Annotated in this window: 57 protein-coding genes (1 of these 57 cut by a window edge); 26 read left to right on the top strand and 31 right to left on the bottom strand. The window is 65.4% G+C overall.

The genetic code is table 11. From position 1 onward, the window contains the following. Window positions 1-289: the final stretch of a hypothetical protein gene (locus A6A05_RS17795; RefSeq protein WP_068504175.1), read on the top strand. 815 nt of this gene lie to the left of the window's left edge; 289 of the gene's 1,104 nt are visible here — the last part of the coding sequence; the start codon falls outside the window, past its left edge; it ends in the stop codon at window positions 287-289. Here A6A05_RS17795 and A6A05_RS17790 read toward each other — a convergent pair. The 12 genes from A6A05_RS17790 to A6A05_RS17735 form a co-directional block, all read right to left on the bottom strand. After that, a complete protein-coding gene (locus tag A6A05_RS17790) occupies window positions 258-1,901 on the bottom strand; it encodes a B12-binding domain-containing radical SAM protein (RefSeq protein WP_068504173.1) in 1,644 nt (547 codons plus the stop codon). The two genes, A6A05_RS17795 and A6A05_RS17790, sit on opposite strands and share 32 nt — an antisense overlap. Before the next feature lie 6 nt (window positions 1,902-1,907). Then, on the bottom strand, window positions 1,908-2,627 hold the full coding sequence (locus A6A05_RS17785; RefSeq protein ID WP_068504171.1) for a class I SAM-dependent methyltransferase: 720 nt from the start codon (window positions 2,625-2,627) through the stop codon (window positions 1,908-1,910). Next, window positions 2,624-3,685: a glycosyltransferase family 2 protein gene (locus A6A05_RS17780; RefSeq protein WP_068504169.1), complete on the bottom strand. Its 1,062-nt coding sequence runs from the start codon at window positions 3,683-3,685 to the stop codon at window positions 2,624-2,626. Before A6A05_RS17780 ends, A6A05_RS17785 begins: the two co-directional genes overlap by 4 nt. Then, window positions 3,682-4,746 carry a CDP-glucose 4,6-dehydratase gene (gene rfbG, locus A6A05_RS17775; protein ID WP_068504168.1) on the bottom strand — a complete coding sequence of 355 codons (1,065 nt, stop codon included), beginning with the start codon at window positions 4,744-4,746 and terminating at the stop codon, window positions 3,682-3,684. The genes A6A05_RS17780 and rfbG overlap by 4 nt, the downstream gene beginning before the upstream one ends. Window positions 4,747-4,882: 136 nt before the next feature. After that, on the bottom strand, window positions 4,883-6,352 hold the full coding sequence (locus A6A05_RS17770) for a hypothetical protein (RefSeq protein ID WP_156521131.1): 1,470 nt from the start codon (window positions 6,350-6,352) through the stop codon (window positions 4,883-4,885). Between the two features lie 246 nt (window positions 6,353-6,598). Further along, window positions 6,599-7,069, bottom strand: a complete 471-nt coding sequence (locus A6A05_RS17765) for a hypothetical protein (protein WP_068504164.1) — start codon at window positions 7,067-7,069, stop codon at window positions 6,599-6,601. 27 nt (window positions 7,070-7,096) lie between these two features. After that, complete coding sequence (locus tag A6A05_RS17760; RefSeq protein WP_082911048.1) at window positions 7,097-7,843, bottom strand: sporadic carbohydrate cluster 2OG-Fe(II) oxygenase; 747 nt, start codon at window positions 7,841-7,843, stop codon at window positions 7,097-7,099. Between the two features lie 115 nt (window positions 7,844-7,958). Beyond that, on the bottom strand, window positions 7,959-9,644 hold the full coding sequence (locus A6A05_RS17755; RefSeq protein WP_068504161.1) for a TIGR04372 family glycosyltransferase: 1,686 nt from the start codon (window positions 9,642-9,644) through the stop codon (window positions 7,959-7,961). 82 nt (window positions 9,645-9,726) lie between these two features. After that, a complete protein-coding gene (locus A6A05_RS17750; protein ID WP_068504158.1) occupies window positions 9,727-10,812 on the bottom strand; it encodes a biotin/lipoyl-containing protein in 1,086 nt (361 codons plus the stop codon). Beyond that, window positions 10,802-12,754: a dehydrogenase E1 component subunit alpha/beta gene (locus tag A6A05_RS17745; RefSeq protein WP_068504157.1), complete on the bottom strand. Its 1,953-nt coding sequence runs from the start codon at window positions 12,752-12,754 to the stop codon at window positions 10,802-10,804. The genes A6A05_RS17750 and A6A05_RS17745 overlap by 11 nt, the downstream gene beginning before the upstream one ends. Then, window positions 12,751-13,857, bottom strand: coding sequence for a DegT/DnrJ/EryC1/StrS family aminotransferase (locus A6A05_RS17740; RefSeq protein WP_068504156.1), 1,107 nt, complete (start codon window positions 13,855-13,857; stop codon window positions 12,751-12,753). The genes A6A05_RS17745 and A6A05_RS17740 overlap by 4 nt, the downstream gene beginning before the upstream one ends. Beyond that, on the bottom strand, window positions 13,857-14,969 hold the full coding sequence (locus A6A05_RS17735) for a DegT/DnrJ/EryC1/StrS family aminotransferase (RefSeq protein WP_068504155.1): 1,113 nt from the start codon (window positions 14,967-14,969) through the stop codon (window positions 13,857-13,859). The genes A6A05_RS17740 and A6A05_RS17735 overlap by 1 nt, the downstream gene beginning before the upstream one ends. Window positions 14,970-15,106: 137 nt before the next feature. On the opposite strand from A6A05_RS17735, the gene A6A05_RS17730 reads away from it, so the two are divergent. Beyond that, window positions 15,107-15,835: a Crp/Fnr family transcriptional regulator gene (locus A6A05_RS17730; protein WP_068504153.1), complete on the top strand. Its 729-nt coding sequence runs from the start codon at window positions 15,107-15,109 to the stop codon at window positions 15,833-15,835. 252 nt (window positions 15,836-16,087) lie between these two features. Beyond that, on the top strand, window positions 16,088-16,786 hold the full coding sequence (locus A6A05_RS22165; RefSeq protein WP_068504151.1) for a CatB-related O-acetyltransferase: 699 nt from the start codon (window positions 16,088-16,090) through the stop codon (window positions 16,784-16,786). 4 nt (window positions 16,787-16,790) lie between these two features. Here the strand turns inward: A6A05_RS22165 and A6A05_RS17720 are convergent, their stop codons facing one another. Together A6A05_RS17720 and ubiG are read right to left on the bottom strand one after the other, a co-directional pair. Continuing rightward, window positions 16,791-17,504: a substrate-binding periplasmic protein gene (locus tag A6A05_RS17720; protein ID WP_156521129.1), complete on the bottom strand. Its 714-nt coding sequence runs from the start codon at window positions 17,502-17,504 to the stop codon at window positions 16,791-16,793. Beyond that, the gene (gene ubiG, locus A6A05_RS17715) at window positions 17,501-18,244 is read right to left on the bottom strand and encodes a bifunctional 2-polyprenyl-6-hydroxyphenol methylase/3-demethylubiquinol 3-O-methyltransferase UbiG (protein ID WP_172822316.1); all 744 of its coding nucleotides are present in this window, start codon (window positions 18,242-18,244) and stop codon (window positions 17,501-17,503) included. The genes A6A05_RS17720 and ubiG overlap by 4 nt, the downstream gene beginning before the upstream one ends. A 134-nt stretch (window positions 18,245-18,378) precedes the next feature. On the opposite strand from ubiG, the gene A6A05_RS17710 reads away from it, so the two are divergent. The 4 genes from A6A05_RS17710 (at window position 18,379) to A6A05_RS17695 (ending at window position 24,147) form a co-directional block, all read left to right on the top strand. Beyond that, window positions 18,379-19,599: an aspartate kinase gene (locus tag A6A05_RS17710; RefSeq protein ID WP_068504145.1), complete on the top strand. Its 1,221-nt coding sequence runs from the start codon at window positions 18,379-18,381 to the stop codon at window positions 19,597-19,599. A 25-nt stretch (window positions 19,600-19,624) separates the two neighbouring features. Next, on the top strand, window positions 19,625-20,671 hold the full coding sequence (locus A6A05_RS17705; RefSeq protein WP_068504143.1) for an NAD(P)H-dependent flavin oxidoreductase: 1,047 nt from the start codon (window positions 19,625-19,627) through the stop codon (window positions 20,669-20,671). Next, complete coding sequence (gene ptsP / locus A6A05_RS17700; RefSeq protein ID WP_068504141.1) at window positions 20,671-22,935, top strand: phosphoenolpyruvate--protein phosphotransferase; 2,265 nt, start codon at window positions 20,671-20,673, stop codon at window positions 22,933-22,935. Before A6A05_RS17705 ends, ptsP begins: the two co-directional genes overlap by 1 nt. Window positions 22,936-23,049: 114 nt before the next feature. After that, window positions 23,050-24,147, top strand: coding sequence for a helix-turn-helix domain-containing protein (locus A6A05_RS17695; protein ID WP_068504140.1), 1,098 nt, complete (start codon window positions 23,050-23,052; stop codon window positions 24,145-24,147). On the opposite strand, the gene A6A05_RS17690 is transcribed toward A6A05_RS17695, so the two are convergent. From A6A05_RS17690 to rplM, 4 genes are all read right to left on the bottom strand, one after another. Continuing rightward, on the bottom strand, window positions 24,148-25,116 hold the full coding sequence (locus A6A05_RS17690; protein ID WP_068504138.1) for an NADPH:quinone oxidoreductase family protein: 969 nt from the start codon (window positions 25,114-25,116) through the stop codon (window positions 24,148-24,150). A 16-nt stretch (window positions 25,117-25,132) separates the two neighbouring features. Then, a complete protein-coding gene (locus A6A05_RS17685) occupies window positions 25,133-25,909 on the bottom strand; it encodes a hypothetical protein (RefSeq protein ID WP_245644358.1) in 777 nt (258 codons plus the stop codon). 146 nt (window positions 25,910-26,055) lie between these two features. Next, a complete protein-coding gene (gene rpsI / locus A6A05_RS17680) occupies window positions 26,056-26,526 on the bottom strand; it encodes a 30S ribosomal protein S9 (protein WP_068504134.1) in 471 nt (156 codons plus the stop codon). A gap of 6 nt (window positions 26,527-26,532) precedes the next feature. Next, entirely contained in the window at window positions 26,533-26,991 is a 459-nt protein-coding gene (rplM, locus tag A6A05_RS17675; RefSeq protein ID WP_068504132.1) for a 50S ribosomal protein L13, read from the bottom strand. Window positions 26,992-27,223: 232 nt separating this feature from the next. Here rplM and A6A05_RS17670 point away from each other — a divergent pair, with 232 nt between their 5' ends. From A6A05_RS17670 to A6A05_RS17655, 4 genes are all read left to right on the top strand, one after another. After that, entirely contained in the window at window positions 27,224-27,469 is a 246-nt protein-coding gene (locus A6A05_RS17670; protein ID WP_245644357.1) for a hypothetical protein, read from the top strand. Window positions 27,470-27,543: 74 nt separating this feature from the next. Next, a complete protein-coding gene (gene thrC, locus A6A05_RS17665; RefSeq protein ID WP_068504130.1) occupies window positions 27,544-28,947 on the top strand; it encodes a threonine synthase in 1,404 nt (467 codons plus the stop codon). Then, window positions 28,944-30,203, top strand: coding sequence for a M16 family metallopeptidase (locus tag A6A05_RS17660; protein WP_068504129.1), 1,260 nt, complete (start codon window positions 28,944-28,946; stop codon window positions 30,201-30,203). The genes thrC and A6A05_RS17660 overlap by 4 nt, the downstream gene beginning before the upstream one ends. A gap of 88 nt (window positions 30,204-30,291) precedes the next feature. After that, window positions 30,292-31,236 (top strand): hypothetical protein, encoded by a 945-nt coding sequence (locus tag A6A05_RS17655; RefSeq protein WP_068504127.1) that lies wholly within the window; start codon window positions 30,292-30,294, stop codon window positions 31,234-31,236. On the opposite strand, the gene A6A05_RS17650 is transcribed toward A6A05_RS17655, so the two are convergent. Together A6A05_RS17650 and A6A05_RS17645 are read right to left on the bottom strand one after the other, a co-directional pair. Beyond that, the gene (locus A6A05_RS17650) at window positions 31,233-31,937 is read right to left on the bottom strand and encodes a class I SAM-dependent methyltransferase (RefSeq protein ID WP_245644356.1); all 705 of its coding nucleotides are present in this window, start codon (window positions 31,935-31,937) and stop codon (window positions 31,233-31,235) included. The genes A6A05_RS17655 and A6A05_RS17650 overlap by 4 nt on opposite strands. Beyond that, on the bottom strand, window positions 31,934-32,416 hold the full coding sequence (locus tag A6A05_RS17645; protein ID WP_068504124.1) for a tRNA (cytidine(34)-2'-O)-methyltransferase: 483 nt from the start codon (window positions 32,414-32,416) through the stop codon (window positions 31,934-31,936). The genes A6A05_RS17650 and A6A05_RS17645 overlap by 4 nt, the downstream gene beginning before the upstream one ends. 100 nt (window positions 32,417-32,516) lie before the next feature. On the opposite strand from A6A05_RS17645, the gene petA reads away from it, so the two are divergent. The 4 genes from petA to A6A05_RS17625 all read left to right on the top strand — a co-directional run bounded on the left by petA (window position 32,517) and on the right by A6A05_RS17625 (window position 36,064). Beyond that, the gene (gene petA, locus A6A05_RS17640; RefSeq protein ID WP_068504122.1) at window positions 32,517-33,074 is read left to right on the top strand and encodes a ubiquinol-cytochrome c reductase iron-sulfur subunit; all 558 of its coding nucleotides are present in this window, start codon (window positions 32,517-32,519) and stop codon (window positions 33,072-33,074) included. Between the two features lie 9 nt (window positions 33,075-33,083). Further along, window positions 33,084-34,322 carry a cytochrome b gene (locus A6A05_RS17635; RefSeq protein ID WP_068504119.1) on the top strand — a complete coding sequence of 413 codons (1,239 nt, stop codon included), beginning with the start codon at window positions 33,084-33,086 and terminating at the stop codon, window positions 34,320-34,322. After that, complete coding sequence (locus tag A6A05_RS17630; protein WP_068504117.1) at window positions 34,322-35,089, top strand: cytochrome c1; 768 nt, start codon at window positions 34,322-34,324, stop codon at window positions 35,087-35,089. Before A6A05_RS17635 ends, A6A05_RS17630 begins: the two co-directional genes overlap by 1 nt. 99 nt (window positions 35,090-35,188) lie before the next feature. Beyond that, a complete protein-coding gene (locus A6A05_RS17625) occupies window positions 35,189-36,064 on the top strand; it encodes an S-methyl-5'-thioadenosine phosphorylase (RefSeq protein WP_068504116.1) in 876 nt (291 codons plus the stop codon). Between the two features lie 58 nt (window positions 36,065-36,122). Here the strand turns inward: A6A05_RS17625 and phbB are convergent, their stop codons facing one another. The 3 genes from phbB to A6A05_RS17610 form a co-directional block, all read right to left on the bottom strand. Then, window positions 36,123-36,845, bottom strand: coding sequence for an acetoacetyl-CoA reductase (phbB, locus tag A6A05_RS17620; protein ID WP_068504114.1), 723 nt, complete (start codon window positions 36,843-36,845; stop codon window positions 36,123-36,125). Window positions 36,846-36,971: 126 nt separating this feature from the next. Then, window positions 36,972-38,144 carry an acetyl-CoA C-acetyltransferase gene (locus tag A6A05_RS17615; protein WP_068504112.1) on the bottom strand — a complete coding sequence of 391 codons (1,173 nt, stop codon included), beginning with the start codon at window positions 38,142-38,144 and terminating at the stop codon, window positions 36,972-36,974. 104 nt (window positions 38,145-38,248) lie between these two features. After that, a complete protein-coding gene (locus tag A6A05_RS17610; RefSeq protein WP_245644355.1) occupies window positions 38,249-39,445 on the bottom strand; it encodes an alpha/beta fold hydrolase in 1,197 nt (398 codons plus the stop codon). Between the two features lie 417 nt (window positions 39,446-39,862). On the opposite strand from A6A05_RS17610, the gene phaR reads away from it, so the two are divergent. Then, window positions 39,863-40,441 (top strand): polyhydroxyalkanoate synthesis repressor PhaR, encoded by a 579-nt coding sequence (phaR, locus tag A6A05_RS17605; protein ID WP_068504111.1) that lies wholly within the window; start codon window positions 39,863-39,865, stop codon window positions 40,439-40,441. Between the two features lie 63 nt (window positions 40,442-40,504). Here the strand turns inward: phaR and A6A05_RS17600 are convergent, their stop codons facing one another. Further along, entirely contained in the window at window positions 40,505-40,816 is a 312-nt protein-coding gene (locus A6A05_RS17600; protein WP_068504109.1) for a hypothetical protein, read from the bottom strand. Window positions 40,817-41,041: 225 nt separating this feature from the next. Between A6A05_RS17600 and A6A05_RS17595 the strand changes: the two genes are divergently transcribed. Continuing rightward, on the top strand, window positions 41,042-43,780 hold the full coding sequence (locus A6A05_RS17595; RefSeq protein ID WP_068504107.1) for an ATP-dependent DNA helicase: 2,739 nt from the start codon (window positions 41,042-41,044) through the stop codon (window positions 43,778-43,780). An 8-nt stretch (window positions 43,781-43,788) separates the two neighbouring features. On the opposite strand, the gene A6A05_RS17590 is transcribed toward A6A05_RS17595, so the two are convergent. From A6A05_RS17590 to A6A05_RS17570, 5 genes are all read right to left on the bottom strand, one after another. After that, on the bottom strand, window positions 43,789-44,850 hold the full coding sequence (locus tag A6A05_RS17590; RefSeq protein ID WP_172822312.1) for a nucleotidyltransferase family protein: 1,062 nt from the start codon (window positions 44,848-44,850) through the stop codon (window positions 43,789-43,791). A gap of 118 nt (window positions 44,851-44,968) precedes the next feature. Beyond that, a complete protein-coding gene (locus A6A05_RS17585) occupies window positions 44,969-45,610 on the bottom strand; it encodes a DUF47 domain-containing protein (protein ID WP_068504219.1) in 642 nt (213 codons plus the stop codon). 10 nt (window positions 45,611-45,620) lie between these two features. Next, complete coding sequence (locus tag A6A05_RS17580; RefSeq protein WP_068504103.1) at window positions 45,621-46,664, bottom strand: inorganic phosphate transporter; 1,044 nt, start codon at window positions 46,662-46,664, stop codon at window positions 45,621-45,623. 40 nt (window positions 46,665-46,704) lie between these two features. Next, the gene (locus A6A05_RS17575; protein ID WP_082911046.1) at window positions 46,705-49,152 is read right to left on the bottom strand and encodes an ATP-binding protein; all 2,448 of its coding nucleotides are present in this window, start codon (window positions 49,150-49,152) and stop codon (window positions 46,705-46,707) included. Between the two features lie 75 nt (window positions 49,153-49,227). Then, window positions 49,228-50,109: a transcriptional regulator GcvA gene (locus A6A05_RS17570; RefSeq protein WP_082911045.1), complete on the bottom strand. Its 882-nt coding sequence runs from the start codon at window positions 50,107-50,109 to the stop codon at window positions 49,228-49,230. Window positions 50,110-50,206: 97 nt separating this feature from the next. Here A6A05_RS17570 and A6A05_RS17565 point away from each other — a divergent pair, with 97 nt between their 5' ends. After that, the gene (locus tag A6A05_RS17565) at window positions 50,207-50,404 is read left to right on the top strand and encodes a YjiS-like domain-containing protein (protein ID WP_068504099.1); all 198 of its coding nucleotides are present in this window, start codon (window positions 50,207-50,209) and stop codon (window positions 50,402-50,404) included. A gap of 10 nt (window positions 50,405-50,414) precedes the next feature. Continuing rightward, window positions 50,415-50,648 (top strand): hypothetical protein, encoded by a 234-nt coding sequence (locus A6A05_RS17560; protein WP_068504097.1) that lies wholly within the window; start codon window positions 50,415-50,417, stop codon window positions 50,646-50,648. On the opposite strand, the gene A6A05_RS17555 is transcribed toward A6A05_RS17560, so the two are convergent. Then, window positions 50,633-51,223, bottom strand: a complete 591-nt coding sequence (locus tag A6A05_RS17555; RefSeq protein WP_068504095.1) for an HD domain-containing protein — start codon at window positions 51,221-51,223, stop codon at window positions 50,633-50,635. The genes A6A05_RS17560 and A6A05_RS17555 overlap by 16 nt on opposite strands. 92 nt (window positions 51,224-51,315) lie before the next feature. Between A6A05_RS17555 and A6A05_RS17550 the strand changes: the two genes are divergently transcribed. The 7 genes from A6A05_RS17550 (at window position 51,316) to A6A05_RS17525 (ending at window position 55,363) form a co-directional block, all read left to right on the top strand. Continuing rightward, on the top strand, window positions 51,316-51,924 hold the full coding sequence (locus tag A6A05_RS17550) for a 50S ribosomal protein L25/general stress protein Ctc (protein WP_068504217.1): 609 nt from the start codon (window positions 51,316-51,318) through the stop codon (window positions 51,922-51,924). A 5-nt stretch (window positions 51,925-51,929) separates the two neighbouring features. After that, window positions 51,930-52,640 carry an aminoacyl-tRNA hydrolase gene (pth, locus tag A6A05_RS17545; protein WP_068504093.1) on the top strand — a complete coding sequence of 237 codons (711 nt, stop codon included), beginning with the start codon at window positions 51,930-51,932 and terminating at the stop codon, window positions 52,638-52,640. 4 nt (window positions 52,641-52,644) lie between these two features. Next, on the top strand, window positions 52,645-53,748 hold the full coding sequence (gene ychF / locus A6A05_RS17540) for a redox-regulated ATPase YchF (protein ID WP_068504091.1): 1,104 nt from the start codon (window positions 52,645-52,647) through the stop codon (window positions 53,746-53,748). Window positions 53,749-53,819: 71 nt separating this feature from the next. Beyond that, window positions 53,820-54,242, top strand: coding sequence for a bacteriohemerythrin (locus A6A05_RS17535; protein WP_068504089.1), 423 nt, complete (start codon window positions 53,820-53,822; stop codon window positions 54,240-54,242). An 83-nt stretch (window positions 54,243-54,325) separates the two neighbouring features. Then, entirely contained in the window at window positions 54,326-54,691 is a 366-nt protein-coding gene (locus tag A6A05_RS21360; protein ID WP_172822311.1) for a hypothetical protein, read from the top strand. Further along, window positions 54,692-54,874 carry a hypothetical protein gene (locus A6A05_RS21355; RefSeq protein ID WP_172822310.1) on the top strand — a complete coding sequence of 61 codons (183 nt, stop codon included), beginning with the start codon at window positions 54,692-54,694 and terminating at the stop codon, window positions 54,872-54,874. A gap of 21 nt (window positions 54,875-54,895) precedes the next feature. Then, entirely contained in the window at window positions 54,896-55,363 is a 468-nt protein-coding gene (locus tag A6A05_RS17525) for a helix-turn-helix domain-containing protein (protein ID WP_068504085.1), read from the top strand. A 242-nt stretch (window positions 55,364-55,605) separates the two neighbouring features. On the opposite strand, the gene A6A05_RS17520 is transcribed toward A6A05_RS17525, so the two are convergent. After that, a partial coding sequence (locus A6A05_RS17520; RefSeq protein ID WP_156521128.1) for a transposase occupies window positions 55,606-55,993 on the bottom strand: 388 nt, incomplete at its 5' end.

Below are 55,993 nucleotides of genomic sequence, written 5' to 3'. Positions count from 1 at the left end.
ACCGATGCCGTTCAAGCGCCGCCGCAACGACAAGCCCTGCGTCAACCACGCCAAGCCGTTCGACGTCGCCAATTGGGCCATCAACAATGCCGACGACTTCCACCGCCGCTTTGTCCACAGCCCCATCTGGCTGCATGACGGCGCCGTACCCGATGCGGTGCGCGCCCGGGCCTGGACCGAGTCGCAGGAATTCCTGTCCGAGGTTTTCGGGACCATCACCGCCATCGAGCAATTTTCCGCCGATGTCGGGACCGGGTTCAAGGACCTGCTTGGCGCCCCTCTGGCCTGACCTGGGAATTCAGGCGGCGGCGGACCACGAAGTCGTGGATGCGCTGCTCGAACAGATTGTGGGCGTGGAACTTCTCGGCCCGCATGCTGGCCACCAGCCGCACCAGCCGGCGCGGCCGGGTCAGATAGGCCAGTGAATAGAACAGCGACTGCCCGACCAGCCGAACCAGGGCCAGGAACCAGCCGGGGACATGATCGGCGTAGCAGGCGGTCGAGGTCATGTCGAACTGGATCAAAAGATTGTGGAAGAAGGTGTCGTCGATGCGGGCGATGATGCCGCGCCGGCGCAGGTCGTGGAAGATTTCCGAGCCGGGATAGGGGGTGAAGATGGCGATGTTGCAATCATCCGCCCCGATCAAGGCGCAGCGTATGGCATAAAGGAACGTCTTCACCACGTCGGACAAGCGCTCGTCGGGGAAGCCGATCACCAGATTGACCTTCACCGTGTGGCCGATCCTAACCGCCTGGCGGATGCTGTCGGTGACACGCGCCAGGCTGACCTTCTTCTTGATGGTCTTCAGCGTGCGTTCCGAGCCGCTTTCCGGGGCCAGCACCACCAGCCGGCAGCCGGCCTCGAAGATGGCCTGCAGGACCTCGTGGTCCATGGCCTCGGATCGGGTGCCCGACGGCAATTGCCAGGTGAAGCGCATGCCGCGCGCCTTCATCTGCCGGCAGAATTCCAGCACCCAATCCTTCTTGACGATGGCGGTCAGGTCGCAGAAATCGATGCTGGTTGCCTGGTAGGTGTCGATCAGCCACTGGATCTCGTCCAGCACGCCGGCCGGGTCGCGCATCTGATAGCGCGTCGTCCACATGCCGGGATTCGAGCAGAAGGTGCACTGATAGGGGCAGCCCCTGGTGGCCATGATGATCATGTTGCGGCCGGTGGCGATGCCGCCGGTCCAATTGTCGATGAAATAGTTGGTTACCGGCAAAAGGTGCCAGGCCGGATAGGGCAATTGATCGACATTGGCGATGCGCGCGCCCAGGCCGTTATTGACCACGGTGCCGTCGGGCCGGCGAAAGACCAGGCCGGGGATGTCATCCACCGGCTGGCCATCCAGCAGGTTGTGGACCAGGGCCAGCAAGGTGACGTCGCCCTCGCCGGCCACCAGATAGTCGATCTCGGGGCAATCGGTCAGCAGATAGTCCGCCAGGGCGGTGACGTGCTCGCCGCCGGCGACGATGATCAGCTTGGGAAAGGCACGGCGGATGCGGCGGATCAAGTCCCGCTGCTGCAGCCATTCCAGCGAGAACATCAACGACACGCCCAGGATGGCGGTGTCGGGCGCGATGCGGGCCAAGATGGCCTCGGTCGGCAATCCTTGCAGATTGCAGCTGCCGTCGGCCGAAGGCTCGATGCGCAAGATGTCCTCGCCGATGGCGTCGATGATGCCGACCGGATAGCCGGCCCGCTCGACCAGCGCCGCCAGATAGGCAACGCCGATCGGCGGCTGCACCGGCGCGCTGTAGGTGTTCTTGGACAGAACGGCAAAGGGCCGCAGCAATTGGACGCGGCGGGTCTCGCCCGGCGCGGCGGCATGGCGGGCCAGCACGTCGGACAGGGCGCGCTTGTCGGCCTTGACGGGCTGGGGATGGCTGTCCTTGTCCATGGCGCCCTATGATAGGCCGTTGGCCGGCGAACGCCAGCATTGCGGCTTGGCCGCCCGGCAAAGATACTGCGCCCCCAAAGGCAGGCGGGCCAGCAATCCTTCCCACCGGTCCACCATCGGGCCGCGCCAGGGCACGAAGCCGAAATATCGGGTCGAGACCCCGGCCAGCCCGGCCCCGGAAAGCAAGGCCCGGCTTTCGGCGGCCTTCAGCAGGATCGCCCCATCGTCCAGCGGGCAGGAATCGACGATGCGCCGGGTCACCGGGTTAGCCGGATTGTGTTCGACGATCAGCACGAATCCATCGAATGCGGCGACGCGGGCCATCTCGGCGGCCATGGCGGGGCGGGCCGCCACCGGGATATGGTGAAAGACGTTGACCGCGAAGACCAGATCGAAGGTTGCGTCGGGATAAGGAAAGGTGACGCCGTCATAGGCCTGGAAATGGCCGCGCGGGCACGCCTTGGCCGCCTGCTCCAGGCTGGCGGCGCTGATATCGGTTCCGTGCATCTGGGCCACCCGATCGATCAGGCGGCGGCAGATCAGCCCGATACCGCAGCCGACATCCAGCACCCTGGCGCGCGCCAGGCGATCGCCCCCCAGCACCTCGCCGATCAAGGCCGCCTTGCTGTCGGCCAACCGGTCGATGTCGGTGCCGAACCCGCTCAGGCTTTCGTTGACCTCGTGCCGGTAGTCGCCGGCATGACGGTCGAAGTCGGTCCCGGTCATTCGCCGCCGCCCGGCGAAGGCTTGGGCGCTTCGGGGTGGGGCACGATGACCATGGCGTTGCGGAAATCGCTGCCGGCCGGCCGGACCGTCTCGGCATGGGGGTCGATGCAGGTTTCGACGATGCTTAACGGGCGCTTGCGCAATTGCATAAAGATGCGGCCGACATATTCGCCCAGGATGCCGAAGAAGATGGCGTTCATCGCCGTGCTGACCAGGATCATCACCATGATGGTGGCGAAGCCGCTGGGCCATTGGCCGGGACCCGAGGTCAGCTTCAGCAGCAAATAGATTCCGGCCCCCAGGGTCGCCAACACCGAACAGACCGCACCGGCCAGGCTGGCCAGCCGCAGCGGAACGATGGAGTTGGTGACAATGGCATCGACCGCCAGTCCGGTCAGTCGGTTCAGCGGGAACTTGCTTTGCCCGCGTTCGCGCGCGTCGCGGTCATAGGCCACCCCCACCTGCTCGAGCCCGAGCGAGGCGATGAATCCCCGGATATAGGGCGAGTGATCGTCATATTGGCTCAACAGGTCGATGACCACCCGGTCGATCAGGCGGAAATCGCCGGCCTGGACCGGAATGGGATGCTCGGCCAGCCAGTTGAGCAGGCGATAGAACACCTCGCGGGCATAGCGCAGCGAGACAATTTCCTGGCGCTTGCGGCGTATCCCGTACACCACCTTGTAGCCCGCCTTCCACAGACACAGGAAGGTGGGGATCATGTCGGGCGGATCTTGCAGGTCGCAATCGAGCTGGACCGCGGCATCGCCCCGGGCCAGGCGGTAGCCCGACAGGATCGATCGCTGGAAACCGAAATTGCGCGAGAAGCGATAGGCCCGAATGCGGGAGTCCTGGGCCGCCATGTCCGCCAGCCGGGTAAAGGTGCCGTCTTCCGAATGGTTGTCGGTGAAGATCAGCTCGTAATCCCACTCGTTGGCCAGGTCGGCCATCACCCGGGCGACCTCGGCGCACAAGGGACCGACATTGTCGATCTCGTTATAGACCGGCACGATGACCGACAGCAGCTTCCGCCTGGGCGCCGCATCCGAAGGGGTCATGGATTGTCTCCCGTCATATAGGCGTCGATTTGCCGCAAGGTCATGTCGATGGCCGGCCGACCGTCGCGCAACACCGCACCATACCATGCCGCCGTGGCCTCGACCGACCGGGCCAGATTCAGGCGCGGCGAAAATCCGAAGGCTGCCCGCAGCTTGCCGCTGTCCAGGCACAATTGGCCGGCCTCGGCCGGCCCGCCATCGCCCTGCACCGTCAGCGCCGCCCCCGGCCAGCTTTCCTGCAGGCAGCGCGCCAGTTCGAGGACGGTCACATGGCCGTCGGGGTCGGGGCCGACATTCCATGCCGCCGAAGCGAGCCCGTCGCCCACCAGCAGCCGCTGGCCCAGCAGCAGATAGGCCTGCAGCGCGTCCAGCACATGCTGCCAGGGCCGCGTCGCCGTCGGGTTGCGCAACATTGCCGGCTGCCCGGCCAGGAAGGCCTTGACCAGATCGGGAACCAGACGGTCGGCGGCCCAGTCACCGCCGCCGATGACATTGCCGGCGCGAACCACCGCGACGCCGATCCCTTGGGTGCGAAGAAACGAGTCCCGCCACGTCTCGGCCACCATTTCGGTGCAGACCTTGCTGGCGTTATAGGGCGCGCCGTCGCCCAGCGGGTCGGTCTCGGTGAATGGCCGTCCCCGCTCGTCGTTGCGATAGACCTTGTCGGTGGTGGCGACCACCACCCCCTTGAGGCCCGAAACCGAGCGAGCCGCTTCCAGCAGGTTGGCGGTGGCCATCACGTTGACGGCGAAGGTTTCCAACGGCACCGCGTGCGAGCGGCGGACCAGCGATTGCGCGGCGAAATGAAAGATCAGTTCCGGCCTTTCCTCGGCCAGCACCCGTCGGGTGGCGTCGGCATCGCGCAGATCAATGGCATGGGCGCACGCCACCGGCGGCGCGAACAGCGCTTCCTGGGCCAAATCCGAATCGGGGGGCAGGCTGACCCCCACCACCTTGGCGCCCAGCCGCCCCAGCCAGCCGCACAGCCATGCCCCCTTGAAGCCGGTATGGCCGGTGACCAGGACGGTACTGTCCTTGTAGCTTTCGGCCAGGTGGCGCATCGAAGACAAGGCTCCTGCTAGTGTTGTGATTCTGAAATTCGCATGACATTGCGAATTACAGAATCACAACACAATTCAACAAATGAGTGGCCTGCTTATCCCCGGAATTCGCCATGCGAATTTCGGGGGCAGGACACTAGGTCATGGCCACGATGATCGCCAGGCTGACGATAAGCGGAAAGGCAAACAAGGTGGTCCAGACATTGTCGACCAGGCCGTGGGCAATGGAATAAGCCCAGATCTGCGGCAGCGGCATGCAGGCCAGCATCGCCACGGCCATCAGGCCGACCAGCGGCACCATGGCGGCCGGCAAGGTGGCAGCCACGCCGATCACCGCCACCACCAAGGCGGCCAGCACGATCAGATGGCGCGGGGCCGGCATCGCCCATAACGGCTTCAACACCTCGCCCATGACCTGGATGAAGGATCGCGGCTTCAAGATCAGATAAAGCCGCAACAAGGTGTGGCGGTTCTTGCGCATGTATTCCAGGCAGACCTCTTTGATCAGGCGGCCGTAAAGGCCCCAGCGGGCCCCCAGCTGGAACGGACAGAACATCTTGTCGGGCTCTTGCAGGTCGCAGGCGCGGGCGGGATCGGCCTCGACCCAAGCGCGGACGGCGAACACCCCGTTCTCGTCGTTGCGAACCGGGGCCTGGTTGGGCAGCCGGTTGGCGTTCCAGGTTTCCTCGTCCAGGGTGAAGCCCAGATAAGCGCCGTGCCAGCGCATATAGGTATTGGTGGCGTAATCCGAGTAATAGACCCGGTGCATGCGGTCGCGGCGGCGCCATTCGACGGCGATGACCACGGCGATCATCAGGGGAATGGCCCAGCCGCCGCCGTTCCACAGGGCGTCCGGCAAGGGCAGCGGCGACGAGTACAGGCCGGCGGCCCAGACCATCACGGCCGGCAGCACCATCCAATTGCTGGTCGGGCGCGACGACACCGCCAGATGCAGGATCAAGGCCTGGACCACCACCAGACCGATCTGCAGCGGCGTGGCGGCCATGTCGATCATCGAAATGGCCATGCCGTGCAACGAGGGGATCATGGCGAAGGTCGACAGGAAGCGCTGGTTATTCTCGGACACGATTTCCGTGCCGCCCATGATGGTGGTCTTGTCCAGCATCAAGACGAAGCCGACCAAAGCGGTGACCATGACCCACAACACCCAGGGGGTGTCGAAGAAGGCCACGCAGCCGGCGACGACGGCGGCCGAAAAGATCAGGTAATAGCCCAGATACAAGGACAGGATGTTCTTGCCGAACAGCCGAAACGAGAACTTGATGTAGTCGATAATGCCGTTGTCGTGCTGGGTGAAGGAATGACGGCTGACGATGGCCTTTTCGATGGGAAGGGTCGCCGCGACCTTCAGCGCCTGGTCCACCAGCTCGGGCTCGGGATGATAGCCTTCCTTCCATTTCAGGAAGTCGAGCCCCGATTGATAAAGCGAATCGCGCACCTCGGTCAGGGCCACGTAGTTGTTGCCGCCGCGATAGACCATGTCGGACAGCACGATGGCGAAAGCCTCGATGATCCAGCCGACCGCACCGCCATCGAGCAGGCGGTGACGCTTCTGCTGGATGCCGCGCCAGAAGGCGTAGGTCACCAAAATACTTGCGATGACGATGGGAAGCCAAGGGGAGACGGGAAATCGCTCGATCATTACTCGCTCACGATGTGCGGGCGCCGCGAAATGCTTGCAGAAATTCGAGAAATTCTGCATGGCAAATCTTAAGATTTGATTTTTGGCCAGGTCTTGCGGCCCCGCTTGCTTAGCGTTTTCACGCCAAACGTGAACACGCGACTAGCCCGAGCGGCGCCTGAACGGCCCGGCACGGGCCAAACATAAGACCTAGCGCGGCGGCTGGGCGTCCCAATGATCGGCGCGCGGCAAGGCCATGCGGAAATCGGTGCCGAACAGGCTTTGAAGCGCCGCGCCGATGTCCGATGTCTGCAGCAATTCGGTGGTGTGAATCACCGGGAAGGCCGTCTCGAGATTGGCAGGGGTGTAAAGCGAGAATCCCTCGCGGGCGAAATGGACCTCGATCCCCCGGTCCAGGATTTCCCCGAGAAAGGCATAGTCGAAGCCGCCGCCATACAGAAACTGCTGCATCCGAAAGAAGATCAGGCCGTCGATCGGCATCATCTCTTTCAGCTTCAGGCGCAGGAAGGTCTGGTGCACCAGGGTCTCGAGGCTTTCCGTCAGGTAATAGGTCACCCGGCCGCCCTTCTGGGTGGCGGTGGCGCCGATAGCCATGTGCTGCAATTGCTGGGTCACCAGACTGGAGCAGCCAAGATCGAGCGAAGCATAGAAGGCCTTCATGGCACCATCCCTTGCGCGGCGAAAACCCTATTTCTTCGGCCTTTGCCAGTCATAGGCCAGTTCGGTCAGCGGAGACATTTCCAGAATCTTGAAATATTCCGGGTAGCCCTTGGTCCCATAGGGGGCGAAGGTGTTCTTGTAGCGGATGTTGAACGACCAGCGGGTCTGGCCCTCGGTGTTGGTGGGAACGGCGTGCAACAGCCCGGCCCAGAACATCACCGCCGAGCCATAGGGGACCGGAATCGGCTGGAAGCGGTCCCACACGAAGTTCTCGATCCGCTCGGGCGTCTCGGGCGAGGCCTGCAGCAGGTCCATGCCCTCGCGGCTTTGGTTCTTGTCGAGGATGCACATCCCCTTGGTGCCGAAGCAATCCACCAGCGGCACCCACACCACCACCTCGAACGGCGAATTGGGTGGCGCGTCGCGATGGATCGGGGCGTTGTTGCCGTCCTCGGGCAGATGAATGACCAGATTGGCCGATTTCTGCACGACGACGTCGGGGCCGATGATGCAGGTCAAGGGATCGCGGAACGCCTGCCAGATCAGGCGGCCGATATCGGCTTCGTCGTTGATTCGACGGATCAAGGCCAGGCGGAAGGAGTTCATTTCCACCGCCGACAAGCCGCGCCGATGGAAATCGTTCATGAAGGCCACCGGGTCGCCTTCATCGGCCAGACCCAACTCGGCCCGGGCAGCGGCGACCACCGTCACGCGGACTCGATCCAACGATTCCTGGTCGGTGACCGGAACCAACATCATTCCCGTTCGGCGCATTTCTTGCGCGGATGCAGCAGCGTTCACCGCTTACCTCGTAAAGCCAGGGGTTCTTCCTGTCCGGAAACGACTATCCTCCAGCCGCACCGAATCGTCAACGGACACCCGCGCCCACTCACAAATCCTCGATGCCCTCGAACAGGTCGGCATACTTGTTCAGGAAGGATTGCGGCAGGAAGCTGTTGGCCCCGAAACCGCCGTCGGGAATGCCCAGGCGCTCGGGCAGGCTGTTGTAAAGCTGGCGGCGCCGCGCCTCTTCGGGGGTGTCGGGGCGGCCTTTGCCGGCCAGCCGCTCGATCATCTCGGCCACCGCGTCGGCGATGTCCTGGGAATCGTTGTTGACCAGTTCCATGCCCAGGGTGTTGTAGACCTCGGGGCGGAAACACTGGCCGTGTGGCTTTCGCCAGGATTCGGCGAAAGTCATCGGCCGGTCCTGGCCCTGCCATCGCATCAGCTTGGGCAGGAACAGATTGTTGTAGACCGGCCGGGCATAGGGCGGCGTCCAGTTGGTCAGCACGCCCTTGACTCCGAAACAGGGCGGCACATGCGCCAATCCGGACGAGGTGCCGATATAGAACCGGCAGGTGCCGCACAGGAAGACATCCATGAACTGGCTGCGCACCGGGCTTTTGGCGTAATCGACCAGACGATCGACCTGGAAGGGGATCGGCGCCGATTCCGGCGCGCCCATGCGCAGCACCCAGCCGCCCAGCGAGGTGATGTGCTCGATGGCCTGGCGATAGGTGGCGATGTCGGCATTGTTGGTGTTGGTCAGCCCCTTGTTCAACGGGTCAGCGGTTTCGCGCTTGAAACCGTCGTCGCGGACATGCAGGCAGACATACCAGTCACCGGGCTTCGGCCCCAAGGTCTGCAACTGGCGCCAGCCCTCGGCCAGATCCTCGTCGGGCAGCGTCAACAAGGGTTCACGGCCCTCGTCTTCCCAGCGGCGCAGGATCTGCGCGAAGGCGTGGTTGTTCCACACATGCTTGCCGTTGACCCGCATGGTGGCGGTCAGGAAATCCTCGAGCGGCGGCGACAGCGGCGCTAGGCGGGCGATTTCGTCCTTGTCGGTGATGATGTCGATGAAGGGCGCGAAGCGATCCAGCCAATAGCGGTTGACCACCTCGCTCTTGTCCAGCAGCATCACCGCCCGGCCCGGCGGCAGCATGCCCAGCTCGCGGCCCTTGATGTAGATGTCCAGCGTGCCGATGATCCCGATGCTGGTCAGCAGGTTGGGAACGTTGTAGATGCCCGAACTGATCGAACTGTCGCCCATGATGAAGCGCAGGCCGACATTCTCCAGCCCCTCGTCCTTGACCCGCTGGTCGCGGATGTTCTCGCCGATGATGAACATCTCGTGGCCTTCGTCGCTGAGGCCCAGTTCCATCAAGGTGACGCCGGCCAGATAGGCCAGATCCAGCCGCCCGCTTTGGGCCGCCCAGCGCCAGTATCTGGCGCACCGCTCGCGCAGGGCGCCGGCCAGGGGGCTGGCCAGGGCATCGACGTAAAGATGGCGATAGCGCAGGCCCAGCCGATAAAGCCGGTCGGGATCGCTGTCGGGCGCCGGTTCCCCGTCGTCGAACAGGCCGATCCGCGAGCCCGCCTCGATATGCTCCAACGCCTCGTCATAGGCCTGGTTCTGGATCAGGAAATTGATCAGGACCGTTCGCAGATTGGCGTTGGCGGGGACCTGCCCCACCGCTTGGCGCAGCGCCTCGATGGCCGGGGCAAGCCGTCCGGCATTCAGATGGGCCTGGGCCTGGTCGATCAGTTGGGCGACCGGGGCCGGAAAGTTGGTCATTGCTGCACGCTCGCCTTGGCTGTTGCGGGGCGCTGGCTTCAGCGTCCGCTCAGATGGTGGCGAACCAGGCGTTTCAACATGGTTAACCGGGCCGGGCCAGACTGCCGTCGTGACGCAGCACCGTACCGGCCGGCACGTCGTCGAACGCCGCCGCCCCCGACACCACCAAGGCGCCGTCGCCGATCGTCACCCGTTTGTTGACGGCCGCACAGATCCCGACCACCGCACCGTCGCCGACGGTGACGTTGCCGCCCAGATGGGCGCCGTCGGAAATGGCGCAATGGCAGCCGACCCGGCTGTGGTGGGCGACACTGGCGCCGGCCAACACGCTGGTCCCGTCACCGATCTCGGCCAAGGGGCCGATCTTGGCCCCGGCGCCGACGAAGCAGCCCGCCCCCAGGCGAGCCGCCGCCGACACCACCGCCGAGGGATGAACCACGGTGGCCGCCTCGAGCCCCAGGCGGGCCAGTTCGGCCAGTTGCGCCGCCCGCGCGGCGCGGCCGGCGGAGCAGGCAAAGACCTTGCGCAAACCGGCCCGCTTCATCTCGTCCCACTGCCCGACCGTCAGCATCGGCAGGTCGAACAAGGCGCCACCGCCCTGGTCGGGCAGATAGGCGGCGGCGCGCCCCCCGCCACCGGCCTGCAGGGCGTCCCAGGCCAGGGTCGCCAGGTTAGTCTCGCCCCACAGCACGATGTCGTCCGGGCCGAAATCGGGCACTACCCCGGGCGTCAGCGCCGGGCCGTCCAGCGGGTGCAGTCCGCGCTCGCGGATCATTGCCAATACGGTGTCGGAGCCGATGGCGGTGTGGCGGGGAAAATCGGCGTGACTCAGCCCGAAGCGGGCCATCAGGTCGCGGGCCTTGCGCGACACCACGACGTCACCCTCCTCGGCCGATGCGACAGTCAGTTCCGCCGCCTGCCGTGGGTCGGCCGTCGGGAAGACATAGGCCAACGGCTCGCCCACCCGGACGGATTGTCCTGCCTGGACCGCCGGCAAGACGAAGCCTGCGCGGTCGGCGGTGAACTCGACCGCCGCCTTGGTGGTTTCCAACTCGCACAGCAAGGTGCCGGCCTTGATCGGCTGCCACGGCGCCACCGCCCAGCGCACCAGCTTGAGCGTCAGATCGTTGACGTTGACATGCGGGGCCCGCAGAACCTCAAACGGCATCGATCACCTCCATCACCGCGGCCACGCACCGTTCGAGCGAGGGCAATGCCCAGGCCTCGCCTTGGGCAGCGGCGGGAATGACCGCGTCCCTGGCCGCGACGCGCGCCAATCGCAGGCCGCCGCCCAACCGTTCGACCAAGGCGGCTGCGATTTCGGCGCCCCAGCCGCCCCGCCGTGTGCCTTCCTCCAGGGTCACCACCCGCCGGCAGGCGCCCAGGGCATCGACCAGTCCGTCAAGCGGAACCGGAGCCAGCTGCGTCACCACCACCACCCGCAGCCGCAGCTCCTCGGCCTCGAACAGGTGGCGGGCGGCCTGCAACGCCAACGGCACCATGCCGCCATAGGTCAGCAGCACCGCGTCGGCCTCGCCCTCGGTCAGGGCCAGCGCGGTGAGTGGAAGGGATGACGGCACCGACCGGGCCAGGAAGCCGCCGATCCGGCCGTCGATGGCCGGCATCATCGCCGTTCCGTAAAGGGCCTTGTTCTCGACATAGAGCTTGGGGCCGGACAGGTCCAGCATGCGCCGCCACAGGCGGACCTGGTCGTGCAGATTATCGCAGGCCACCAAGGTCAGGCCGGGAATGCCCAGGAACAACTTCTCGAGCGACTGGCTGTGGGTCGGGCCATAACCGCGATAGCCGCCCATCGGCACCCGCACCACCACCGGGCAGGACGGACAGCCGCCATACATGCGATCGAACTTGCCCAGATGGTTCAGCATCTGATCGACGATCAGGCTGGAAAAATCGCCGAACATGATCTCGACCACCGGCTTGAAGCCGCCGGCCGCCATGCCGCCGGCCAGACCGACGATGCCGGCCTCGGAGATCGGCGTCGAGCGGACCCGGCCGGGAAAGCGGGTCGATAGGCCGCGGGTGACCTTGAAGGCGCCGCCGTAAGGGTCCTCGACATCCTCGCCCAGCAGCAGCACGGCCGGGTCGGACTCCAGGAGCGCGCCCAGGGCGTCGCGCAGATGGGCCAAAAAGTTGGACGGGGGGCCGCCGTACCAAGTGGCGTCGTTTCGAGGCGCCGGGTCCTGGTCCTCGTCCACCGGCGGCGCGGCCGGCGGCACGGATTGTTCCAGCAGGGCGAAGGCCTGGTCGACCAGATCGGCGGCCTGGGTCTCGGCCTGGGCGGCGTCGGCTTCGGAAAAAAGCGGTCGGGCCAGGACCAGCGGGTCGCGCCGGCGGGCCTGGGCCAACTCGGCTTCGTCGCGATCGTCGTCGCCCTTGCTGTGCGGCCCCAGCCGGGTGGTGTTGGCCACCAGGCAGGCCGGCCGGCCCGAGGCCCGCACATGGCTGGCCAGACGGTCGGCCATGGTCAGCATCCGGGCCAGATCGTTGCCATCGACACTTTCGGTGGGAATGCCGAAGGCGGCCGGGCGATCCGCGATCCGGCCGGCCAGCGAGCGGGCGATGGGGGTCGATTGGGCCACGCCGTTGGCCTCGATCACGAACAGGACCGGGGCCGGCCACAAGGCGGCCAGATTGAAGGCCTCGTAGACGATGCCCTCGCCCAGCATGCCGTCGCCCAGGAAACAGACGGCGATGGCGTCGCTGCCTTGTGCCCGGGCGGCGGCGGCCAGGCCGATTCCATGGGGGACCATGCCGCCCAACACGCCGCTCGAGCAAAATCCTGATTTCTGAATGTGCTGCGAGCCGCCGATCCCTTGCGAGATTCCATCGGGCCGGCCAGCAATCTCGGCGACCAGACCGGCCAAATCGCCGGTTCGCGCGATGTAATGGCCGTGGCAGCGATGGTTCGACACCACCCGGTCGGCCGGCCGCAAGGCCGCCATCACCCCCACCGCCACCGCTTCCTGGCCCAGGCTGGTATGGGTGGTGCCGCGAAAGCGTGCCTTGGCGAAATCGTCCAACAGCCGCTGCTCGAACCGGCGGATGGTGCAAAGCTGGCGGTAATGGTCCAGCGTCGGGGTGGTCATGACGCCCCCTGGGCAGCCATGAACCGGATGATCCCGTCACACACGAAATCGATGTCTTCGGGGGGCAGGAACTGGTGGATCGGCAGCGACAGGATCCGTGCCGCCTGGCGCTCGCATTCCGGGAAGGCGCCGGGGCCGTAACCCAGGCCGGCCGCCGCCGGCTGCAGATGGATCGGGATGGGATAGTGGATCGCCGTCGCGATGCCCTGCTCGGCCAGAAAGGACCGCAGGCCGTCGCGGTCGTCGGCCTGGATCACGAACAGGTGGAAGGTGTTGAACTCGTGGTCCCGGCATGGCGCGTTGAAGGCGGCCAGATGCCGGCGGTAAAGGGCCGCATTGGCACGCCGCCGCTCGATCACGTCCGCCAGCCGGGTCAGGCGGAACGACAAGATCGCCGCCTGCAGCGCGTCCATGCGCGACACCAATCCCCATTCCGGCGCGCTGTTGCGGTCGGCCAGGCCGTGGCTGCGCAAGCGACGCAGCCGCTCGGCCAGGGCGGCATCGTCGGTGACGGCGAAGCCGGCATCGCCGGCGGCGTTCAGATTCTTCAGCGGATGGGCGGAAAAGCAGCCGACATGGCCGAACGACCCGGCCGGCCGGCCGCGATAGCGGGCGCCGAAGGATTGCGCCGCATCCTCGACCACCGCCAGATTATGGCGCGCCGCGATGGCCGTCACGGCATCCATGTCGGCGACCCTTCCGGTCAGATGGACCGGCATGATGGCGCGGGTGCGGGGCGTGATGGCAGCCGCCACCGCGTCGGGGTCGATGTTCTGGTCGGGCCGGACGTCGGCGAAGACCGGCACCGCGCCGACGGCAATGATGGCCCCGGCGCTGGCGATGAAGGAATTGGGCGCGGTGATCACCTCGTCACCCGGGCCGATGCCCAGCGCCTTCAAACCCAGGATCAGCGCGTCGGTGCCGGAATTGAGCGCCACCGCATGGGCGCGGCCGCAGCGGGCGGCCAGGTCCGTTTCCAGCCGCTCGACCGCCTCGCCGCCGACCCAGGCGCCGGTGGCCAGGCAGGATTCGACCACCGGCATCAGGGCTTCGCGTTCCTCGGCGAACTGTGCCTTCAGATCGACGAAGGGAATGCGGCGCATCAGCCCCTGCCGTAGAACTGGCGAATGGCATCCACGGCAGCATCCTGCATGGCCGGCGTCAGATAGGGGTCGATCGGCAGCGACAACACGCTGGCCGCCTGGGCGTCGGAATGGGGGAAGTCCCCGGCCGCATAACCCAGATGGGCCAGGCCGGGCTGGCGATAAAGCGGCACCGGGTAATGGATCTTGGCCGATATCCCCTGGTCGTTCAGATGGCGGACCAGGGCGTCGCGATCCTCGGCGAAGACCATATACAGGTGATAATTCTGGCGGGTGTCGGCCCGGCGGCGCGGCAGGCGGATCTGGGGGATATCGGCCAGGGCGGCATCATAGCGCGCCGCATTGGCGATGCGCCCGTCGACGCTGGCCGGCACGTCATCGACCATCAACAGGCCGATGGCCGCCTGAATGGTGTCCAGGCGCGAATTGCAGCCCAACGTCACCACTTCGTCGCGATGCGCCAGGCCGTGATTGCGCAACAGCCTGAGGCGCGCCGCCAGATCGTCGTCGTCGGTGACGATCACCCCGCCGTCGCCCCACACGTTCAGATTTTTCAACGGGTGCAGCGAGAAGGTCCCGGCCGCCCCCCAGGTCCCGGCCGGGCGGCCGTTCTGTGCGGCGTGGATGGCCTGGCAGGAATCCTCGACCACCGCCAGGCCGTGGCGCTTGGCGATGTCCATGATGGCGGCCATGTCCACCATGTCGCCGGTCAATTGCACCGGCACGATGGCCTTGGTCCGGGGCGTGACGGCGGCTTCGGTGGCTTTGACGTCCATGACGTAGCGGTCGGATTCGCAATCGACCAGGACGGGGGTCGCGCCCAACTCGGCGATGGCGCCCACCGTGGCGATGAAGGTGTTGGCGGCGGTGATGACCTCGTCACCGGGGCCGATGCCGACCGCCTTCAGGGCCAGCTTGATGGCGTCGGTGCCGGAATTGACGCCGATGGCGTGGCGGCTGCCGATCAGGGCGGCGAAGCGGGTTTCGAACCGGCCCACCGCCTCGCCCAGGGTGAAGTCGCCCCGCTGGACCACCGCCTTGATGGCGTCGAGGAAAGCGGTGGGATCGGCGAATTGTTCCGCCAGATAGGAATACCGCACCTTGGTCGTCAACGAGGCCCCCTGTTCTTGGAGTGATCCGCTACGGGCAGAGTAGCGTCCACCGCCCCCACCGTCCAGGGCCGCACTGCCTTGGGGGCTTGCAATTCCCGTCTTGTGCGCAAAATATGGAGGGGTACGGAGGACTGCTCATGGACCAAGTGGACATCAAGGATCGTGGGGACGATCTGGGCAGGGCGGATCTGGCACATATTCTGTTGTTCGAAAACCTGCCTCCCGAAGCGGTGGCCGATTTCGAGAAAGCCGCCAACTGGCGCCAGTATGGCGAGAACGAGTTGGTGTTCGACCAGGCCAGCGACACGCTGGAAGTCTATTTCGTCGTCGAGGGCTGTGTCCGCATCCTGGGCACTGTCGCCGGCGGAATCGAGATCACCCTGGCCGAGGTCCCGGCCGGCAACTTCTTCGGCGAATTGTCGGCCATCGACGGCAAGGGACGGTCCGCCAAGGTGGTGGCCGCCCGCCCCAGCCGGCTGGCCTCGGTCGACGGCGCGGCCTTCGTGGCGCTGATGCAGCGCCACCCCACGGTGGCCTTGCGGGTGATGGAACGCCTGGCCCGCATCATCCGCGGGCTGGATACCAAGGTGGTCAACCTGTCGTCGCTGAGCCCGGAACAGCGGGTGATGATCGAGCTGATCCGCCTGGCCGAGCCCGACCTGAAACTGCCCGGCTTCTGGTCGATCGCCTGCCTGCCGCCCCATTCGGAACTGTCTGAATGGGCCGGCTCGGACCGCGACGTGGTGGCCAAGACCATCGGCGAACTGGCCCGCGACGGCATCGTCAAGCGCCGTGGGCTGGGGCTGGAAATCGCCCAGTGGGAACGGCTGCAGCAATTGGCCAAGCCGGCGCGCGCCCGCAACTGATACCAGATCCGAATTTACCATTCGGAACTGGTATTCCTGATTTTTGCCCCTCGCCGGGCGCAAACCTCCGGTTTGCTTGGCCGCGCCCGCAATGGGCGCCGCATACCAGATCCGAATTGACCATTCGGAACTGGTATGACGACAGCCAACCGAATTTGAACGTGCATTCGCACGGACGAGCGCCTAACCTGCTCGTATCGTTAGTATTCTCGTGGCTCACGCACCGGCCCGAGACATCCTGGAAAGAGCAGCATGACGGAAGAAAAGCGTCTGCAATGGATCAGGTCCGCCTGCGACTGGTCCGATTTTTCCGAAGCCCCCGAGATCGTCTATTCCAGCCCCGACCGGATCGTCTATATCGAGAACAACGTCTCGGCCGATCAGCATGTCAGCTTCTTCCAAAGCGGCAGCGCCATTTATTTCGGCCGATATTCCAGCATGCTGGGCGGCGGCATGATCTCGCCGATGCTAACGGTCGGCCGCCATTGCTCGATCTCGCAAAATGTCGTGCTGGGCGGCGGGCGCCATCCGATGGAGCATCTCAGCACCGGCCTGCTGCCCGGCCAGAGCACGGAATCGGATTATTACGCCGAGGCCAACCAGCATTTCGCCGATAACGACATCAGCGCCTTCACCCGGATCGGCTGCGACGTGTGGATCGGCGCCAACGCCATGGTGCTGCGCGGCCGCAAGGTCGGCACCGGCGCCGTCATCGGCGGCGGCGCGGTGGTCGCCCATGACGTGCCGCCCTATGCGGTGGTGGTCGGCAACCCGGCCCGTATCATCCGTTACCGTTTCCCGGAAGCGATCATCGAAAGCCTGCTGAAGACCCGGTGGTGGACGCTTCCGGAACACGTCATCGCCACCTTGCCCCACACCAATGTCGAGCTGTGCGCCGAATTGCTGGAAGACATCCGGGCCGAGTGGGACGAGACCGCTCGTCCCGCCTAGCGGATCAGCGCGCCCGCCGACGTGCTTCCTCGATCGCGTGATCGTCGGCGGCCACCAGCCGGGCCGAGGTGCCGTCGGCGTTCAGCTCTTTCAGGACCTTGGCCAGGCGCGGCACCAGATCGGCGTGGCGCCGATGGACATAATGATAAAGCGGCACCACCTGGATCGGCGGATCGAGGGAAATCAGCGGCCGCAGGCCGTGGCGATCGACTTCCAGCCAGACCTGGCGGCCTAGCACCGCCACCTCGCAATGGCCGGCAATGACCATGCGGCCCATGCCCTCGATGGTGCCGACGATCTCGCGGTTCATCCCCTCGGTGTTGATCTCGGCCAATTTGTTGCCGCGCAGCACGCACAGACGATAGGGCCGAAGGCTTTCCCAGCCCTTGACCGGGAAGGTCAGCCCCGCGGTGAAGGCGGTGGATTCGAAGGTCACCACCGGCTCGGGCACCTGGATCAGATTGGGATAGGTGGCGCTCAGGCCCGCGATGCGGATCAGGTCGCCGCTGGTCTGGCCGCTGTCGGCCAGGACGATGGCGCGCTCGTTGGGCACCTGCTCGGTCTCGATGGTGATGCCCAGGCGCCGATAGGCCTCGCGCAGGATCAGCAAGGCGCGCGCCGGCAACGGGTCGTTGATGCCTTGCGACAGCACCAGAGTCTCGCCCCGCACCGGCCAGGCCGCCACCAGCAGGACCAGCAATGCGAGGATTCGGGTCACGTCGTCTCCTTGACCGCGAACAGCAGGTAATTGACGTCCAGCGACCGGGTCTCACTCCAGCTGTCGGTCAGCAGGGAATAATCCAGGCCGTTGAAGCAGCGGGTCTGGACCCCGGCCTTGCGCAGCATGGCGGCGAATTCCGAAGGACGGACGAACTTTTTCCAGTCGTGGGTGCCCTTGGGCAGCCATTGCAGCAGGTACTCGGCGCCGACCTTGGCCAGCGCGAAGGATTTGAGCGTCCGGTTCAAGGTCGCCCCCAGGAAGGCGCCGCCCGGCTTCAGGGCCGCCGCCGCCAGCGCGATGAAACGGTCGGGATCGGGGACGTGCTCGATCACCTCCATGGCCATCACCACGTCGAAGCTGGCCGGCGGGGCGTCCTCGGGGCCACCCAGGCGGTAGGTCACCGGCACGCCCGATTGCTCGGCGTGGATGCTGGCGATGGCGATGTTCCGGTCGCCGGCATCGATGCCGGTGACGTTAAAGCCCATGCGGGCCAGGGGTTCCGACAACAGACCGCCGCCGCAGCCGACATCCAGCAGGGTCAAGCCCTCGAACGGGCGCATCGCCTGGGGATCGCGGCCGAAATGGGCGGCCAACTCGCGGCGCATGAAGGCCAGACGCACCGGGTTGAAGCGGTGCAGCGGCTTGAACTTGCCGTCCGGATCCCACCAGGCTTCGGCCATGGCGGTGAAGCGGGCTACCTCTTCGGGCGAGGCGGTCGTGGTCATGGTAAACTCCAGCATTTCCCAAAGGCCGGGCCGCACTTGCTTCCCGAGTGGCGACAGAGTATGAAGAGGCGCCCTGCGGGCGGCAAACCATAAGTTTTCATTGATCGCGGCCAACGAAGGCGCTCGCGGTCCCTAGAGGGTTCCTCATGGCTCGTATCGTGATGAAATTCGGCGGAACCTCCGTCGGCGACATCGACCGGATCAAGAATGTGGCCAAGCGCGTCAAGCGCGAGGTCGATGCCGGCAACGAGGTGGCGGTGGTGGTCTCGGCCATGTCCGGCGTCACCAATCAATTGGTCGATTGGTGCAAGCAGATGGCACCGTTGCACGACCAGAAGGAATACGACACCGTTGTCGCCACCGGCGAGCAGGTGACTACCGGCCTGTTGGCCATCGGTCTGCAGGAACTGGGCCTGAAGGCGCGGTCGTGGACCGGCTGGCAGGTGCCGATCCGCACCGATTCGACCCACGGCAAGGCCCGTATCGACAGCATCGACACCCCCGAGATGCTGGCCGACATGGCCGACGGCACCGTGGCGGTGGTCGCCGGCTTCCAGGGCATCGCCCCGGGCAACCGCATCGCCACCTTGGGCCGCGGCGGCTCGGATACCTCGGCGGTGGCGCTGGCCGCCGCCTTGAAGGCCGATCGCTGCGACATCTATACCGACGTCGACGGCGTCTACACCACCGACCCGCGCATCGTCACCAAGGCCAAGAAGCTCGACAAGATCACCTACGAGGAGATGCTCGAGCTGGCCTCGGTCGGCGCCAAGGTGCTGCAGACCCGTTCGGTCGAAATGGCCATGAAACACCATGTCAGGGTGCAGGTGCTGTCGTCGTTCGTCGACGCCCCCGGAACTCTGGTTTGCGATGAGGATGAGATCGTGGAAAAGGAACTGGTGAGCGGCATCGCCTATAGCCGCGACGAAGCGAAGATCACCCTGGTCCGCGTGTCGGACCGCCCCGGCGTCGCCGCCGCCATCTTCGGCCCGCTGGCCGAGGCGGCCGTCAACGTCGACATGATCGTGCAGAACGTGTCGGAAGACGGCAAGTCGACCGACCTGACCTTCACCGTCGGCCGCGCCGACCTGGACCGCGCCCGCAAGGTGATCGAGGACCACAAGGCCACCTTGGCCTATGAAGGCCTGATCTGCGACGCCAACGTCGTCAAGGTCTCGGTGGTTGGCGTCGGCATGCGCAGCCATGCCGGCATCGCCCAGAAGATGTTCCAGACCCTGGCGTCGGAAGGCATCAACATCCAGGTGATCTCGACCTCGGAAATCAAGATCAGCGTGCTGATCGAGGAAAAGTACACCGAACTGGCGTTGCGCGCTCTGCACACCGCTTACGGGCTGGACGCGGCCTGACCGGGCGACAGGCGGAGGGACGAGAGTGACGATCACGTCAGCGCGCGAGCGACTGGACGGACTGTGGCGTCGGGGCCTCGAGTTCCTGGGCACGGATGTCGCCATCATGGGCGGCGCCATGTCGTGGATCTCTGAACGCCATCTCGTCTCGGCCATTTCGAACGCGGGCGGCTTCGGCGTGATCGCGGCCGGCTCGATGGACCCCGATCGCCTGGCCACCGAGATCGCCGCAACCCAGGAACTGACCGCCAGGCCGTTCGGCGTCAACCTGATCACCATGCATCCCCAGCTCGATCGCCTGATCGATGTGTGCGGCGAATTGCAGGTCGGCCATATCGTGCTGGCCGGCGGTCTGCCGCCGACCACCGCCATCAAGCGGGCCAAGGATACCGGCGCCAAGGTGATCTGCTTCGCCCCGGCCCTGGTGGCGGCCAAGAAGCTGGTGCGCTCGGGCGCCGACGCCCTGGTCATCGAAGGCACCGAGGCCGGCGGCCATATCGGCCCGGTCGCCACCGGCGTCCTGGCCCAGGAAATCCTGCCCGCGATGGCGGCCCTGGTTCCGGTGTTCGTCGCCGGCGGACTGGGCCGTGGCGAGGCCATCGTCAGCTATCTGGAAATGGGCGCGGTCGGCGCCCAATTGGGCACCCGCTTCGTCTGCGCCACCGAATGCGTGGCCCATCAGAACTTCAAGAAGGCCTTCATCCGCGCCGCCGCCCGCGACGCGGTGCCGACCGTCCAGGTCGATCCGGCCTTTCCGGTGATTCCGGTCCGCGCCCTGGCCAACGAGGGCTCGCGCCGCTTCGTCGAATTCCAGCACGAGGTGATCCGCCGCTTCCGTGCCGGCGAGCTGGAAAACAAGGAAGCCCAGCTCGAGATCGAGCATTTCTGGGCCGGCGCCCTTCGGCGCGCGGTGATCGACGGCGATGTCGAGACCGGATCGGTGATGGCCGGCCAAAGCGTCGGCATGGTCACCCGCGAGCAGCCCTGTGCGGAAATCCTGACCGAACTGGTCGACCAGGCGGTGACGGCTTTGGCCGGCCGCCTGCCGACCCCTGCCCTGCCGGTGTCCTGATGGCCGCGGCGACGCCTTCGGTGTCGCGTCGCCTGCTGGCCCGTCTGCGCGACGTCATGGCCGGCGGCGGCAGCGCCGAGGAACGGCTGGAAAAGGTGGTCCATCTGATCGCCGCCGACATGGTCGCCGAAGTGTGCTCGTGCTACGTCATGCGCGCCGGCGAGGTGCTGGAACTGTTCGCCACCGAGGGCCTTAAGAAGGACGCCGTCCACAAGACCCGCCTGCGCGTCGGCGAAGGTCTGGTCGGCGACGTCGCCGCCCACGCCCGGCCGCTGGCCCTGGCCGACGCCCAAAGCCATCCGCACTTCGCCTATCGCCCGGAAACCGGCGAAGAGATCTTCCATTCGCTGATGGGCGTGCCGATCATCAGGGGCGGCCGCGTCGTCGGCGTCCTGGTGGTGCAGAACCGCACCCAGCGCCATTACAGCGACGAGGAAATCGAGACGCTGGAAACGGTGGCGATGGTGCTGGCCGAACTGGTCGCCTCGGGCGAACTGGTCAGCCGCGACGAGCTGGTCCCGGTCGATGGCAACGCGCTTTTGCCGTTGCGCCTGGAGGGCCTACGCCTCAATGGCGGTGTCGGCATCGGCGTCGCCGTGCTGCACCAGCCGCGCATCACCATCCGCCGCCTGGTCGCCGAAGACCCCGAGATCGAGCTGGAACGCCTGAAGCAGGCGCTGACCAGCATCAAGACCGCCCTGGACGAGTTGTTCTCGCGCCCCGAGATGCGCGACGGCGAGCATCGCGACGTGCTCGAGACCTATCGGATGTTCACCGAGGACAAGGGCTGGCTGAGCCGTATCGGCGAGGCCATCCGCACCGGCCTGACCGCCGATGCCGCCGTCCAGAAGGTGCACGAGGACACCCGGGCGCGCATGAGCCAGGTGACCGATCCCTATCTGCGCGAGCGCCTGCACGATTTCGAGGATCTGGCCAACCGGCTGCTGCAGCACCTGGCCGGCGAAGGCGGCCCGGCCTCGCAGGGCGAACTGCCGGCCGACACCATCCTGATCGCCCGGACCATGGGGCCGATGGAGCTGTTCGACTACGACCCCAAGCGGCTGCGCGCCCTGGTGTTGGAAGAAGGCAGCCCGACCATGCATGTGGCGATCGTCGCCCGCGCCCTGGACATCCCGGTGGTCGGCCGCTGCAAGGAAGTGCTGGACAAGGTCGAGGTGCTGGACCCGGTCATCGTCGATGGTGACAACGCCCAGGTGTTCCTGCGTCCGCCCGACGACATCCGCGACATCTTTTCCGACGCCATCCGCCAGCGCCAGCAGCGCGCCGCCCATTACGCCCGCCTGAGGGACCTGCCGGCGAATACCCGCGACGGCGAAAGCGTGCGGCTGATGATGAATGCCGGCCTGTTGCTGGACATGCAGCACCTGCATGATTCCGGCGCCGACGGCATCGGCCTTTACCGCACCGAGCTGCCGTTCATGGCCCGCTCCAGCCTGCCCGATGTCGAGGCGCAGACCCAGCTGTACCGCAAGATCCTGGACCAGGCCGCCGGCAAGCCGGTGGTGTTCCGCTCGCTCGATGTCGGCGGCGACAAGATCCTGCCCTACTGGAACCCCTATGACGAGGACAACCCGGCCCTGGGTTGGCGCTCGATCCGCATCACGCTGGACCGCCCGGCGGTGATGCGCCACCAGTTGCGCGCCCTGCTGCGGGCCGCCTCGGGGCGCGAATTGCGGATCATGTTCCCGATGATCGCCGAAGTGGCCGAACTGGTGCAGGCCCGTCGCGTGCTCGACCTCGAAATCGAACACGAACGCCAAAGCGGCAACCAATTGCCGGTCGTCATCAAGGTCGGCACCATGCTGGAAGTGCCGGCCCTGGCCTTCCAGTTGGACGCGTTGCTGCCGCTGGTCGATTTCGTCTCGATCGGCTCGAACGACCTGGCGCAGTTCCTGTTCGCCGTCGATCGCGGCAACCCCCGGATTTCCGAGCGCTACGACCCGCTGGCCCCGGCCATGCTGTCCTTCATCAAGTCCGTCGCCGACAAATGCACGGCCGCCGGCGTTCCGCTGTCGGTGTGCGGCGAAATGGCCGGCCGGCCGCTGGAAGCCATGAGCCTGATCGCCTGCGGCGTCCACATCTTGTCGGTATCCTCGCCGTCGATCGGCCCGGTCAAGACGATGATCCGCTCGCTCGAGGTCGGCCCGCTTAGGGCCTATCTCGCCACCTTATTGCGCCTGCCCGACCGCAGCTTGCGCGACAAGCTGAAGGCCTTCGCCATCGACCACGGGGTTATCCTTTAGGCCGCCCGGCCTGTGCGCAAGTCTAAAGGTTGCTTGCATACCCCTGACTTTGCTACATCTTAAGCGTCCACGCGGTGTCAAACACCGCCAATGAGGGGGGTGGATCGAAACGCCGTGGAACAGACACCGCAATCCGACACCGACCAGGCGGTCCGCAGCACGGGCGTTGGCCCGACCCTGAAGGCGGCGCGCGAGAAGACCGGCAAAAGCCTGGCCGAGGTCGCAACCATGTTGCGCATCCGCCAACCTTACCTGCTGGCTCTCGAGGAGGGCCGCCACCGCGACCTTCCCGGCGGCACCTACGCCATCGGCTTTTTGCGGACCTATGGCGACTTCCTGGGACTGGACGGCGAGGAGATGGTTCGCCGTTTCCGCGCCGAGGCGGCCGGCGACCTGCATTCTCGCTCCGAGCTGGTTTTCCCCTCGCCGGTGTCGGAAGGCCGCGTGCCGGGTGGCGCGATCCTGTTCCTGGGCCTGATGTTCGCCGCCATCGCTTATGGCGCCTGGTACTGGCTGTCGGCACGCGACATGAAGGTCGCCGATCTGGTGCCCAACCTACCCGACCGTCTGTCCGGCCTGGTCGGCAACCAGGAAGCGGCCAAGACGCTGCCGCCCGCTCCCAAGCCCGACGAACCGCCGGCCGCGAACCCCGCCGCCCCGGCATCTTCCAAGGATTCCGAAGTCGTGCCGCCGTCGGAATCCGACGACGATGCCAAGACCAAGGCCGATCCCGCTAAGCAGGAACCGGCCAAGGTCGAGCCGGCCAAGCCCGAAAAAGCCAAGACCGAGCCTGCAAAGACTGAAAAGGGCAAACCCGAACCGGCCAAGCCCGAAATCGCCAAGCCCGAGCCCGCCAGGCCCGAACCGGCCAAGGTCGAGCCGGCCAAGCCGGCCGCCGAATCGCCGGCCGAGAGTCCCACCCTGAAGATGACCTCGCAGGATTCGTCGGGCTCGCGCGTCACCCTGACCGCCACCGGCGACGATTGTTGGGTGCAGGTGCGCGAAATGGACGGCCAGTTGCTGATGTCGCGCCTTTTGCGCAAGGGCGACAGCTACTCGGTGCCGAACCGTCCCGGCCTGACCCTGATGGTCGGCAATGCCGGCGCCCTGGACGTCAGCGTCGATGGCAAGAAGGCGCCGTCGCTGGGAAGTTCGGGCATGGTGCGCCGCGATATCCGCCTGGACCCCGACAAGCTGCTGACCGGCGGCTGATCACACCGTCAGTACGACCTTACCGGTGGCCGAACGGCTTTTCAGCATGGCGATGGCGGCGGCTGCCTCGGCCAGCGGCACGGTCTTCGACACATGGGGGAACAGCTTGCCGGCGGCCCACCAATCCAGCGCTTCCTGCATGCTGGCCCGCACCATCGCCGGGTTGAGCTTACGGTAGGCCCCCCAGTAATACCCGATCACCGTGACGTTCTTGACCAGCAAGATGTTGGCCGGAATCTGCGGCACGGTCCCCGAGGCGAAACCGACCACCAGGATGCGGCCGTCCGGGGCGATCGAGCGCAAGGAGGCGTCGAACACCTGGCCGCCGACCGGGTCATAGACCACGTCGGCGCCGCGTCCACCGGTCAGTTCCTTGACCCGGGCGCGAATGTCCTGGTCCTTGTAATCGATGCCGTGATCGGCCCCATGATCCAGCGCCACCTTGACCTTGTCGGGCCCGCCGGCAGTGCCGATCACAGTGGCGCCCAGGGCGCGGCCGACCTCGACTGCCGTCAGTCCGACACCGCCGGCGGCACCATGCACCACCAGGACCTCGCCGGCCTTCAGACCCGCCTTGACCTTGAGCCCAAGATGCGAGGTGCCATAGGCCACCGGAAAGCCGGCGGCGGTGACGAAATCCAGTTGGTCGGGCAAATGATAGACGTCGGTGATGTCGGCCACCGCCTGTTCGGCGAAGGCGCCGCCGGTCACCGTCGCCATCACCCGGTCGCCGACGGCGAAGCCGGTGACGCCGTCACCCAGGGCGGCAATGGTGCCGGCCAGTTCCATGCCGGGCACGAAGGGCGGCTGGACCGGTTCCTGGTACTTGCCGGCGGTAATCAGCGAATCGGCGAAATTAACCCCGGCGGCGGCGACGTCGATCAGCACCTGGCCAGGGCCGGGAACGGGGGTGGTGAAGTCGATGAATTCCAGCGCGGCCCCGAAGGCCGGGCAGACGATGGCGCGCATCACGTTTCCTTGATGGTCAGGCGCGGGCCTTTTGCGGGCGTTCGCGTTGCGCCGCCCAGGCCAGCTTGAGGGTGGTGAACAGCACGATCTCGGTCAATTGGTCGTGGGTCAGGACCTTGGCCACCTCCTGGCGGGCGTAATCGACCAACTCGCGATCGGCCTTGGGCGAGGACAACAGGTTGGTGATCAGTTCCTTGCGCACCAGCGGCGGGTATTTGCACACTTCCTTGCACAAGGACGCCTTGACCATGATCGGCACCTGGCTCGACACGAACAGGCGATCGACACACAGGGCATAGATGCCGAAATCCAGCTTGCCGGCGACGGCGCGGGTGAATTCCAGGAACTCGTCCAGGAACAAGGCCTCGGAAATCTTCTTCTCGGCCAGCAGCTTGACCACTTCCAGGAAGGAACGATAGCGCTGGCGGGCTGGACCGACGGTACCGCCGATCTCGGCGGCCAGTTCCTTGATCTGATTTTCGCGGAAGCGCGAATGGATCATCGCCTCGGCCGACTCGCGCACGCCGGAATCGAAGGCGGTTTCCTCGATCAGGGCGAACAGCCGTTCATAGCGGGCCCGGTCGGCGACACCCAGCTTGCTGGCGGCGATCCCCAGCGGCAACACCGCCGCCTTGGCCACCATGGCGTCGCGCCCGACGATGGCGGCCATCGACAAAGCCGCCAGATCGCCCACCGTGCCGTTCAACAGATCGTCGGTGATGACCAGGCGGGCACCGGGGGCCAAGGTCAGGTTGGTATCCAGCGCGCCGCATTCCATGAAATGCGCCGCCATGTCGCGGGGCGCATTCAGGGGCGTGGATTTAGTGGCGGCACTTGGATTCATGGCCGCTATTTAGCCCTAAGCGGGAGTCGGGGACAAGCAAAAGAAAAAGGGCCGCCGGAAACCGGCGGCCCTTTCGTCCCGATAATCGAAGCGGATTAGCGCTTCGAGAACTGGGTGGAACGGCGAGCCTTGTGCTTGCCGTACTTCTTGCGCTCGACGACGCGGGGGTCGCGGGTCAGGAAGCCGCCGGCCTTCAAAGGCGAGCGCATGCTCGGGTCGAAGAAGGTCAGGGCGCGGCTGATGCCGTGACGCAGCGCGCCGGCCTGGCCCGACAGGCCACCACCGGTCACGGTGCACATGACGTCGAACTGCTCTTCGCAACGGGCGGTCTGGAAGGGCTGATTGATCAGCATCCGCAGAACCGGACGGGCGAAATAGACGGTGACGTCGCGACCGTTGACGATGATCTTGCCCGAACCGGGCTTGACCCACACGCGGGCGACGGCGTTCTTGCGCTTGCCGGTCGCATAGGCGCGGCCCTGGGCGTCGACCTTACGCTCATGGACCGGAGCGGTCTGGACAGGAGCGGCGGCCTTGAGATCGGCCAGGCTGGAGAGATCGGCCATGAGGGACTACCTCTTGTTCTTCGGGTTCAACGCGGCGACATCCAGCACTTCCGGCTGCTGAGCCTCGTGCGGATGGGCAGCGCCGGCATAGACGCGCAGATTCTTCATCTGCTGACGTCCCAGCGGACCACGGGTGATCATGCGCTCGACCGCTTTTTCGATCACGCGCTCGGGGAAACGACCGCCTAGCAGCTGGCCGACGGTACGGCCCTTGATGCCGCCCGGATGACCGGTGTGCCAGTAGAAGGTCTTGTCGGCCAGCTTGTTGCCGGTCAACTTCACCTTTTCGGCGTTGATGACGATGATGTTGTCACCCATGTCGACATGGGGGGTGTAGGTCGTCAGGTGCTTGCCGCGCAGACGCATCGAGATGACGGTCGCGAGGCGGCCCAACACGACGCCGTCCGCGTCGATGATGACCCACTTCTTCTGCACTTCGGACGGTTTGGCGTTATAGGTCTTCATGGCACCCACGGCAAAACCAGTTACGAAAGCCAGGCGAACCCCGGCCTTCCAAGGGCGCGGAGTATGCCACGCCAGCCGCCACAGTCAATAGATTTTAAATCGTTTAAAATCAATGCGTTATTACAACGGTATTATGATACCTCGTTTGCGGCCTGCGGATTTCCGCCGCTTGCAGCCATGCGTCATTGTTCATATCCCAGCCGCCGGCAAGGGCGCATAGTGATGGGGGCCGATGTTCAGGCGAACCCCGGCCCTTCCGGTGAAGGATTTCGCCATGATCGCCCATTCCGTAATGACCTTTCCCATCAGCCGCGGGCTGGAGGGGCTTAACCGCCTGACCACCTATCTGAACGCTTTGCCGCTGGCCGGCGACTGGCATTTCAGCCATGGGACCCGCTTCGACCAGACCGAGGTCGCCATCGATTTCGAGCTGTCCGCCGACCTGGATCTGGTCAGGTCCAGCCCCGGCCTGGCCTGATGGGCGCCGACGCTTGCTGACCGCGCCCCATCCCGCTAGTGTAGCCGACCGCGTTTTCCACGCTTGAGGCACGAGTGAAGTACGTCAGCACCAGGGGTCAAGCCCCAATTCTCGGTTTCGACGATGTCTTGTTGGCCGGTCTGGCCCGCGATGGCGGCCTTTACGTGCCGCAAAGCTGGCCGACTTTCTCCGCCGCCGACATCCGCGCGCTGCGCGGCCTGCCCTATGATCAGTTGGCCGCCCGGGTGATGGCGCCCTTCGTCGCCGGCTCGGTGTGCGAAGCCGCGCTGCCCGGCCTGGTCAAGGACGCTTATGCCGGCTTCACCCATCCGGCCATCGCCCCCCTGAAGCAGATCGGCCATAACCAGTGGGTGTGCGAGCTGTTCCACGGCCCGACGCTGGCCTTCAAGGATTACGCCCTGCAGCTGGTCGGCCGCCTGTTCGACCATGTGCTGACCGCGCGGGGCGAGCGGGTGATGATCGTCGGCGCCACCTCGGGCGACACCGGCTCGGCCGCCATCGAGGCCTGCCGCGACCGCAAGGCGGTCGATATCCTGATCTTGCACCCCAAGGGCCGCACATCCGACGTGCAGCGCCGCCAGATGACCACCATCCTGTCGGACAATGTCCGCAACCTGGCGGTGGAAGGCACGTTCGACGACTGCCAGGACATCGTCAAGGCGCTGTTCAACGATCTGGCCTTCCGCGACGAACTGCGCCTAAGCGCGGTCAATTCCATCAACTGGGCCCGGGTCATGGCCCAGGTGGCCTATTACTTCGCCGCTGCCGTGGCGCTGGGCGCGCCCGACGTGACTGTGTCGTTCTCGGTGCCGACCGGCAATTTCGGCAATGTCTTCGCCGGCTACGTCGCCAAGAAGATGGGGCTGCCCATCGACAAGCTGGTGGTCGGCTCGAACCGTAACGACATCCTGACCCGCTTCTTCGAAGGCGGCGTGATGAAGGCCGACGGCGTGGTGCCGACCCTGTCGCCCAGCATGGACATCCAGGTGTCGTCGAATTTCGAGCGCCTGATGTTCGACAGCCTGGGCGGCGACGGTCCTGCCGTCGAAAAGCTGATGAACGATTTCCGCGCCCACGGCGCGGTGGCCATGCCGCAAGGGGCGTGGGCCATGATGCGGACCCTGTTCGAGGGCCACCGCTTCGACGACGACCAGACCCTGGCCCTGATGAAGAGCCTTTATCATTCCACCGGCGAAATCCTGGACCCCCATTCGGCCATCGGCGCCGGTGCCGGTCTGAAGGCCAAGCTGGCCGCCACCAGCCCGATGGTGGCGCTGGCGACGGCGCATCCGGCCAAGTTCCCCGACGCGGTGACCAAGGCGACCGGCATCCATCCGCCGCTGCCGCCGCATCTGGCCGATTTGTTCGAGCGGCCCGAGCGTTACGAGACCATCGCCGCCGATGTCGGCGCCATCCGCGAGGCCGTGCGCGCCTTCGCCAACCGGAAGACCTCATGACCATTCGCGAAACCCGCCTGCCGTCGGGCCTTCGGGTCGTTTCGGACCCGATGTCGACGGTGGAAAGCGCCTCGCTGGGGGTGTGGGTCGATGCCGGCACCCGCCACGAAGAGCCCGAGGTCAACGGCATCTCGCACCTTCTCGAGCACATGGCCTTCAAGGGCACCGAGCGCCGCTCGGCCCGGGCCATCGCCGAGGAGATGGACGCCGTCGGCGGCCATCTGAACGCCTATACCGCCCGCGACCATACCGCCTATTACGCCAAGGTTCTGAAGGAAGACACCGCGCTGGCCTTGGACATCGTCGCCGACATCTTGCAGCACTCGACCGTCGATGCCGAGGAACTGGCGCGCGAACAGACCGTGGTGGTGCAGGAAATCAGCCAGGCCATCGACACCCCCGACGACATCATCTTCGACCATTTCCAGGCGATCGCCTATCCCGATCAGCCGCTGGGCCGCCCGGTGCTGGGCACCGAGGGTCTGGTGCGCGCCATGACCCGCGACACCGTCCAATCCTATTTGCAGCGTCATTACTCGGCGCCGCGCATGGTGCTGGCCGCCGCCGGGCGCATCGATCACGACCAACTGGTCGAGGCCGCCGACAAGGCCTTTGCCAACCTCGCCACCACGGCCGAGCCCGAACAGGTCGCCGCCCGCTATGTCGGCGGCGATTATCGCGAGGAACGCGACATCGAGCAGGTCAATCTGGTGGTCGGCTTCGACGGCGTGTCCTATGACGACGCGGATTATTACCCCGCCTCGGTGCTGTCGATCCTGCTGGGCGGCGGCATGTCCAGCCGGCTGTTCCAGGAAATCCGCGAAAAGCGCGGCCTGGTCTATTCCATCTATTCCTTCGCCTCGTCCTATGCCGATGGCGGCCTGTTCGGCATCTATGCCGGCACCGGCGAGGACGAAGTGGCCGAGCTGGTGCCGGTCCTGTGCGACGAAGTGGTCAAGATCTGCGCCGGCGTGTCGGGCGACGAATTGCAGCGCGCCCGCGCCCAGTTGAAGGCCTCGATCCTGATGAGCCTGGAAAGTACCTCGTCGCGCTGCGAACAGGTGGCCCGTCAGTTGCTGGTCTATGGCCGCCCGATCCCGACCGCCGAGGTGGTGGAAAAGGTCGAGGCGGTGGAATCGACCGACATCATCCGCGTCGCCAAGCGCCTGTTCGCCACCACGCCGACCATCGCCGCCATCGGACCGCTGGGGCAATTGGAAAGCTACGAGAAGATGGCCCAGAGGCTGAAGCTTTAAGCTGCATAGACCTTGGGCATAGACTCTTATTGGGTTTCGTGAGAGCATTTTTCCCCAATGACGGGTGTCATAATGGGGAGGGGCTCGCATGATCCGCATCGCAAAATCCATCCGCGCCTTGGCGGCGGCGACTTTTCTGTCCACCGCCCTGTCCGGTTGCGCGGCGACATTCAACGGCCAAGGCGGCCTGGCCGACGAAGCGGCCGATTCGGTGTTCCGCGCCGATTCGAAACAAATGCGCGCCCTTCGCGGCACCGTCGCCTTGTCGGTGCTGGGCAATCTGGCCATCCAGCGCCATCACAAGTCCGACGACGAGGTGATGGCCATCTATGCGCAGATCATGGCCGCCGCCCGGCCGCTTGGCGTCGCCTATGCCTATGCCCGCTCGGCCGATTGTCCGCCGCCGGCCACCGGCGGCTGCGTCATCCCCGGCCGTTTCGTCGCCTCGTTCGACCAGGCGATGATCGAAGCGGTCAGCCCGCTGATGAGCCTGGCGGTCACCGGCATGCCCAACATCGACGGCTCGAAGCTGCTGTCTTCGGTGGGCGAGCAGAACTATATCGGCGCCTTGGTGCAATTGTGGAACATCGTGGCCGACCTTTCGCGCTCGGGCCGCCGGCTGGCGGCCGGCTATCGCGACGGGATCGATCTGCAGGCCGCGGTGCTGACCACCGACTTCCAGCCCACCGGGGCACTGCCGACAGACAATCCCTATGACAAGCTGAAGGCGGCCTATTCACCGCTGGGCTCGGACCTTGGCGCCCTGCGCGAGCTGATCGCCGCCATCGGCAACGACACGGTTCTGGGGCCGCAGATGCGGCGCCTGCAACCCAACGCCAAATGGCTGCTGAGCGAATTCTCGCTGCTGCAGGAGAGCTGCCAGCAGCACCATATCGACAGCCGGGTCGCCCATTCCACCATGGCCACCCAATTAAAGATCGATGCCACCAATCTGTGTGCCGGCCCGGAAACGGCCTTCCGCGAGGCGCACGACAAGCTTGCCGCCAAGCTGGGACTGACGCCCCTGCCCTAAGCCCGCCGCGTCACCCAGCCGCCGAAGCACAAGGCGCGAAAATAAGGCTGCGGCGGGGTGAAGCCGGCCTGCTCCAGCAGTTCGGCCAACCTCGCCTCGGTGACCGGGTGGATGTCGCGGTCGACGTGGCGGAAACCCTTTTGGATGGCCTCCTCGTCGATGCCGGCGGCGCGCTGCAGATGGCGCCAGAAGGTGCGCAACTGGGCCTGCCAGTCTTCGTCCCAGGCCGGGCCGAACAGATCGGCCAGGATCAGCGGCGCGCCGGGCTTCAGGTGCTTGGCGATGTCGGTCAGCAGCGCCAGCTTGGCGCCGTCGTCGGCCAGGAAATGCAGAACCAATAACAAGGTCGCGGCGTCGAACGGCTCGAAGGTCGGCAATTCGGCCACCGTCGATGGATACAGGCGGACACGGCCGGCCAGGCCGGCCTCGGCCACCTTGCGCTCGGCCACCGCCAACATTTCCTGGGCCGGGTCCAGCCCGACCAGGGCAAGGCCGGGGCAGGCCATCGCCAGGGCGATGCATTCGACGCCGGTGCCGGCGCCGACCACCAGGGCGCGACCGTGACCGCCGGTCATCTCGGCGAACACCATGCACGACAGCTGATGCAGGGCGTCATAGCCGGGAATGGCCTCACGCACCCGGTGGTCGTAGGCCTGGGCCCTTTCGGCGGCAAACATCCGCTTGGAATCGTCGGTCGTCACAAGCCATCCTTTCCGGGGAAGCCCCCTAATTGGCGAAGCGCCTCGCCCACCGCCAAGGTCGCCGCCAGCGCCACATTCAGCGAGCGCACCTCGGGCCGCATCGGGATGACGAGCGAGACATCGGCCTGGGCCGCCACCTCGTCGGGCACACCGGCACTTTCGCGTCCGACCATGATGACATCGCCCGGGCGGAACGAAAAGCCGTCCAGGCGTTGGTCCCCCCGGGTGGTCAAGAGTATCAGTCGATGATTCTCGCCTGCCTGGACCTGGCGGAAACTGGCCCACGAGGCATGGCGGCGAACCTGGGCATGGGCGACGTAATCCATGCCGGCGCGGCGCATGCGTTTATCATCCCACAGGAAGCCGCACGGCTCGATCACGTCCAGCGGGAAACCCATGCAGGCGGCCAGCCGCAGCAGGGTTCCCGCGTTCTGAGGGATGTCCGGTTGATAAAGAGCAAGCCGCAAAAAAGCCGTCATGAATTAGATTTCGCTTAACTACCATGACTCCCCTGTTGATCGGGGCTCGCCAATGTGGTTAATAGGGCCGCTTCCGCGGGTAAACAAGAGGTTTAAGTCAATGGCTGATACGGCGACGCATGCCCAGCCCTCGTCGGCGGACGGGCAGACCAGGCGGGATTTCCTGCTGTATGCCACCTCCGCTGTCGGCGCTGTCGGCACCGGTCTTGCCCTGTGGCCGTTCGTGCACAGCATGAACCCGGCCGCCGATACCCTGGCATTGTCCACCACCGACGTGGACATCTCCGCCATCCAACCCGGTCAGGCGATCACCGTCGTCTGGCGCGGCAAGCCGGTCTTCGTCCGCCACCGTCAGCCTGAGGAAATCGCCCAGGCCGCCAAGGACGATTCCGCTGCCGATCTGCGCGACAAGGCGACCGACGCCTCGCGTGCGCAGAAGCCGGAATGGCTGGTGCTGATCGGTGTTTGCACCCATCTGGGCTGCGTGCCGCTGGGCCAGAAGCCCGCCGACCCCAAGGGGGATTTCGGCGGCTGGTTCTGCCCGTGCCACGGCTCGCACTACGACACCTCGGGACGTATCCGCAAGGGTCCGGCCCCCGCCAACCTGCCGGTGCCGGACTACAAGTTTACGTCCGACACCACTATCCGCATCGGTTAAGGATCGGCCATGAGCGGTTTTCAGACCAATAATAAGGTGGTGAGCTGGCTGGAGCAGCGGCTTCCCATCTTCTCGATGATGCAGCATTCGGCCGTCGAATATCCGACCCCGAAGAACCTGAACTACTGGTGGAACTTCGGCTCGCTGGCCGGGTTCGTGCTGGTGGTGATGCTGCTGACCGGCATCTTCCTGGTGATGAACTATTCGTCCCACACCTCGCTGGCCTTCGACTCGGTCGAGCGCATCATGCGCGACGTCAATTACGGGTGGCTGATTCGCTACCTGCACATGAACGGCGCCTCGATGTTCTTCATCCTGGTCTACATCCACATTTTCCGGAACCTGTACTACGGATCGTACAAGTCGCCGCGCGAAGTGTTGTGGTGGATCGGCATCCTGATCTATCTGGCGATGATGGCCACCGGCTTCCTGGGCTATGTGCTGCCGTGGGGCCAGATGTCCTTCTGGGGCGCCACCGTCATCACCAACCTGTTCTCGGCCTTCCCGATCGTCGGCGATCCGATCGTCACCCTGCTGTGGGGCGGCTTCTCGGTCGATAATCCGACGCTGAACCGCTTCTTCTCGCTGCACTACCTGCTGCCCTTCGTCATCCTGGGCCTGGTCGTGCTGCATGTGTGGGCTCTGCATACGGTGAAGTCGAACAATCCGCTGGGCGTGGAAATCCAGAGCCCGGCCGACGCCATCCCGTTCCATCCCTACTACACCATCAAGGACCTGTTCGGCATCGGCGTGTTCCTGATGTTCTTCCTGGGCTTCGTTTTCTGGGCGCCGAACTTCTTCGGTGAGCCGGACAACTATATCCCGGCGAACCCGATGGTGACCCCGGCCCACATCGTGCCCGAATGGTACTACCTGCCGTTCTATGCGATCCTGCGCGCCTTCACCATGGACATCTGGGTCATCTCGGCCAAGCTTCAAGGTGTGGTGGCGATGTTCTCGGCCATCATCATCCTGTTCTTCCTGCCGTGGCTCGACACCTCGAAGGTCCGCTCGGCGAAGTTCCGCCCGCTCTACAAGCAGTTCTTCTGGCTGTTCCTGATCAACTGCCTGGTTCTGGGTTATGTCGGCGGCAAGCCGGCCGAGGGGGTGCTGGTCACCATCGGCCAGATCTGCACCGCCTACTACTTCGCCCACTTCCTGATCATCATGCCCCTGCTGGGCAAGATCGAGAAGCCGAAGGCCCTGCCGGCCAGCATCTCGGCGCCCGTGCTGAAGGAGAAGGCATAATGCGCAAGCTCATCCTTTCGGTGCTGACCGCCGCCTCGGTGGCCGGCCTGTCGGGCACCGCCCTGGCCTCGGGCGGCGGCGAGCCGCTGATGAAGCCCGGCTTCTCGTGGGAAGGTCTGTTCGGCAAGTACGAAAAGGCCCAGTTGAAGCGTGGCTTCGAAGTGTTCAACGCGATCTGCTCGAACTGCCATGGCCTGCGTCTGGTGGCCTATCGTAATCTCTCGGCGGTCGGCCTGACCGGGGAAGAGATCAAGGACGTGGCGGCTGCCCGCGAAAAAGCCGACGCGCCCAACGACGAAGGCCTGGTGTCGATGCGCGCCGGCCGGCCGTCGGATAAGTTCATCGATCCGTTCCCCAACGACAAGGCGGCCGCCTCGGCCAACGGTGGGGCGTTGCCGCCCGACCTGTCGCTGATGGCCAAGGCCCGCGTCGGCGGTCCGAACTACATCTACTCGCTGATGTTGGGCTTCAAGGACGAGGCTCCGGCCGATCATCCGATCCCCGAGGGCAAGTACTTCAACACCTACTTCCCCGGCAACGCCATCAGCATGCCGCCGCAGCTGATGGAAGATCTGGTCAGCTATACCGACGGCACCAAGGCGACGCCCGAGCAGTTGGCCAAGGACATCACCGCCTTCCTGAATTGGGCCGCCGAGCCCGAACTGGACGAGCGCAAGTCGTTGGGTCTGAAGGTCATGCTGTTCCTGGCGGTGTTCACCGCCATGCTGTACGCCCTGAAGGTCCAGATCTGGAAGAACCTGCACTAAACTGCAGGGGCCATCCCGACCACGAAGCGGCCGCCATCCTTGCGATGGCGGCCGTTTTGTTTTACCAACGCGGCAATCGTTCATCAGGGGGTTTTTGCCATGACCACACCCGTTCTCGGCATCATCGGCGGTTCCGGCGTCTACGACATCGACGGGCTGACCAACAAGGAATGGCGCCGCATCGACAGCCCGTTCGGCCCGGCGTCCGATGAATTGCTGTTTGGCGAGTTGGACGGCCAGAAGCTGGTGTTCCTGCCCCGCCACGGTCGCGGCCATGTCATCCCGCCGTCGGAACTGAACTATCGCGCCAATATCGACTGCATGAAGCGAGCCGGCGTCACCGAGATCGTCTCGGTCTCGGCGGTGGGATCGTTGAAGGAAGAGTTGTCGCCCGGCACCTTCGTCATCGTCGATCAGTTCGTCGATCGCACCTTCGCCCGGGTCAAAAGCTTCTTCCAGACCGGGCTGGTCGCCCATGTCTCGATGGCGCACCCGGTGTGCGGCCGCCTGGGCGACATCATCGAGAAGGCGGCGACCGACGCCGGCATCATCGCCGTGCGCGGCGGCACCTATCTGGTGATGGAAGGCCCGCAATTTTCCACGCAGGCCGAAAGCAACCTCTATCGCCAGTGGGGCTGCGACGTCATCGGCATGACCAACATGCCCGAGGCCAAGTTGGCCCGCGAGGCCGAGATGTGCTACGCCACCGTCGCCATGGTCACCGACTATGATTGCTGGCACCCCGACCACGACGCGGTGACGGTGGAACAGGTGATCAAGGTTTTGGTGGAAAACGCCGACCGCGCCCGCGCCCTGGTCAAGGCCATCGTCCCCTATGTCGGGGGCCGTTCGGGCGTTTGCGCCAAGGGCTGCCACACCGCGCTGGAACACGCCATCATCACCCATGGCGACAAGCGCGACGCGTCACTGGTGGCCAAGCTGGACGCGGTGGCCGGCCGGGTGCTGAAGGGCTGAAACGCAACAAGGCGGCGGGTGGCCCCGCCGCCTTGTCTGTAAGAAACCGAAAGCCGGCTTAATACATGTGCTGGCCGCCGTTGATCGACAGGGTCGAGCCGGTGATGAAATCGGCGTCGTCGGCGGTCAGGAACTGCACACCGCGGGCGATGTCGTCGGCGCGGCCCAGACGGCCGACCGGAATCTTGGCGATGATCTTCTCCAGCACCGCCGGCGGCACGGCGCGGACCATGTCGGTATCGACATAGCCGGGCGCGATGGCGTTGACGGTGATGTTCTTGGCCGCGCCTTCCTGGGCCAGGGCCTTGGTGAAGCCATGGATGCCCGACTTGGCGGCGGCATAGTTGACCTGGCCGTACTGGCCGGCCTGGCCGTTGATCGAGCCGATATTGACGATACGGCCGAAGCCCTTCTCGCGCATCGAATCGATGGTCAGCCGGGCCATGTTGAAGCAGCTGGTCAGGTTGGTGTGGATCACCTCTTCCCACATCTGATAGGTCATGCGGTGAAGGGTGGCGTCACGGGTGATGCCGGCATTGTTGATCAGGATTTCGATCGGGCCGACTTCGGCGGTGATCTTGGCGACGGCGGCCTCGCACTCGGCATAGCTCGAGACGTCGAAGCGATAGGCCGGAATACCGGTCTCTTCGGTGAACTGCCGGGCGGCATCGACATTGCCGGCATAGCTGGCGACGACGCGACGGCCGGCATTCTTCAGACCTTCCGAGATAGCCCGGCCGATGCCGCGGGTACCGCCGGTGACAACTGCTACACGCCCCATGAGATTCTCCTGTCTTTCTGGTTGGCCGGCCGTTTTTTGTGCCGGCATGCTTCCACCCCTTGAAGAAAAATACGGGAAGCCGCAGGGCGGCCGGCGACTTCCCGGTCCTAAATTCGACTGATTCTATCAGCGCTCGATACACATGGCGATGCCCATGCCACCGCCGATGCACAAGGTGGTCAGGCCCTTCTTGGCGTCGCGCTTGATCATCTCGTGGATCAAGGACACCAGGACGCGACAGCCCGAGGCGCCGATCGGATGGCCGATGGCGATGGCGCCACCGTTGACGTTGACCTTCGAGGTGTCCCAGCCCATGCCCTTGTTGACGGCGATGGCCTGGGCGGCGAAGGCCTCGTTGGCCTCGACCAGATCCAGCTGCTCGTGGGTCCAGCCGGCCTTTTCCAGCGCCTTCTTCGAGGCCGGAACCGGACCGATGCCCATGACCTTGGGATCGACGCCGGCGGTGGCCCAGCTCTTGATGGTGGCCAGCGGCTTGATACCGCGCTTGGCCGCTTCCTCGGCGGTCATCAGCACGACGCAAGCGGCGCCGTCATTGATGCCGGACGCGTTGCCGGCGGTGACGGTGCCGGCCTTGTCGAAGGCCGGACGCAGCTTGGCCAGCGAGTCCAAGGTGGCGCCAAAACGGACGAACTCGTCGGTGTCGAACTGCTTCTCTTCCTTCTTGACCACGATCTTGACCGGGACGATCTCGTCCTTGAAGCGGCCCGACTTGACGGCGGCCTCGGCCTTGTTCTGCGAGGCCACGGCGAACTCGTCCTGCTCTTCGCGGCTGATGCCGTATTCCTTGGCCACGTTCTCGGCGGTGACGCCCATGTGGTAGGAATTGAACACGTCGGTCAGGCCGTCATTGATCATGGTGTCGACGAAGCCCATCGGGCCCATCTTGATGCCGCCACGCAGATAACCGGCATGCTGCGAGTTGCTCATGCTTTCATGGCCGCCGGCCACCACGATCTTGGCGTCGCCGGCCAGGATGGCCTGCATGCCCAGCGCCACGGCGCGCAGGCCCGAGCCGCACACCTGGTTGATGGTCAGCGCGGTCGATTCGATCGGCAGGCCGGCCTTGAGGGCGGCCTGACGGGCGGTGTTCATGCCATTGCCGGCGCTCAGGATGTGACCCATGATCACGTCGGTGACGTCCGAGGCCGCCACACCGGCCCGCTTCAGGACCTCGGCGATGACGGTGGCGCCCAGGTCGGCAGCCTGCAGCCCGGACAGCGAGCCGCTAAACGAACCTACGGCGGTGCGGGTGGCGGCGGCGATAACGATATCGGTCATGGATCACTTCTCCTCGGGTAATTTTGTTGCCCCATAACGCGGCTATTCGAAAGAGAATAAACCGCAACTGTCATAGACCGGAGACGCTGTGCAGCGCAACCGCTCTATTGAACCGAACTTTCCACCAGCCAGCGGGCCAGTGGACGATAAACCTGCGAAACGGCACGGGCCGACAGCAGCATGCCGACGTGCCCGCCCTTGACCATCATCACCTGGGCGCCCGGAATGGCCGCCGCCAGGGGAATCGCCGAATCGGGCGGCACGATGCGATCCTTTTCCGGGATCATCGCCAAGGACGGAACGGTGACCCTCGCCGGATCGACCGGGCGGCCGGCCACCAGCCAGCGCCCCTTGGCCGGAGAATTCTCGCCGTACCACTGAAACAGGCATTCCTGCGCCACCGGGCCGGCCAGCGGCACGCCGTCATTGGCCCAATCTTCCAGGGCGACGAAATCGCGGGTGCGCGCCGCCCGCCGCGGTAATTGGGCGAACAGGGCGAACTTCTTGGCGTTGAGGCCGGGATCGAGCGAGGCGAACATCGCCTGCAGCAGGTCGACCGGCAACTGGCCGGCGGAATCGATCATCATGCCCAATGGCTGCATCAGGGCGCGCACCAGCACGGCCTGGCCGTCGCGGCCGGCATGGAAATCCCACGGCGTCGCCATCAAGACCAGCGAGGCCACCCGCTCGGGCCGGTGCAGGGCCAGGGCCAGGGCCAGGTCGCCACCCATGCAATAGCCGACCAGGGCCGCCTTGCGCCCGGTCTCGCGCACCACCGCCTCGAGGGCGCCAGCCAGCGGCCCGGTGATATAGGCGGTCAGGTCGAAGCCCAGCTCGGCGGGGCCGGGGCTGTCCCAATCCACCAGAAACGGCGCCAGTCCCTTGCCGGCCAGATAGCGCATCAGGCTTTTCCTGGCCGACAGGTCCAGGATATAGGCGCGGTTGACCAGGGACGGGATGACCAGCACCGGTAAGCCGCCGGCCCGGCTGCGGTAATCCAGCAGCGAGGTCGAGCCCTGGCGCCAGATTTCCGGCGGCCGATCAAGGGTGCGGGCGTAAGGGTGGCGGCGATAGGCCTCGATGCCGTCCAGCAGCGCTTGGTGGCGCAGGGCCGCTTCGGCGACCAGCTCCTCGTCAAGCCGGTTCCACGCCTCGGGGCCGGCGGCGTCGAGGCTTTCCTTCAACGCTTGCGCCTTGGTCGCCAAGCTTTCCTTCCAGCGCAGCGAGCCGCTTCTCAAGAGCGGCAACGCGGCGTGCGAGCCGGCGAGCGTCGACAGATGCGTCAGCAGATGCAGCGGCAAAGGCCGGGGCCCCTGGCGCAGGTGAGTCGGAGGAACTGACGTTCGCCGTTGCGGCATCGTTGGAACGGTCCTCGCTCGCGGGACTGGCAGCGCCGGCGGCTGCCGCTTGGACGAAGGCGGCCGGCACCTGGGTCATCAAGGTGATGCCACGGGCGACCGCTTCGGCAAGCGCCGGATCATTGGCCATCGCGGCCACCTGCTCTTGCCAAAGGTCGAGATAGCGGCGCGCGAGCGCCCTGAAATCCGGCGGCGCTTCAGACATGACCGGGAGTATAGAACAGCCCGTTCGTCATGACCAGTGCGACCAGAGGGATTCTGCGTTGCGTTGCGGTGACAAATGCCTTGCGATGCGGCATGATGGAGAAAACAATGATACCCTAAGTTTCAACGAGGCTAAGCCCAAGGAAGCGATACAGGATGTCCGACGCGCACACCGCCCAACAGGCGCCGATCACCATTAAGAAGTACGCCAACCGCCGACTTTACAACACCGCCACCTCCTCCTACGTCACCCTGGACCACCTGGCCCAGATGGTGAAGGCCGGTGCCGACTTCGTCGTTTACGACGCTAAGTCGGGCGAGGATATCACCCGCTCGGTGCTGACCCAGATCATCGTCGAGGAAGAATCCAAGGGCGGCCAGAACCTGCTGCCCATCAGCTTCCTGCGCCAGTTAATCGGCTTTTACGGCGATTCGCTGGGCGGCCTGGTGCCGCGCTACCTGGAAACCTCGATGCAAGCCTTCTCGCGCAACGAGCAGCAGATGCGCCAGGTGATGCAGAACGCCCTGGAAGGCATCTTCCCGTTCAATCCGCTGGAAGAGATGAACAAGCAGAACATGGCCTTCGTCGAGAACGCCATGAAGATGTTCAACCCCTTCATCCCCGGCGGTGGCGTGGACGGCACGGCCGAGGGCGGCGAAAGCCAACTGAACGACCTGAAGGCCCAGGTCGCCATGCTGCAGCGCCAGCTGGAAGAGATCGGCAAGAAGAAGTAAGGCGCCCTTGGGGCCGGGGGCGAAGGCCCCCTTACTTACAGGCCGGGGGGGCGCAAGCCCCCCTTACTTACAGAAAGTCAAGCCCGCCTCGGGGTCCTTGTGGCAGAACACCTTCTTGTCGCCGACGCGGCCGATGGTGTTGCCCTGGCCGTCCTTCATCAAGATGACCTTGTCCTTGCCCATCTTGCCGACGGTGCCGTCGGGGGTCTTTTGCAGCATCACCGGTTCGCCGTCGACGCGGCCGAAGGTGGTGCCATCCTCCTTGTCGGTCAGGATATAGGTGCCGTCGCTCGACTTCTTGGCCGCCTTGTCGGCGGCCACCGCCGGCGACAGCGCCAAGGCGGACAGGACGAAAGCGGCGATCAAATGGCGCATGGCGGGCTCCGGGGCAAAAAGGGCCTAGTGACCTGCCCCAGAAATTCGCGTGCGAATTCCTGGGAAAAGCAGGCCACTAATCTGCTGAATTGTGTGGTAATTCCGAAATCCGCATGATGATGCGAACTTCGGAGTCACCACACTGGCCCCATTCAACCATCGGCCTGGTTAAAAATCCATCCCACCGGCTTTGATCGCCGGCCGCCTGCCTCTATACTCCGGCCCATGTCGCCGCCCGCCCTTCCCCGCATCCTGCTTCCGCGCGCGCCCGCCCTGGTGGCCGGCATCCGCGAGGCGGTGTGGCTGGACCTCGACGGCGAGTTCCACCACCTGCCCCTGGCCGAGGCCGCCGCCCGCGCCCGCGCCGAGCCCGCCCTGGTCTGCCACGCCCCGGCGGTGGCCGGCCGGCTGGGCCTTGATCAGATGGCGGCGATCGACCTGTTGGAATTGTTCGCCTTCGTCCGCCCGGCCCGCTTTTGCCTACCCACCCCCAGGGGATTAGCCGAGGCGCTGAACCTGGCCCCGCCCGGCGATGCCGAGGATGCGGCCGAATTGCTGATCCGCGCCGCCCGCATCTTGCTGGAAGAGTTGGCCGAGCGCACCGGCCAGGACAGTGCCGCCCGGGCCGGCGACACCCGCTCGGCCGCCTGGGCCATGGCCAAGGCCGGCTGGTCGTGGTCCACCTCGGTTCTGGCGGCCCTGGGGGTGTCGGGGGATTCGGGCCGGGGCGGCTCGCTTCGGGTGTGGGAGCGGCTGCCGGAATGGTCGGACCACGCGCCCGAGCCCGCGCCCGGCAACCAGCCGGTCGAACCCGAGGCGGCGCGCAAGCGCCTGGCCGAGTTGCTGGGCGCCAACGCCGAGCACCGCCCGGCCCAGGCCGATTACGCCTCGGCTGCCTCCCAGGCCTTCATCCCGCGCGAGCGGGTGGGTGAACCCCGCCTGGTCCTGGCCGAGGCCGGCACCGGCACCGGCAAGACCCTGGGCTACATCGCCCCGGCCTCGCTGTGGGCCGAGGCCAACGGCGCCCCGGTGTGGCTGTCGACCTATACCCGCAACCTGCAGCGCCAGTTGGACGGCGAGTTGGACCGGCTGTACCGCGATCCCGGCACCAAGGCCCGCAAGGTGGTGGTCAGGAAGGGGCGCGAGAATTATCTGTGCCTGCTGAATTTCGAGGAAATGGTCAGCCGCCACCGCCCGGCCGACGCGGTGGGTGCCGGCCTGATGGCCCGCTGGGCGCTGGCCACCCGCGACGGCGACATGGTCGGCGGCGATTTTCCCGGCTGGCTGCCCGATCTGGTCGGCCGCGCCCGCTCGATCGGTTTGACCGACCGGCGCGGCGAATGCATCTTCTCGGCCTGCCCGCACTTTTCCCGCTGCTTCATCGAACGCGCCATCCGGAAAGCGCGGCGCGCCGATCTGGTCATCGCCAACCATGCCCTGGTGCTGGTCCAGGCGGCCTTGGGCGGATTGGACGACGAAAGCCAGCCGCAACGCCTGGTGTTCGACGAGGGCCATCATCTGTTCGAAGCGGCAGACTCGGCCTTTTCCGCCCACCTGACCGGGTTCGAGGCCGCCGAGGTGCGCCGCTGGCTGCTGGGCCCCGAGGGCGACGGCGCCCGCTCGCGGGCACGCGGTTTGAAGAAACGCGCCGAAGACCTGCTGGGCCTGGCCGAGGAAGCCCCCGAGGCACTGGACGCCGCCCTGTTGGCCGCCCAGTGCCTGCCCGGCCCCGGCTGGCAGGTCCGCATCAGCGAGGGCCAGCCCAACGGCGCCACCGAACGCTTTCTTGGATTGGCCCGCCAGCAGGTGCTGGCCCGCAGCCAGGCGCCCGATTCGCCCTATAGTCTGGAAGCCGAATGCCAGCCGCCCATCGAAGGCCTGCGCGAGGCCGCCTGCGATCTGGCCAACCATCTGGGCCGCCTGGGCCAGCCCCTGACCGTGCTGGCCACCTGCCTGAAAAAGGCCCTGGACGATGAAGCGCGTGAGCTGGACAGCGCCACCCGCTCGCGCATCGAAAGCCTGTCGCGCTCGATCCAGCGCCGGGTGCTGCTGCCGCTGGCCGGCTGGAAGGGCATGCTGGACGATCTGAGTGCCGGACCGCAGGACCGCGTCGTCGATTGGTTCGGCATAGACCGCATCGATGGCCGCGACGTCGATGCCGGCATGCACCGCCACTGGATCGACCCCGGCATTCCGTTCGCCAAGACCGTGCTGGAACCGGCGCACGGCGTGCTGATCACCTCGGCCACCTTAAGGGACGGCACCGCCGAGCAGGGCTGGCTGGCGGCCGAGCGCCGCCTGGGCGCGGTCCATCTGGCCGCCGCACCGTTTCGCGCCGCCATGCCCTCGCCGTTCGATTATGCCGCCCAGACCCGGGTGCTGGTGGTGACCGATGTCCGCAAGGACGACATGGCCCAGGTGGCGGCGGCCTATCGCGAGCTGTTCCTGGCGTCCGGCGGCGGCGCGTTGGGCCTGTTCACCGCCATCTCGCGCCTGAAGGCGGTGCATGGCCGCATCGCCGGGCCGCTGGACCAGGCCGGCCTGACCCTGCTGGCCCAGCACATCGATAATCTGGATACCGCCACCTTGGTGGATATCTTCCGCTCGGAGGAGGAATCCTGCCTGCTGGGCACCGACGCGGTCCGCGACGGCGTTGACGTGCCGGGGCGCTCGCTTAGGCTGATCGTGTTCGACCGGGTGCCGTGGCCACGCCCCGACATCTTGCACCGCCACCGCCGCGCCGAGTTCGGCGGCAAGGCCTATGACGACATGATCGCCCGGCTGCGCCTGAAACAGGCCTTCGGCCGCCTGATCCGCCGGGCCGGCGACCATGGGGTGTTCGTGGCCCTGGACCCGATGATGCCCAGCCGGCTGTATTCCGCCTTCCCCGAGGGCTGCGAGGTCAAGAAAGTGGGGCTGGCCGAAGCGGTCAGAATCACGCGGGAGTTTCTGGGCGGCGCCTGACCGGGACGTCAGCCGCGATCACCACAGCCGATGCCGGCCGGATCGTCGCCACTATCCTCGCACGCCCGTCTGATGGCATCGGTCAAAAGCTCACCGATGGCGGGAGGCAGCATGCCTCGGCCTTGTTTCATGGCGGCCCGCCATGAATCGCCTCGTTCCCACGCCTCGCTCCAGGCGTCGAGCAATTGATGGTGCCGATGGGCCGCCATCGCCTCGACCAACGTCCCCGCCTGGGACAGATCCTTGTCGATCTTGACGATGTCCTCGGGGCGCCGGCGAGTCGCGACGATCAGCTTATGAACCACATAGCGTTCCGGTGCAGGCACATTGACGGCGATGCCGCCATTGTGAAGCAGTACGGCGCGAACCGGCTGCCAGATCAGGAAATCAAGAAAGCGCAAGGGCTGTGCCGAGGCGCCGCCCAGCGCCGGCATTGGCGGCGGCCGGATAGCATAATCGTCGGAACCGCGATTGGGGACCAGAAGCTCCACCCGGTAATCGGCGGCGTTCTTGTAAGCGATCGCCGTGCCGTTATCGGACAAAGGGCCGATCTCGGTGAAGGTCGGATCGACCGACTGCAGCACGCCGATCATGGGCGGCATGCTGTCGGAAACCTCGGTCGAAATGGACAGGAACTGAGCGATGTCGGCATCGCTGGTCATCAGTTGGGCTTCCGGCAGACGGACCCCCAGCAATCCGGAATAGGCCTGGAACGCCAATGATCCGACCAGGCAGGCGCGCAGGCGGAACAGGCCGGCCTTCGCCAAGGCATCGATAATGCTGCCGGTGAACGAATCCAAAGCCGGAAGCCCACCGGCGACCAGCGCGCGGACAGTTCCCCTGCGCTCGCGGAAGCTCGATTTCAGCAGGCCGAACTGGGCGACCCGGCCGCTGACGTCAGGGTCATCGACGGGGCCGACATATTTGGTGGATTTGTGGCCGCCGCGATCGTAGCCGGAATAGTACCAGTAGCGACGGCCTCGTCTTTCCTGCTGATAGAAGCTGCCATTCTCGGGAAAGTCTGCATCGAAGGCCGCATCGAGGCAACGCTGCAGAAGGTCCGCGTACATGGTTTGCAGAGCCAGACCGAGCCGATGCATGTGCCGCCCTCAGCGGTATTGGTAAAATCGTATGTTTACCAATACCGCCCCCTGGTCGTTCCGGCAAGGTCAAATCGCGACGCCCCCCTTACGCCATCTTGACCACGATGTCGTGCAGGGTGTTGGCGCAATGGGCCATGCGGTCGGCGGCGTTGGCGACGTGGCGATAGATCTCGCGGCGCTTGAACATGCTGATGTAATCCTCGCCCTGGAACAGGTCGGCCAGCGCCTTGCGATAGATCTTTTCCACCTTGCGTTCCGACTTGCGGGCCAGATCGGCGTCGTGGGCGGCGGCGGCCGGGTTCGACGCCAGCTTGGAATAGCCGTTGATCAAGGCCCCTACCCCCTCGCGCAATTGCACCGCCATCTCGTGAAGATGGGCGTCGGGCGTCACCCCCAGGGCGGCCATCTCGTTGACCGTGCTTTTGCAGTAATTGACGATCTCGTCCAGATCGGTGATCGAGCGGTAGATGTCCTCGCGGTCGATCGGCGTCGAGAACGCCTCATTCAGGATATGGATGTTCCTGACCTTGATGGTGTCGGCCTGATGCTCGTCGGCGCGTATCTGCTCGCCGACCCGGGGATCGTCGGTTTCCATGAACTCGACCAGCAGGTTGGCGGTGTGGCCGACCTGGACGCATTGTTCCGACAGCAGCGAGAAGAAGTCGGGCGCCTTGGGGAACACCCGGTCGAACAGGCGGCGAATCAGCGAATCAGGCTTGTCGGTCATGATGGCCCTTTCAGCCAAGGCCCAGCAACGCCCGCTGCAGGGCGAAGAAGCTTGCCCCCATCAGCGCCGCGCTGGGAATGGTGATGATCCAGGTGGTGGCGATTTCCTTGGCCTTGTCCCACCGTACCGCCCGGGGATGTTCCGAGGCGCCGATGCCCATGATCGAGGTGGCGACCACATGGGTGGTCGAGACCGGGGCGCCGGCCATCGAGGCGGCGAAGATGACCGCCGCCGAGGTCAGCTGCGAATCCAGCGCATGGATCGGCCGCACCCGGTAGATGGCGAAGCCCAGGGTCCTGACGATGCGCCAGCCGCCCGACAAGATGCCGGCGGTCAGCGCCGTCGAACAGGCCAGCATCACCCAGAACGGCACCTCGAACGAATGGATGAAGCCGCCCAGCATCAAGGCCAGCGTCAGGATGCCCATGCTTTTCTGGGCGTCGTTGGCCCCGTGCGAGAAGGCCAGCCCGGCCGAGGTGATGAATTGCGAGCGGCGCAGGCGGGCGTTGGCCGACGGCTTGGCGGCACGCAGGCAGCCCAGCACGATGCGATGCATGATGAAGCCGACCCCGAAGCCGGCCACCGGCGACAGCACCAGGGCCAGCAGCACCTTGGTCACCCCGGTGAAATGGCCGTGCTGGAACAGTTCCGACAGGCCCCACACCACATGGTCACTGCCGGCCGACACCCAGACGGCGCCGACCAGGCCGCCGACCAGGGCGTGGGACGAACTGGACGGAATCCCCTTCCACCACGTCACGAAATTCCACACGATGGCCCCCAACAGGCCGGCCAGCAGCGTGGTCAGCGCCACCTGGCCGGTCAGGTCGCCCAAGCTGACGAACTTGCCGATGGTGTTGGCGACCGCCGTGCCGCCCAGCAGCGGGCCCAGGAACTCGAAGATGCCGACCACCGCCACCGCCTGGGCCGGACTCATGGCGCGCGACGCGATGACGGTGGCGACGATGTTGGCGGCGTCGTGGAACCCGTTGGTGTAGTCGAACAGCAAGACGATGATGACGGTCAGCACCGTCAGGACAAGCAGCAGGTCCATCCCATCCCTCTCGACCCTGTCATCGGATCATAACAAAGGTCTAGGGTCGAGGATACGCGACCGGCAGGGTAAACAGGAAATTGGCACCGAAATCGGGCTCGGACTCCACCCAGATCCTCCCGCCATGATGCTCGACGATCTTCTTGCAGATGGCCTGGCCGATGCCGGTTCCATCGTGTCCCTCGGATCCGGCCAGGCGCTGGAACACGCCGAACACCCGGCTGTGCGCCTCCGCCGGAATCCCCATCCCGTTATCGCGGACACTGATCAGCCATCCGTCCGCGTCGCGGCTGGCCTTGATCGCCACCTGGGACTTGCGGGCCTCGGAGCGATATTTGACGGCGTTGCCGATCAGGTTCTGGAACAGACGCAGCAATTCCAGCCGCCCGCCGACCACCACCGGCAATGGACCGTCGATCTCCACCTCGGCGCCGACGTCGGCGATGGCTGGGCCCAGATTTTCCAGCGCCTCGGCGACCACCTCTTGCAAGGGCACCTCTGCCATCGCCTCGCCGGACCGCCCGACCCGCGAATAGTCGAGGAGATCCACAATCAAACGGTCCATCCGCTTGGCGCCGTTGACCGCATAGCCCAGATAGGTCTTGGTGTCTTCGCCCAGTTCGCTGCCCAGCTTGCGCTCGATCAAGGCCAGATACGAGCTGACCATGCGCAAGGGCTGGCGCAAGTCATGGCTGGTGGCATAGGCGAATTGCTGCAAATCCTCGTTGGAGCGGGCCAATTCGGCCGCGGCCGTCTCGATGGCGCGGGCGGCGTTCTTCTGTTCGGTGATGTCACGGCTGAAGACCGCCGCCTGAACGACGGTCCCGGTCTCGTTGGAAATGGGATAAACCCGGACCTCGAAGGTGCGTCCTTCCCGTTCGTCGAACAGATGCACCGGCTGGGCGAAATCGAAGGCGATGGAAAATTGCCGCTGGAGATAAAGGGCCTGAGCCTCGGGCAACAACGAGAAATAGGTGTGATCCACCAGTTCCTCGGGGCGGCTCCCATAAGCGTCGGCCAGGGCGGCGTTGCAGGCCAGGATGGTGCCGTCTCGGTCGATCAGGAACGAAGCGTCGGCGGACGCGTTCATCAGGGCGCGGGTACGCTGTTCGCTTTCCCCGAACGCCCGCTGAACGCGACAGCGCTCGATGATCCCGGCCAAGGTGTCGGCGGCCACGGCCAGAAAGCGCTCTCGGTCGTCTTGTCGGTCCTGTCCCGGCGCGATGTAGGTGTTCAACACCCCCAAGACGCCCTCGCCACCGCAGATCGGTACGCAATAATGGCCGTGATCCGACAGGTTCGGGGAAAGTTTGGCGTGTCTGGCATCGATATGGGCGGCGAAGACGGTGGTCGCTTCGGCGGCGGCCCGGCCGCACAGGCAATGGCCAATGGGGATCGAGCGGCACGACAAGCAAACTTCGTCAGGCAAGGAATGCTGGGCGGCCAGAACCAAATGCCCCTGGCTGCGGTTGGTCAGGAAGATGCTGCCGCGTTGTTCCAATCGCAGCCAGGACAGCCCCAGGATTTCCTGCAACGCCTGTTCTAGCACCTGCTCCAGCGGCTGCGGCAAGAGCGATAGAGACAAGATTCGCGCCACGGTGTTGCTGGCGGCCAGATTGCGCTCCATCGCCTCTTCCGCCTGCCGTCTCCGCTCGAGGTTGCGGGCCAGATGTATTCCGGCAACCGCCACCAGACCCGCTATCAAAATCGCGATGGCGACGAATCGCCACCGTCCCGGCCGAGCCACGCTCCAGCCGCCTTCCGGCTCGGCAGCCAGTTGCCACGTCCCGTGCGGGAAGGTGACGTCCATCAACACCGCATCGGCTCGAAACAGTTTCGGATCGCCGAAGAAGGGCTCACCCTCGCCGCCGCGGCCATCCTTGCCCCGCAACGCGATGCGGATCGAGCCGGGGTCGTTCAATCCCGCGTTGAACAGCAACTGCTGCAGGTCCAAGACGACGATGGCCAAACCCCAGAACGATTCCTGCCCCCCCTTGGTCAGAAAGATCGGCTGACGGGCCACCAGACCCTCGCCGCCCTGCCGCAAGGGAAACGGCCCGGCCAGCACCAATCGGCGGCCCGAGATGGTTCTTTGTGTGGCATCCCGGCGTTCCGGGTCGGCCAAAAGGTCGTGACCGACGGACTGGCTATTGCCGGCCAGCGGCCAGACATGGGAAATGACCGCACCCGAGGCCAACTGGACCGCACGGACCCCGGAAATGCCGGAAACCAAGCCGGCCGCATAGGTGGAAAACTGGTCCGGCCTCAGATCCGGCTGGCCGTGCACAAGGGCGGTCAGGCCGCTGATGATATGGAGCCTGGCGTTCAGATGGGCTTCGAGCAAGGCACGCTTGCCGCTGGCCGCCTCGAAGACTGCCAAGCGTTCGGCCTCGGCGAAGCGGGCCTCCTCGGCCCGATCAACGATTGCGGCGGCCGAAAGGAAAAACAGACTGGCCAGCGCCACCCATACCCAAGACCGTCCGATCATAAGACATCCCGCATACAACCCTATCCGGTCTTAACCCGAGATGACAGCCCACCACAACCGGAAACAGATAAGCGATCAAGCGATACGCTTCAGCAAGTGATCGATCCAGGCGCGGAATGCGGCGATGCGGGGATGGCCGGCGCGTTCGGGCAGGCAGACGAACCAATAGCCGATCGGCGCGGAAACACCTTGGGGGAACGGTCGCACCAGGCGGCCGGCCGCCAGATCGGCCGCCGCGACCACCGTGCGCCCCAAGGTGACGCCCTGCCCGTCGATGGCGGCCTGCAGGGCCAGGTGGGTATCCTGAAAGGCCGGACCGTGCGGGGTGATGCCGGGGCACCCTGCCATCGCCAGCCACGGCGCCCATTCGACATCCTGATCGCGGATCAAGGGCACGTTCGCCAAGTCGGCCGGGTGGTTCAAACGGGCAGCGACGGCGGGACTGCAGACTGGGAAGATTTCTTCCCGGAACAGATGCTCGACATGCAGGCCGGGATAATGGCCCGCCCCATGGCGGATGGCGACATCGATGCCGCTTGACCGCAAATCCACCACCTCGGACGAGGTGTGAATGCGCAGCTCGATTTGTGGATAGGCCTCGATGAAGCTGCCCAGCCGGGGCACCAACACTTTGGCGGCGAAGGACGGCATGGTGGTGACCGCCAGAGGCCCGGCCAGATCCTGCCGGCTGACCCGCTCGAGGCATCGGGCAAGCCCCGCCAGGGCATCACCCACCCCCCGCGCCAGTTCCTGTCCGGCATCGGTCAATAACAGGCCACGTCCCGACCGCTTGAACAGCAGCACTCCAGTCTGGTCTTCCAGCAGCTTGACCTGCTGGCTGACCGCGCCTTGGGTGACGCACAATTCCGATGCCGCCCGGGTGAAGGATAGATGGCGGGCGGCGGCTTCGAACACCTTCAGGGCATGCAGCGAGGGCAGACGGCGCATCTTGGCCATGGATTAGTTTTGCTAATCTAAAATCCTAGCAATGCTGGTTTGTCGAAGCAATGAGTTCCATGGATCATGGGGGCAACACAACATCGGACTTCCCCCCATGACCATCAGCAGCACTGATGAACGGACGACCTTTGTCCGCTGGCTGGACCACGGGCTGGACTGGCTGGACCGCGCCCGCGAGCGTCGACTGGCCCAACGCCTGGACGACCGATTGCTGGCCGATATCGGGGTATCGCGCGGCGATTTGGCCGCCCGCTTGACCGAAGCCAAGGAGCCACCCTTCGACCGCGACTAATGTCGCGACCATGAGCAAGATCATGATCTTTGCCGGCATCGCCGTGATGGCCCTGACCGGATTGGCCACCCTGGGCGCCGTCGCCACCGGCACCGTCCAATGGGTCGGCTTGGCCGCACCCCACCCCATGGTTCCGCCGCAAAGCCTGGTGGTCGGCGGATTGTTCCTAGGGATTCCGCTGGTCGCGGTCGGCTGGGGTCTGATCTGGCTGGGCGGCTGGATGAAGAATCACGGCGCCAGATAGCCGCGCCGGACCGCCTCTTCCACCAACTCGGCCGCATATTCGCCCAGGGCCGGAGCGCCGGCGGCGATGCGCTTGACCAACTCGCGCACCTTGTCGGCGGTGACGTGGTTCGAATGCCAGGTGGCGCCCTGGGTGGCGAAATTGTTGATGATCGGCTGCAGCCGGTCCAGCGCGTCGGCATAAAGCGCGGTCGGCGTGGCGCGATCCTCGTACTCCCGCCACAGCGCCGCCAGCACCTCGCCCTGGTCGGGCGGCAGGATTCCGTAAAGGCGCTGGGCCGCTTCCTCCTCTCGCGCTGCCTTGCTAGCATTGCCGGCCTCGTCGTGGATGAAGGTATCGCCGGCATCGATCTCGACCACGTCGTGGATCAGCAGCATGTGGCACGCCTTGGTCGCGTCGGCCCCGGCCGGCGCATATTCGGCCAGCAGCAGCGCCATCACGGCGACGTGCCAGGAATGCTCGGCGTCGTTCTCGGGGCGCGAGGAATCGGCCAGCAGGGTCTGGCGGGTGACGGTCTTCAGGCGGTCGAGTTCCGCCACGAAGGCCAATTGCCGGGTCAGGCGATCGGGGTTCATCCCTCTTGCAAAACATGGCAGGGCGGTGTAGATCAAGCCCCTTCATCGCGGCACCCCTGGAGGCCGCGTTTTTCGCATGATTGGAGATGACCATGACCGAGATTAGCGCCATCGCCGCCGAGCTGCGCGACCGGGCCGGAAAGGGGGCCGCCCGAGCCACTCGCCGCGAAGGGAAAGTGCCCGGAGTGATTTACGGGGCCAAGCAGACCCCCATCTGCATCGCCATCGACCCCCGCGTCATTTGGGCCGAACTGCACAAGCCCGGCTTCAAGACCCGCCTGTTCGACGTCGATCTGGGCGCCGGCGGCAAGCATCGCTGCCTGGCCCGCGACGTGCAGTTCCACCCCGTCAACGACCAGCCGATCCACATCGACCTGATGCGCGTGTCGGCCGACGCCGTCGTGCACGTCAAGGTGCCGGTGCACGTCGCCAACGCCGACAAGTCCCCGGGCGTCAAGCGCGGTGGCGTCGTCACCATCGAGCTGCATGAGGTCGAGGTCACCTGCGCCCCCGACGTCATCCCCGCCGAGATCGTCATCGATCTGGCCGGCCTGGATATCGGCGCCTCGGTCCACGTCAACCAGCTGAACCTGCCGGCCGGCGTCACCCCCTATCATGTGGGTGCGGCCGCGACCGTGGTCACCATCGCGCCGCCGACCGTGCAGCGCGCTGACGCTGGCGAAGCCCCGGCTGCCGGCTGACGATCGTGTCGGCGGTTCTGGTGGTCGGCCTGGGTAACCCCGGGCGCGAATATGCCGGCAACCGCCACAATATCGGGTTCATGGCGGCGGACAGTCTTGTCCGCCGCCATAACTTTTCGCCCTGGCGCGCCAAGTTCCAGGGCGAGCTGGCCGAAGGCAGCATCGACGGCATCAAGGTGCTGGCCCTGAAGCCCCTGACCTATATGAACCTGTCCGGCCAGTCGGTGGCCACTGCCGCCCGCTTCCTGAAGATTCCGGTCGAGCAGGTCTTGGTCATCCATGACGAGCTGGACCTGGCGCCGGGCCGGATCCGCGTCAAACGGGGCGGCGGCGCCGGCGGCCATAACGGGCTGAAATCGATCGACGCCCATCTGGGCCAGAACTACCGCCGGGTCCGTCTGGGCATCGGCCATCCCGGCGACAAGGACCGCGTCGCCGATTACGTGCTGCACGATTTCGCCAAGGCCGACCAGGCCTGGCTGGACCCGCTGATCGACGCCGTCGCCGCCCATCTGGGGCTGCTGCTGGCCGGCGACGAGGCGGGCTTCATGAACAAGGTGACGACGGCAACCAACCCGCCGAAGCCGAAGACCGACAAGCCGAAGACAGCGGCCCCGCCCGCCGCCGCCCCGGCCGTGACAACCACCACCGCCCCCCCGGCCGCAGGCACGCTGGCCGAGGCCTTGAAGGCGGCCTTAAGCGCGAAGAAGGGATAATCCGATGGGTTTCAATTGCGGCATCGTCGGCCTGCCGAATGTGGGCAAGAGCACGCTGTTCAACGCGCTGACCCAGACGGCGGCGGCCCAGGCGGCCAATTATCCGTTCTGCACCATCGAGCCCAATGTCGGCCGCGTCGCCGTGCCCGACCCGCGCCTGGACAAGCTGTGCGCCATCGCCAAAAGCCAGAAGGAAATTCCGACCCAGCTGGAATTCGTCGATATCGCCGGCCTGGTGCGCGGAGCCAGCAAGGGTGAAGGCCTGGGCAACCAGTTCCTGGCCAACATCCGCGAGGTCGATGCCATCGTCCATGTGCTGCGCTGCTTCGAAGACGACGACATCAAGCATGTGGAAGACAGCGTCGATCCCGTCCGCGACGCCGAGATCATCGAGACAGAGCTGATGCTGGCCGACCTGGACAGCCTGGAACGCCGGGTGGTGGCCCTGGAAAAGAAGGCCAAGGGCGGCGACAAGGATGCCAAGGCCCAGGTCGAGGTGATGATGCCGATCCTGGCTGCGCTTCGCGACGGCAAGCCGGCCCGCACCGTCGCCTTCGATTCCGAGGACGAGCGCCGCATCGCCAAGCAATTGGGCCTGCTGACCATCAAGCCGGTGGTCTATGCCTGCAATGTCGAGGAGGCCTCGGCCGCCGACGGCAACGCTTTGTCGGCCAAGGTCGCCGAAATGGCCGCGCGCGAGGGCAATTCCTCGGTGGTCATCTCGGCCGCCATCGAGGCGGAAGTCGCGCAATTGTCGTCCGACGAGGAACGGGCCGAGTTCCTGGAAACCCTGGGCCTGTCGGAAACCGGCCTGACCCGGGTGATCCGCGCCGGCTATGACCTGTTGCACCTGATCACCTTCTTCACCGTCGGCCCCAAGGAAGCCCGCGCCTGGACCGTGCCGAAGGGCGCCAAGGCGCCCCAAGCGGCCGGCGTGATCCATACCGATTTCGAGAAGGGCTTCATCCGCGCCGAGACCATTTCCTATGACGATTTCATCGCCTGCAACGGCGAGGCGGGCGCCAAGGAAACCGGCAAGATGCGGCTGGAGGGCAAGGAATATGTCGTCCAGGACGGCGACATCTTCCATTTCCGCTTCAATGTTTGATCGCGGTTAAGGCGCACGCCGGCGATTAAGGATCACTTCGTTCCCGACCAACGGGAACGGAGTGCCGGGACGTGAGCAAATCGGGCGACATCAAGGTCGATTGGAAGGACGAGCTGGCGGTCGGCGACACGCTGATCGACGCCCAGCATCGCGGCTTCCTGATCGACCTGGACGAGGTGATGGACGCCATCGAAGGCGGTGCCGGGCGCGACGTGGTGCTTCGCTTCTACACCCGGTTCCTGGCCGACCTGACCCGCCATTTCCAGGACGAAGAGGCGCTGCTGGCCCAGGCCGGCTATCCCGGTCTGGCCGAGCACGCCGACGAACACCGCCAATTGCTGTCCAGCGTCAGAGCGGTCGAAAGCCTGCTGGTGGGCGACGCCGGGGCCGCCGACACACATCTGGTGATCCGCTCGCTGCTGGCCGGCCTGGTCGACCACCTGGTCGCCGAGGACAGCCGCTACAAGGCGTGGGTGAAGCGGCAGGATTCCTGACGCCTGGAACGGCGGGCAATTGGGCTGACCCTTGCGGCGGGGCCAGGTGTCCACCAGACCGGTGGCCAGCAGGGGCCTGGGCCGTGTCTTCGCCGGTGGGCAAGTCCAGGCACGGCTTGCACGGATTTTTGGTCTTCTCGGTCGTCACACTCGACGCGCTGAAAGAGCCGGCCTTTATAAAGAATCTTATCGACCGAACATATCATAGTGATATATTCGGCGCCGCCGCGATCATGTATCATGATGATATGTTTGTGAGTGAGGTCACGATGGGTGGTTTCAGCCGACATTGCGGGAACGAGGCAGCCGGAATCGAGCCGCGGTCACCCGCACGGGCAACCGAAACCATCCGCAAATACGCGAGGTCGGAAAGATTTGACATCAGTTACAAGCTTCACGCCAAAGAGCGTATGGAGCAGAGAGGATTGTTCGCCAGTGATGTCCTATAGGTGCTGAAAAATGGCTTTGTACATGCGGAAGCTGAACCGGCCAAACAAGTCGGGCTTTTCCGCTACGCCGTCGAGGGAACGTCGCCGAACTCTGGCGGCCGCACCCTCAGGATCATTGTCATTCCCTCGCCGTGTCGCGCCGAAATCAAGGTCGTGACCGTGATGTGGGCTGATGAGGCCTGAAAAATGAGAAGGAAGAAAGCCATGTCCGCCGAGAAGGCCACTCCTTACCGCTACACCGAAAGTGGACTCGAAACCGTGTTCATCCATGGCATCAAACTTACCATCGACGAGGATGGTGACGAGGTGGTGACCATCCCCAATGTCAATGGCCTGCACAAAGCCATTGCCCTGGCGATAATTGGCCGCCCCGGCCTGATGACTGGCAAGGAACTGCGCTTCCTGCGCACCGAAATGGGAATGACGCAGGCAGAACTGGCCACGTGCATCCACAAGGAGCCCCAAAGCGTGGGGCGGTGGGAGCGTGGCGAGGGGGGGGGAATTGACCCTAATGCTGAAACACTGATCCGCCTGCTGGCACGAGAGAAGCTGGGCCTGGAATTGCACGCCAGCGTTGCCCAACTGACGGGATACAGCGTGGCGACAGCCAAGCTGCCGCCAATCGAGATTGACGGGTCGAACCCTGACGATTACCGACCGATGGCTGCCTAAGGGTCAACGCCCTGCCTGAAACGCCAGGGCGTTGCCTTTCATCCCCAACCCCTTACCCCCATAGGCGTTAACATAGCGCACACACTTGGCGTTTTCGCTTTCTTGGGGTGTCGGCGAGGCGTACAGCGAGGCTGGTCATGTTGACGTTCGGGGCCTCCAGGATGGCGCTGGTCAGCATGCGGGCGCAGACGCGGACCAATGCCCAAAGGGGCTTGGCCAATAGCGATGTTGTAGCAGAGTCCTCAGGGGAAAGATTCGGCGAGACGCCGTGCCGTTTTTTCCGCCAGAAGAGCCAGAATGAGTTTGGCATATATCCAAGTTTTTGCGGTTGCGGCCTTTTTGGCGGGAAGTTCGCCGAGGTCGAGAAGGGACTTAAACCGCTTGAATAAAAGCTCGATCTGCCAGCGGAAGCGATAGAGCGCCAGGATGTCGGCGGGTTGGTGCTCGGGCGGGAGGCTCGTGAGGACCATCACGAAACCGGCTGCCGTCCGGGAGCGTTCGTCGAGTTTCTTTCCGGCCTTGGACGCCCGAGCCTTCACCTTGTCGCGGGCAATGGCCGCCTTGTCTTGAGGAAGGCGACCGACAATCAGGCGCATCGGCAGGTACGGCTGTCCCCGCTCGCGCGTATCG

The organism is Magnetospirillum moscoviense (genome assembly GCF_001650635.1).
Lineage (GTDB): Bacteria > Pseudomonadota > Alphaproteobacteria > Rhodospirillales > Magnetospirillaceae > Magnetospirillum > Magnetospirillum moscoviense.
Note: the sequence above shows the minus strand (reverse complement) of the source record. Positions and strands in the feature narration are given on the sequence as shown.

What these genes read in the sequence shown, in the direction of transcription:
- A6A05_RS17750 (WP_068504158.1), bottom strand. Translation starts at nt 10,812, where the DNA reads ATGCCGTTTGAGGTTCTGCGGGCCCCGCATGTCAACGTCAACGATCTG.
- A6A05_RS17645 (WP_068504124.1), bottom strand. Translation starts at nt 32,416, where the DNA reads ATGACGGCTTTTTTGCGGCTTGCTCTTTATCAACCGGACATCCCTCAG.
- A6A05_RS17595 (WP_068504107.1), top strand. Translation starts at nt 41,042, where the DNA reads ATGTCGCCGCCCGCCCTTCCCCGCATCCTGCTTCCGCGCGCGCCCGCC.
- A6A05_RS17765 (WP_068504164.1), bottom strand. Translation starts at nt 7,069, where the DNA reads ATGAAGGCCTTCTATGCTTCGCTCGATCTTGGCTGCTCCAGTCTGGTG.
- A6A05_RS17745 (WP_068504157.1), bottom strand. Translation starts at nt 12,754, where the DNA reads ATGACCACCCCGACGCTGGACCATTACCGCCAGCTTTGCACCATCCGC.
- rfbG (WP_068504168.1), bottom strand. Translation starts at nt 4,746, where the DNA reads ATGCGCCACCTGGCCGAAAGCTACAAGGACAGTACCGTCCTGGTCACC.
- A6A05_RS17790 (WP_068504173.1), bottom strand. Translation starts at nt 1,901, where the DNA reads ATGGACAAGGACAGCCATCCCCAGCCCGTCAAGGCCGACAAGCGCGCC.
- rpsI (WP_068504134.1), bottom strand. Translation starts at nt 26,526, where the DNA reads ATGGCCGATCTCTCCAGCCTGGCCGATCTCAAGGCCGCCGCTCCTGTC.
- A6A05_RS17630 (WP_068504117.1), top strand. Translation starts at nt 34,322, where the DNA reads ATGCGCAAGCTCATCCTTTCGGTGCTGACCGCCGCCTCGGTGGCCGGC.
- A6A05_RS17785 (WP_068504171.1), bottom strand. Translation starts at nt 2,627, where the DNA reads ATGACCGGGACCGACTTCGACCGTCATGCCGGCGACTACCGGCACGAG.
- A6A05_RS17760 (WP_082911048.1), bottom strand. Translation starts at nt 7,843, where the DNA reads ATGCGCCGAACGGGAATGATGTTGGTTCCGGTCACCGACCAGGAATCG.
- ychF (WP_068504091.1), top strand. Translation starts at nt 52,645, where the DNA reads ATGGGTTTCAATTGCGGCATCGTCGGCCTGCCGAATGTGGGCAAGAGC.
- A6A05_RS22165 (WP_068504151.1), top strand. Translation starts at nt 16,088, where the DNA reads ATGACGGAAGAAAAGCGTCTGCAATGGATCAGGTCCGCCTGCGACTGG.
- A6A05_RS17635 (WP_068504119.1), top strand. Translation starts at nt 33,084, where the DNA reads ATGAGCGGTTTTCAGACCAATAATAAGGTGGTGAGCTGGCTGGAGCAG.
- phbB (WP_068504114.1), bottom strand. Translation starts at nt 36,845, where the DNA reads ATGGGGCGTGTAGCAGTTGTCACCGGCGGTACCCGCGGCATCGGCCGG.
- A6A05_RS17590 (WP_172822312.1), bottom strand. Translation starts at nt 44,850, where the DNA reads ATGTACGCGGACCTTCTGCAGCGTTGCCTCGATGCGGCCTTCGATGCA.
- A6A05_RS17685 (WP_245644358.1), bottom strand. Translation starts at nt 25,909, where the DNA reads ATGGCGGCGCATTTCATGGAATGCGGCGCGCTGGATACCAACCTGACC.
- ptsP (WP_068504141.1), top strand. Translation starts at nt 20,671, where the DNA reads ATGGCCGCGGCGACGCCTTCGGTGTCGCGTCGCCTGCTGGCCCGTCTG.
- A6A05_RS17580 (WP_068504103.1), bottom strand. Translation starts at nt 46,664, where the DNA reads ATGGACCTGCTGCTTGTCCTGACGGTGCTGACCGTCATCATCGTCTTG.
- A6A05_RS17525 (WP_068504085.1), top strand. Translation starts at nt 54,896, where the DNA reads ATGTCCGCCGAGAAGGCCACTCCTTACCGCTACACCGAAAGTGGACTC.
- A6A05_RS17560 (WP_068504097.1), top strand. Translation starts at nt 50,415, where the DNA reads ATGAGCAAGATCATGATCTTTGCCGGCATCGCCGTGATGGCCCTGACC.
- A6A05_RS17755 (WP_068504161.1), bottom strand. Translation starts at nt 9,644, where the DNA reads ATGACCAACTTTCCGGCCCCGGTCGCCCAACTGATCGACCAGGCCCAG.
- A6A05_RS17565 (WP_068504099.1), top strand. Translation starts at nt 50,207, where the DNA reads ATGACCATCAGCAGCACTGATGAACGGACGACCTTTGTCCGCTGGCTG.
- A6A05_RS17570 (WP_082911045.1), bottom strand. Translation starts at nt 50,109, where the DNA reads ATGGCCAAGATGCGCCGTCTGCCCTCGCTGCATGCCCTGAAGGTGTTC.
- petA (WP_068504122.1), top strand. Translation starts at nt 32,517, where the DNA reads ATGGCTGATACGGCGACGCATGCCCAGCCCTCGTCGGCGGACGGGCAG.
- A6A05_RS17740 (WP_068504156.1), bottom strand. Translation starts at nt 13,857, where the DNA reads ATGCGCCGCATTCCCTTCGTCGATCTGAAGGCACAGTTCGCCGAGGAA.
- A6A05_RS17660 (WP_068504129.1), top strand. Translation starts at nt 28,944, where the DNA reads ATGACCATTCGCGAAACCCGCCTGCCGTCGGGCCTTCGGGTCGTTTCG.
- A6A05_RS17555 (WP_068504095.1), bottom strand. Translation starts at nt 51,223, where the DNA reads ATGAACCCCGATCGCCTGACCCGGCAATTGGCCTTCGTGGCGGAACTC.
- A6A05_RS17575 (WP_082911046.1), bottom strand. Translation starts at nt 49,152, where the DNA reads ATGATCGGACGGTCTTGGGTATGGGTGGCGCTGGCCAGTCTGTTTTTC.
- phaR (WP_068504111.1), top strand. Translation starts at nt 39,863, where the DNA reads ATGTCCGACGCGCACACCGCCCAACAGGCGCCGATCACCATTAAGAAG.
- A6A05_RS17710 (WP_068504145.1), top strand. Translation starts at nt 18,379, where the DNA reads ATGGCTCGTATCGTGATGAAATTCGGCGGAACCTCCGTCGGCGACATC.
- A6A05_RS17730 (WP_068504153.1), top strand. Translation starts at nt 15,107, where the DNA reads ATGGACCAAGTGGACATCAAGGATCGTGGGGACGATCTGGGCAGGGCG.
- A6A05_RS17625 (WP_068504116.1), top strand. Translation starts at nt 35,189, where the DNA reads ATGACCACACCCGTTCTCGGCATCATCGGCGGTTCCGGCGTCTACGAC.
- A6A05_RS17655 (WP_068504127.1), top strand. Translation starts at nt 30,292, where the DNA reads ATGATCCGCATCGCAAAATCCATCCGCGCCTTGGCGGCGGCGACTTTT.
- A6A05_RS17780 (WP_068504169.1), bottom strand. Translation starts at nt 3,685, where the DNA reads ATGACCCCTTCGGATGCGGCGCCCAGGCGGAAGCTGCTGTCGGTCATC.
- A6A05_RS17670 (WP_245644357.1), top strand. Translation starts at nt 27,224, where the DNA reads ATGTTCAGGCGAACCCCGGCCCTTCCGGTGAAGGATTTCGCCATGATC.
- A6A05_RS17690 (WP_068504138.1), bottom strand. Translation starts at nt 25,116, where the DNA reads ATGCGCGCCATCGTCTGCCCGGCCTTCGGGGCCGCGCTGGAATTCATC.
- A6A05_RS17585 (WP_068504219.1), bottom strand. Translation starts at nt 45,610, where the DNA reads ATGACCGACAAGCCTGATTCGCTGATTCGCCGCCTGTTCGACCGGGTG.
- rplM (WP_068504132.1), bottom strand. Translation starts at nt 26,991, where the DNA reads ATGAAGACCTATAACGCCAAACCGTCCGAAGTGCAGAAGAAGTGGGTC.
- A6A05_RS17600 (WP_068504109.1), bottom strand. Translation starts at nt 40,816, where the DNA reads ATGCGCCATTTGATCGCCGCTTTCGTCCTGTCCGCCTTGGCGCTGTCG.
- A6A05_RS17615 (WP_068504112.1), bottom strand. Translation starts at nt 38,144, where the DNA reads ATGACCGATATCGTTATCGCCGCCGCCACCCGCACCGCCGTAGGTTCG.
- A6A05_RS17550 (WP_068504217.1), top strand. Translation starts at nt 51,316, where the DNA reads ATGACCGAGATTAGCGCCATCGCCGCCGAGCTGCGCGACCGGGCCGGA.